Annotated in this window: 44 protein-coding genes, 1 tRNA gene and 1 pseudogene (1 of these 46 cut by a window edge); 17 read left to right on the top strand and 29 right to left on the bottom strand. The window is 30.4% G+C overall.

Going from position 1 to position 57,671, the window contains the following annotated elements:
• Positions 1 to 1,336: the 3' portion of a peroxiredoxin family protein gene (locus AC2D6T_RS09975; protein ID WP_484681388.1), read on the top strand. Its footprint begins 32 nt before the window's first position; only the last 1,336 of its 1,368 coding nucleotides appear in the window; its start codon lies off the left edge, out of view; the stop codon is at positions 1,334 to 1,336.
• Positions 1,337 to 1,499: 163 nt separating this feature from the next.
• Here AC2D6T_RS09975 and AC2D6T_RS09970 read toward each other — a convergent pair whose 3' ends face one another.
• Positions 1,500 to 2,783 (bottom strand): sensor histidine kinase, encoded by a 1,284-nt coding sequence (locus AC2D6T_RS09970; RefSeq protein ID WP_484681387.1) that lies wholly within the window; start codon positions 2,781 to 2,783, stop codon positions 1,500 to 1,502.
• A gap of 569 nt (positions 2,784 to 3,352) precedes the next feature.
• Here AC2D6T_RS09970 and AC2D6T_RS09965 point away from each other — a divergent pair.
• Positions 3,353 to 4,090, top strand: a complete 738-nt coding sequence (locus tag AC2D6T_RS09965; protein WP_484681386.1) for a LytR/AlgR family response regulator transcription factor — start codon at positions 3,353 to 3,355, stop codon at positions 4,088 to 4,090.
• Between the two features lie 119 nt (positions 4,091 to 4,209).
• Here AC2D6T_RS09965 and AC2D6T_RS09960 read toward each other — a convergent pair whose 3' ends face one another.
• The 16 genes from AC2D6T_RS09960 to polA form a co-directional block, all read right to left on the bottom strand.
• Positions 4,210 to 4,938 carry an IS3 family transposase gene (locus tag AC2D6T_RS09960; RefSeq protein WP_484681394.1) on the bottom strand — a complete coding sequence of 243 codons (729 nt, stop codon included), beginning with the start codon at positions 4,936 to 4,938 and terminating at the stop codon, positions 4,210 to 4,212.
• Positions 4,939 to 5,015: 77 nt separating this feature from the next.
• Complete coding sequence (locus AC2D6T_RS09955; protein WP_484681385.1) at positions 5,016 to 5,264, bottom strand: hypothetical protein; 249 nt, start codon at positions 5,262 to 5,264, stop codon at positions 5,016 to 5,018.
• Positions 5,265 to 5,661: 397 nt separating this feature from the next.
• The gene (locus tag AC2D6T_RS09950; protein ID WP_484681393.1) at positions 5,662 to 6,615 is read right to left on the bottom strand and encodes a Fic family protein; all 954 of its coding nucleotides are present in this window, start codon (positions 6,613 to 6,615) and stop codon (positions 5,662 to 5,664) included.
• Positions 6,616 to 6,837: 222 nt separating this feature from the next.
• Positions 6,838 to 7,422: a hypothetical protein gene (locus AC2D6T_RS09945; protein WP_484681384.1), complete on the bottom strand. Its 585-nt coding sequence runs from the start codon at positions 7,420 to 7,422 to the stop codon at positions 6,838 to 6,840.
• Between the two features lie 34 nt (positions 7,423 to 7,456).
• The gene (locus AC2D6T_RS09940) at positions 7,457 to 8,029 is read right to left on the bottom strand and encodes a magnetosome magnetite crystal formation protein family (RefSeq protein WP_484681383.1); all 573 of its coding nucleotides are present in this window, start codon (positions 8,027 to 8,029) and stop codon (positions 7,457 to 7,459) included.
• A 452-nt stretch (positions 8,030 to 8,481) separates the two neighbouring features.
• The gene (locus AC2D6T_RS09935) at positions 8,482 to 9,240 is read right to left on the bottom strand and encodes a LytR/AlgR family response regulator transcription factor (protein ID WP_484681382.1); all 759 of its coding nucleotides are present in this window, start codon (positions 9,238 to 9,240) and stop codon (positions 8,482 to 8,484) included.
• Positions 9,237 to 10,286, bottom strand: a complete 1,050-nt coding sequence (locus tag AC2D6T_RS09930; RefSeq protein WP_484681381.1) for a sensor histidine kinase — start codon at positions 10,284 to 10,286, stop codon at positions 9,237 to 9,239. Before AC2D6T_RS09930 ends, AC2D6T_RS09935 begins: the two co-directional genes overlap by 4 nt.
• A gap of 86 nt (positions 10,287 to 10,372) precedes the next feature.
• Entirely contained in the window at positions 10,373 to 11,251 is an 879-nt protein-coding gene (locus AC2D6T_RS09925; protein ID WP_484681380.1) for an extracellular catalytic domain type 1 short-chain-length polyhydroxyalkanoate depolymerase, read from the bottom strand.
• Positions 11,252 to 11,347: 96 nt separating this feature from the next.
• Entirely contained in the window at positions 11,348 to 11,560 is a 213-nt protein-coding gene (locus tag AC2D6T_RS09920) for a hypothetical protein (protein WP_484681379.1), read from the bottom strand.
• Positions 11,561 to 12,069: 509 nt separating this feature from the next.
• The gene (locus AC2D6T_RS09915) at positions 12,070 to 13,269 is read right to left on the bottom strand and encodes a glutamate-5-semialdehyde dehydrogenase (RefSeq protein ID WP_484681378.1); all 1,200 of its coding nucleotides are present in this window, start codon (positions 13,267 to 13,269) and stop codon (positions 12,070 to 12,072) included.
• Between the two features lie 23 nt (positions 13,270 to 13,292).
• Positions 13,293 to 14,072: a glutamate 5-kinase gene (proB, locus tag AC2D6T_RS09910; RefSeq protein ID WP_484681377.1), complete on the bottom strand. Its 780-nt coding sequence runs from the start codon at positions 14,070 to 14,072 to the stop codon at positions 13,293 to 13,295.
• A 4-nt stretch (positions 14,073 to 14,076) separates the two neighbouring features.
• Complete coding sequence (proC, locus tag AC2D6T_RS09905) at positions 14,077 to 14,883, bottom strand: pyrroline-5-carboxylate reductase (protein WP_484681376.1); 807 nt, start codon at positions 14,881 to 14,883, stop codon at positions 14,077 to 14,079.
• 721 nt (positions 14,884 to 15,604) lie between these two features.
• On the bottom strand, positions 15,605 to 16,399 hold the full coding sequence (locus AC2D6T_RS09900; protein ID WP_484681375.1) for a cation efflux transmembrane domain-containing protein: 795 nt from the start codon (positions 16,397 to 16,399) through the stop codon (positions 15,605 to 15,607).
• Positions 16,400 to 16,540: 141 nt separating this feature from the next.
• Positions 16,541 to 17,365, bottom strand: coding sequence for a DUF3658 domain-containing protein (locus AC2D6T_RS09895; RefSeq protein WP_484681374.1), 825 nt, complete (start codon positions 17,363 to 17,365; stop codon positions 16,541 to 16,543).
• Between the two features lie 576 nt (positions 17,366 to 17,941).
• Positions 17,942 to 19,012 carry a site-specific tyrosine recombinase/integron integrase gene (gene xerA, locus AC2D6T_RS09890; RefSeq protein WP_484681373.1) on the bottom strand — a complete coding sequence of 357 codons (1,071 nt, stop codon included), beginning with the start codon at positions 19,010 to 19,012 and terminating at the stop codon, positions 17,942 to 17,944.
• Positions 19,013 to 19,298: 286 nt separating this feature from the next.
• Positions 19,299 to 22,145: a DNA polymerase I gene (gene polA / locus AC2D6T_RS09885; protein ID WP_484681372.1), complete on the bottom strand. Its 2,847-nt coding sequence runs from the start codon at positions 22,143 to 22,145 to the stop codon at positions 19,299 to 19,301.
• Positions 22,146 to 22,255: 110 nt separating this feature from the next.
• Here polA and AC2D6T_RS09880 point away from each other — a divergent pair, with 110 nt between their 5' ends.
• Both AC2D6T_RS09880 and AC2D6T_RS09875 read left to right on the top strand, forming a co-directional pair.
• Positions 22,256 to 23,476 (top strand): metallophosphoesterase, encoded by a 1,221-nt coding sequence (locus AC2D6T_RS09880; protein ID WP_484681371.1) that lies wholly within the window; start codon positions 22,256 to 22,258, stop codon positions 23,474 to 23,476.
• A gap of 88 nt (positions 23,477 to 23,564) precedes the next feature.
• Positions 23,565 to 23,858, top strand: coding sequence for a thioredoxin family protein (locus AC2D6T_RS09875; protein WP_484681370.1), 294 nt, complete (start codon positions 23,565 to 23,567; stop codon positions 23,856 to 23,858).
• Positions 23,859 to 23,988: 130 nt separating this feature from the next.
• Here AC2D6T_RS09875 and AC2D6T_RS09870 read toward each other — a convergent pair whose 3' ends face one another.
• Genes AC2D6T_RS09870 through AC2D6T_RS09860 form a run of 3 tightly spaced genes read right to left on the bottom strand, consistent with a single transcriptional unit; the run spans position 23,989 to position 27,771 of the window.
• Positions 23,989 to 24,189, bottom strand: a complete 201-nt coding sequence (locus AC2D6T_RS09870; RefSeq protein WP_484681369.1) for a hypothetical protein — start codon at positions 24,187 to 24,189, stop codon at positions 23,989 to 23,991.
• 20 nt (positions 24,190 to 24,209) lie between these two features.
• Positions 24,210 to 24,596, bottom strand: coding sequence for a polysaccharide deacetylase family protein (locus tag AC2D6T_RS09865; RefSeq protein ID WP_484681368.1), 387 nt, complete (start codon positions 24,594 to 24,596; stop codon positions 24,210 to 24,212).
• Positions 24,597 to 24,633: 37 nt separating this feature from the next.
• On the bottom strand, positions 24,634 to 27,771 hold the full coding sequence (locus AC2D6T_RS09860) for a glycosyltransferase family 117 protein (protein WP_484681367.1): 3,138 nt from the start codon (positions 27,769 to 27,771) through the stop codon (positions 24,634 to 24,636).
• A gap of 172 nt (positions 27,772 to 27,943) precedes the next feature.
• On the opposite strand from AC2D6T_RS09860, the gene AC2D6T_RS09855 reads away from it, so the two are divergent.
• From AC2D6T_RS09855 to pdeM, 5 genes are all read left to right on the top strand, one after another.
• Positions 27,944 to 28,015 (top strand) — tRNA-Gln (locus AC2D6T_RS09855).
• A gap of 147 nt (positions 28,016 to 28,162) precedes the next feature.
• Positions 28,163 to 29,182 carry a ligase-associated DNA damage response exonuclease gene (locus tag AC2D6T_RS09850; RefSeq protein ID WP_438989107.1) on the top strand — a complete coding sequence of 340 codons (1,020 nt, stop codon included), beginning with the start codon at positions 28,163 to 28,165 and terminating at the stop codon, positions 29,180 to 29,182.
• Positions 29,183 to 29,185: 3 nt separating this feature from the next.
• Entirely contained in the window at positions 29,186 to 30,769 is a 1,584-nt protein-coding gene (locus AC2D6T_RS09845) for an ATP-dependent DNA ligase (RefSeq protein ID WP_484681366.1), read from the top strand.
• Between the two features lie 120 nt (positions 30,770 to 30,889).
• A complete protein-coding gene (locus AC2D6T_RS09840) occupies positions 30,890 to 33,343 on the top strand; it encodes a ligase-associated DNA damage response DEXH box helicase (RefSeq protein ID WP_484681365.1) in 2,454 nt (817 codons plus the stop codon).
• Between the two features lie 8 nt (positions 33,344 to 33,351).
• Complete coding sequence (gene pdeM, locus AC2D6T_RS09835; RefSeq protein WP_484681364.1) at positions 33,352 to 34,002, top strand: ligase-associated DNA damage response endonuclease PdeM; 651 nt, start codon at positions 33,352 to 33,354, stop codon at positions 34,000 to 34,002.
• Between the two features lie 191 nt (positions 34,003 to 34,193).
• Here the strand turns inward: pdeM and thrC are convergent, their stop codons facing one another.
• From thrC to AC2D6T_RS09815, 4 genes are all read right to left on the bottom strand, one after another.
• The gene (thrC, locus tag AC2D6T_RS09830; protein WP_438989111.1) at positions 34,194 to 35,477 is read right to left on the bottom strand and encodes a threonine synthase; all 1,284 of its coding nucleotides are present in this window, start codon (positions 35,475 to 35,477) and stop codon (positions 34,194 to 34,196) included.
• 85 nt (positions 35,478 to 35,562) lie between these two features.
• Positions 35,563 to 36,483, bottom strand: coding sequence for a homoserine kinase (locus tag AC2D6T_RS09825; RefSeq protein ID WP_484681363.1), 921 nt, complete (start codon positions 36,481 to 36,483; stop codon positions 35,563 to 35,565).
• A 77-nt stretch (positions 36,484 to 36,560) separates the two neighbouring features.
• Positions 36,561 to 38,999 carry a bifunctional aspartate kinase/homoserine dehydrogenase I gene (gene thrA / locus AC2D6T_RS09820; RefSeq protein WP_484681362.1) on the bottom strand — a complete coding sequence of 813 codons (2,439 nt, stop codon included), beginning with the start codon at positions 38,997 to 38,999 and terminating at the stop codon, positions 36,561 to 36,563.
• A gap of 311 nt (positions 39,000 to 39,310) precedes the next feature.
• Positions 39,311 to 40,870 (bottom strand): hypothetical protein, encoded by a 1,560-nt coding sequence (locus AC2D6T_RS09815; protein WP_298947497.1) that lies wholly within the window; start codon positions 40,868 to 40,870, stop codon positions 39,311 to 39,313.
• A 132-nt stretch (positions 40,871 to 41,002) separates the two neighbouring features.
• On the opposite strand from AC2D6T_RS09815, the gene AC2D6T_RS09810 reads away from it, so the two are divergent.
• From AC2D6T_RS09810 to AC2D6T_RS09775, 8 genes and pseudogenes are all read left to right on the top strand, one after another.
• Complete coding sequence (locus tag AC2D6T_RS09810) at positions 41,003 to 42,178, top strand: 2-isopropylmalate synthase (protein ID WP_484681361.1); 1,176 nt, start codon at positions 41,003 to 41,005, stop codon at positions 42,176 to 42,178.
• Positions 42,179 to 42,286: 108 nt separating this feature from the next.
• Entirely contained in the window at positions 42,287 to 43,408 is a 1,122-nt protein-coding gene (gene leuB, locus AC2D6T_RS09805) for a 3-isopropylmalate dehydrogenase (protein ID WP_438989114.1), read from the top strand.
• Positions 43,409 to 43,746: 338 nt separating this feature from the next.
• Complete coding sequence (ilvD, locus tag AC2D6T_RS09800) at positions 43,747 to 45,423, top strand: dihydroxy-acid dehydratase (protein ID WP_438989115.1); 1,677 nt, start codon at positions 43,747 to 43,749, stop codon at positions 45,421 to 45,423.
• 101 nt (positions 45,424 to 45,524) lie between these two features.
• Complete coding sequence (ilvB, locus tag AC2D6T_RS09795; protein WP_438989116.1) at positions 45,525 to 47,258, top strand: biosynthetic-type acetolactate synthase large subunit; 1,734 nt, start codon at positions 45,525 to 45,527, stop codon at positions 47,256 to 47,258.
• Positions 47,259 to 47,351: 93 nt separating this feature from the next.
• Entirely contained in the window at positions 47,352 to 47,882 is a 531-nt protein-coding gene (gene ilvN / locus AC2D6T_RS09790) for an acetolactate synthase small subunit (protein WP_298947509.1), read from the top strand.
• Positions 47,883 to 47,892: 10 nt separating this feature from the next.
• The gene (ilvC, locus tag AC2D6T_RS09785) at positions 47,893 to 49,368 is read left to right on the top strand and encodes a ketol-acid reductoisomerase (protein ID WP_484681360.1); all 1,476 of its coding nucleotides are present in this window, start codon (positions 47,893 to 47,895) and stop codon (positions 49,366 to 49,368) included.
• A gap of 93 nt (positions 49,369 to 49,461) precedes the next feature.
• A pseudogene (locus AC2D6T_RS09780) lies at positions 49,462 to 49,595 on the top strand (threonine dehydratase); the annotation flags it as partial.
• Positions 49,596 to 49,759: 164 nt separating this feature from the next.
• Complete coding sequence (locus AC2D6T_RS09775) at positions 49,760 to 51,352, top strand: NADP-dependent glyceraldehyde-3-phosphate dehydrogenase (protein WP_484681359.1); 1,593 nt, start codon at positions 49,760 to 49,762, stop codon at positions 51,350 to 51,352.
• Positions 51,353 to 52,326: 974 nt separating this feature from the next.
• Here AC2D6T_RS09775 and AC2D6T_RS09770 read toward each other — a convergent pair.
• The 5 genes from AC2D6T_RS09770 to AC2D6T_RS09750 form a co-directional block, all read right to left on the bottom strand.
• On the bottom strand, positions 52,327 to 52,668 hold the full coding sequence (locus AC2D6T_RS09770) for a hypothetical protein (protein WP_484681358.1): 342 nt from the start codon (positions 52,666 to 52,668) through the stop codon (positions 52,327 to 52,329).
• A 469-nt stretch (positions 52,669 to 53,137) separates the two neighbouring features.
• Positions 53,138 to 53,848: a hypothetical protein gene (locus AC2D6T_RS09765; RefSeq protein WP_484681357.1), complete on the bottom strand. Its 711-nt coding sequence runs from the start codon at positions 53,846 to 53,848 to the stop codon at positions 53,138 to 53,140.
• A gap of 378 nt (positions 53,849 to 54,226) precedes the next feature.
• Positions 54,227 to 55,090, bottom strand: a complete 864-nt coding sequence (locus AC2D6T_RS09760; RefSeq protein WP_298947517.1) for a sigma-70 family RNA polymerase sigma factor — start codon at positions 55,088 to 55,090, stop codon at positions 54,227 to 54,229.
• Between the two features lie 141 nt (positions 55,091 to 55,231).
• The gene (locus AC2D6T_RS09755; RefSeq protein ID WP_484681356.1) at positions 55,232 to 56,848 is read right to left on the bottom strand and encodes an Ig-like domain-containing domain; all 1,617 of its coding nucleotides are present in this window, start codon (positions 56,846 to 56,848) and stop codon (positions 55,232 to 55,234) included.
• A 57-nt stretch (positions 56,849 to 56,905) separates the two neighbouring features.
• Complete coding sequence (locus tag AC2D6T_RS09750; protein ID WP_484681355.1) at positions 56,906 to 57,592, bottom strand: ComF family protein; 687 nt, start codon at positions 57,590 to 57,592, stop codon at positions 56,906 to 56,908.
• Positions 57,593 to 57,671 lie beyond the last annotated feature (79 nt).

The raw sequence follows: 57,671 nt of genomic DNA, 5'->3' as shown, positions 1-57,671 counted from the left end.
GTATAGTGTATTAACAACAGCACAAACTCTAAAAGGCACACTAAAACAACACAAAGGGCAAATAATAACCTTAACAGGTTTTAACTATTACCAACCTACACAACTGGCAAAAGATACTATAGATGCATCTGGGAATTTTACGCTAAACTATCCAAAAAAATATAAGGGTATGGCTGTATTAAATACCCAAGATAATAGTAGCTTGGTGTTTGTTTTAGCAGAACCAACATTACATTTAAAAGGCACTCATTTAAATGAAAGAGATAGTTTGCAATTTACAAATAGTACAGAGAACAGCAACTTTATACAATATGCTAAAGACCAAAGTTTGCGAGGCAATGCCTTATCTGCGCTTGCTTTTTTGCAGCCATTGTATAAAAACCAACCTTTGTTTGCTAAACAAAAAAAGCTATTAAAGCAACTAGAAAAAGAGCAAACACGTTTGCAACAAGAAGATACCCAATTTATAGCTAGTTTACCCAAAAAAAGTTATACACGTTGGTTTATACCTTACCGTAAAATGGTACAAGAAATGCCAGTTATTGTTAGAAAAAAAACTGCCCAAATACCCAATGCTATTTCTTTTTTTAGAAATACCAATTTTAACCACCCTAATTTTAAAACCAGTGGTTTGTTTAAAGAATTGATAGAAGGGCATTATTTGTTGTTAGAAAACATGGGGCAATCTTTAGATAGTAGTAATGTGCAAATGAATTTAAGTTCTAAATATTTAATAGACAATTTACAAGAAAATGATAGTTTATTAAATAAGGTTGCAGATCATTTATATACTTATTTTGAAAAACGTAGTTTAATTAGAGCTTCTGAATACTTTTCTATAAATTTATTAGAGCGTAGCCAATGTTCTTTAAAAGAGGATGTAGCTGCAAAACTAGAAAGCTACAGAAAAATGAAACTAGGCAATAAGGCCCCAGAAATTGTATTTGCAAACAATAAAAAATTAAGCGATCTAAAAACCCATAAATTAGTAGTTTTTGGAGCTAGTTGGTGTCCACATTGTACAAAAGAGATTCCTAAATTGATAGAAAATTATAAAAAGTGGAAAGCTAAAAATGTAGAAATAGTATATATAAGTTTAGATAAAGAATCAGCTGCATTTACTACAACCTATAAAAATATGCCCTGGCAACAAACTCATTGCGATTTTAAAGGTTGGGATACCCAAGCTGCAAAAGAGTATTACATTACAGGCACACCTACTTATTATTTATTAGATGCTAACAATACTATTTTGCTACGTCCAAATTCTGTAGAGCATGCCAATGTTTGGATTATGAGTAAGTTGGTTGCAACATCACAAAACACAAAAAATTGATAAAATTTACAATTCTTTTTAAAAGTAGCACATAAAAAAGGCAACATATATCTTAGAAACAATCTTAAAAATAAGATATTATAAAGTTTTTGGCGTCATCATTAATAAACTAGGCTAATAAGCAAGTTTTAGAACAGATTTAAGGCTTTATCAAAATTATCTTTTAAAAAACCAGGTTAATGGTTGTGCCAATTCCAACAGCGCTATTTATTTCTAGTTTACCATTCAATAGCTCAATAAATTCGTAACAAACCATTAAGCCTAAGCCAGTACCTTTTTCTTTATTTGTTCCTCTAACAGATTGTGTAAGTACATTTTTATTAGATAAATTTTGTATAAGTTCTTCAGACATTCCTACGCCAAAATCTTTTATTGATATAACGTTCCTTTTATTTTCGTCTATAAAAGAACTTATTATAATTTGCTTAGTCGCATAAGAAAATTTTACAGCGTTCATAAAAAGGTTAGCAATAATGGTTTTTAAAAGTGTACTATCAGTTTCAATTTCTGTTACTTCTAAATTAAAATTAATTGTATTTTCTTTATTTTTTGCATAGAACATAAAAGGGGCTATTGCATGCTCTACTAAATCTTTAACATTATAGTTTTTTTTATCTACAGTTATGCTATTTTGTTGGGTTCTAGCCCAATCTAATAAATTTTTTACAAGATGATACGTTACTGTAGACGATTTGTTTATAGTAGCAATAATTTCTTGTCTTTGTGTTTCACTAAAATGAGCATAATCACTTGCTAATAAATTGGTATAACCAATAATAGCATTAAAAGGATTAATAAGTTCATGAGAGATTACACTAAAAAGTTTGCTTTTTGTTTGGTTGGCAATATCAAGATTTCTTTTTTGTTTAGTAATTGCTTTATTCTTAATTGTTAACATTCGAGCTAATTGACGTTTCGAATAGTATTTATAAAACAGAAAAAGAGCAATAAGTGCAAAAATAACAGTAGTTGCTATTAATATATTTCTGGTGTTTTTTTGTTTTTGTATAATTAACTCATTTGTTTTAATAGTTTCTTTATCTTTTTGTTCAGATTCATATTTAATTTTTATTTCTGCACGTGCGTTGTTTTCCATAAAAATAGTGTCTTCGTATTTTTTGTCAATAGAATGATGAGATACAACACCAATATTTTTTAGAACTTTGGCTTTGCCTGAAGGATAATTATTGTCTTTTGTACCTTGCAATGCGCTTTCTGTATAAACTTTTGACGTATCTAAATTGAGACACCAATAGTTTTCTGATAAGTTGTTATGTTTATTTATGTAATTGTTTTTTGGCAGTTTTTTGGTTATATCGATTTTTAAGCGATTTAAAGCAACATATTCTTTTTGTGAAAATAAATTAAAACTAAGTAGATTGTTAAAAAGTAAAAGAGTAATAATTAACCAATTTATTCTACAAAATTTAATATTTGAGTTTTTCATTTTATTAGCAGTAATGTTTGTTAGATTAATATCAAAAAAGATATATATTGCGCAATACTTTTAAAGTACAGGGCGTTTTGGGTTCATTTATGTAACCAAAATTAATCTTCAAAAAAAAGTACAGATTAGCTTATAAAGTAAAGTTACTTATAATTCTGAAGTAAAAAAAATAAGTATTTTAAAAGGCATGGTGTAAACACCTTTAGCATCAAAATAAAAAAACCGATTAACTTATATATTTACCGTTTATTACAATAATTTGATGTTTGTTACAAAAAAAAATGAAAAATAATAAGTGTATTATAATTTAATTTTTCTACTTTCGTCTTTATAAATGTAGTATTTTTTTTGTAAACCTACACTGATCCTTCCCCCATTTTATAGTTAAGCATTAATTCATATTCAATTTTTAAAATTGAGTTTGAAAATAATAATGTTATTCTAAGACGATACTTTTAAATAAGTTTCTCTTAAGGTTGTGTTATAATGTTTTTATTACAATTCATAAAAAAAATCAAACTGAATTAGTGTATTTTTTAAGAAAATAGATGTATTGAATTAACTTTATAATGATGATAAAAAAATTTACAGCAATAGTAGTTGATGATGATTTAGATAATTTAAATATTCTAAAAATATATTTGCAAAGATATTGTCATAATATAGAAGTAATCGGGGCTGCAACATCTATAGATAAAGCTATAAGTTTATATAATGATCTTCAACCAGAAATACTTTTTCTAGACATAGAGTTAGACAATTCAAATGCATTTTATTTAATTGATCATTTAGATAATCTCTCCAGTCAAATAGTATTTGTAAGTTCACATGAAAAATTTGCTCTAAAAGCAATCAAGTATCAGGCTGTAGATTTTGTAAAAAAACCAATTGAAATAAATGATTTAATTGCAGCTTCAAACAGAGCTGTTTCAAGAATTTTAAAGAACTCTACCATAATAGAAAAACCTTCTGTAAAATTAGATTTTTTAGCTATTGCAAGTACAAAAAAAATTGAATTATTAAAATTATCAGATTTAGTTTATTGTGAAGCAGATGGTAGATATACCAATTTTCACCTCTCAAATAATGAAAAAAGAGTTTCCTGTAGAAATTTAGGAGAGTATGAAGCCTTACTCTCAAATAATAAAAACTTTTTTAGAATACATCATAAGTATATTATCAACCTAAAAAAAATAAAAAATATTAATAAAACTTCAGGGAATTATTGTGAGTTTGAAAACAATCTTTCTTTACCAATTGCTAAAAGGCGTCAAGAAAAGCTTATAAGACATTTAAACCTTAAATAAGGTTTTAAAATATTCTATTATACTGATATCGGTTGACCTTTTTTTAGGTTTAATTAATACATTCAAACGATATTTTTAAGCCGTTTAGAAGGCAAAAAATAGCTTGAACTGCTTATTGTTTAAATTTCGAGTTCAGTCAAATTTACATTATTTTTTCTATACGATTTGTATTTTATATTGGGATTGAGATGTACTTCAGCAGGTTTTCTTAAATCAAGGCTAAAATGGGTTCTTAAATTATTATAAATATATACAGCTTGTTTAGTTATTTTATGAGCTATCTCTGTATTTTTAATAGATTCTAAAAGTCCATATTCATATTTTAGGGTTCTATTAATTCTTTCAGCAATAGCATTTTCATACGGGTCATATTGTTCAGTCATACTCATCATAATTCCATTTTTTTCAGCGAATTTAGTGTACTTAGGATTGCAGTATTGGAATCCCCTGTCAGAATGATGAATGATTTTTTTATTAGGATATTTTCTATTTTTAATTGCCATATCCAAGGCGTCTTTACAAAGCGATGTTTTCATATGATTATCAATTTTATAGCCCATAATTTGTTTAGAAAAAGCGTCTGTTACAATAGCTAAATAGTTGTGGCCATTTTCTGTTTTGATATAAGTAATATCACTTACCCAAAGCTGTTCTGGACGAGTTGGGATTTTATCTTTTACAATGTTCTTATATTTTCTAAATATATGATTAGAATTGGTAGTTGTGAGGTAGTTTTTTCTTTTCGGGATTAATAAATTATTGAGCCTTAAAAATCGATAGAACTTATCTCTTCCTATGTTTATGTTTTGTTCAATCATTTGAGATTTGAGTTCATTATAGAGTTTAATTCCACCCGTTTTAGAGCCTACTTTTTTACGATACTGGCACCATTAAGCTTAGTTTTTTATTGTCTAATTCTTTTTTATTAGTGTTTTGTGTCTTTTGTAGAATGCTTGTTTAGAGATCCCAAAACATTTATAGATCCATTTTGTTTTAAAATGTTTTTCTTTTTTAGTTCTATCTCTTTTGCTAATGTTTTGGACAACGACTTTTTTGCTAAATCGACACCAGTAATGATTTCCATATCCGCAATAATATCTTGCTGAAAGTCTTTTTCAAACTCCAATTCTTTAATTTTTTCCTTTAATTTTTTGATTTCATCGTTTTTACTCATACCATTATTTTGTTATACTAAGGTACTATATTTTTTAATCCAATACCCAATAGTAGTTTTAGGAACATCATATTTTTTGGAAGCGAAGTTTGTTGATATTTGACCATTTTGAATTTGGTCAACGACGAATAATTTGGTTTCTAAAGTTACTTTTTGGTACTTTCTTTTCTGCCAGTGTTCATTTTGATTTTTCATAAGTGACTATCATTAATTGATAAATTTTTAGTCAACCTATTTCAGGAAAGTACAGTTCTTAAATTACTTACAACGTGTTTGTATAAGATTAGTGGCGTGTTTAAGAACCTAATTTAGCAAATATAAACTGAATAGAAAATCCGCGAGAATTTTCGTAAGTAGACGATAACTAGCCATTAATTTTATACGGTGTTGTGCCCAGTTATTTCAAACGATAGATTGTTTTATTTTTTTCTCCTATTTTTTCAAATAAATTCAATTCTGCTCCATTCTTTAAATCTCTACTTGCAGTTGCTGAAGAAATATCTTTAAAAATATCCATATAATCTTTTCTTGTAAATTCAGTTTTATTTAATGAAATATAGTATTCTAATCTATCTTTTTCATTTAATGTTCGATTATTAAAATCTAATAGTTGACTTATTGAAATGTCAATAACGTTTAGCATATATTCAATAAACTTAGTTGATTTTCCAGATTTATCACTTTCAGCCAAAGCTTTGTAATATTTTTCTTGGTCATTACTGATTAAGGTTTCAAAAGGTAAAAACTCAAATATTGGATATTTTTCCATTAAAATTAAAGTTTGCCATAATCTTCCCATTCTGCCATTTCCATCCAAGAATGGATGTATAAATTCCATTTCGTAATGGAAAACACAACTTTTAATTAATTCAATTTCATCAGACTTTTTCAAATATTCAAAAAGGTCTTTCATTAAGTATGGCACATTTTCAAATGGTGGTGCTAAATGCTCAACTTTAGAGCCTTTTACAATTCCGACACTTTGAGTCCTATATTTTCCAGAATTTTCAATTAAACCTTCCATTAGTTTTTGATGTGCTTCTAAAAAGGATTTTTCATTAGAAGGATTGAAATTTTCTAAATTTTCATAGATTTTGATTGCATTTAGAACTTCAAGAACATCTTTTTTAGGACCAATAACTCTTTTGTTTTCAAGAAGTGCTGTTATTTGTTCTTCTGTAAGTGTGTTTCCTTCTATTTTTAATGAAGAATGAATAGTTTTAATTCTATTCTGTTTTCTCAATTTAGGTGAAGGTCTGTTTAATAAATTAGCATTTACTTCTCCTATTTTCTCTGAAATAGAGGTTATTAATTTTAAAATAGAAGATGTTATTTCGTAAGGTGGTTTCATTTTCTTGATACTATCATTTGATACTATCAAAGATACAATCATTTAATCTGAATTATGTTATGAAACGGGATTTTTAGTTAGGCATAACGGTTTTGTGTTATGGAAAGTTGCGATTTTGTGCCATCGTTATTTTCCGCAGGAAAATATAAGATTGCAAAAAAGCAACCAACTTTGATTAAGCTAAAAGTAGCAATTTTTTATACACGGTGTTGTAACCAGTTATTATTCTATTATCTTTTCAGTACTTGCTCCAAGCCAGTATTCAATGAATGAATCAAAACTGAAAATTAATACAATAAATAGAATAGTAATTCCAAAAGTGATTAATCTTTTTTTAATAGGAATTCTAGTTTTTGAATGAAAGCTAGTAAGCTTAATGACAATATCTTTTACTATTTCTCTATTGAAAAATAGAATTAATAATAACATTAAAAGAACTATTATGGCATTTGCTAAAGCTGGATATACATCAAGAAAAATAATATCGAATACAATTATGTTTACCATTATAGGTAATAAAATCAATACTCCTATCAATTTTGTTTTATTCCATAATAGAAACCAAGCTCCTAAAAGTTGAAAAATACCAACGAACAAAATATAAGTATATGAATGTCCCATAAATGTCCAAGCCAATGAAAATCCACTTGCCTCACCTAAAGTTGTATTAGCAATTTCAGTAGGTAATTTTCCTTTCATATAAAATTGACCACCTAATAATTTAGATAGTCCATAAATATTTATGATAATAAAAACACATTGGCGTAAGACAAGTTCGATAGTCGCTTTATAATAAAATTTATTCATAGTTGCTTTTTAAAGAAGAGAAATTCAGTTGAGATTAACTTAAGAATTGAAACACTGATGTATACTTTACGGATTTCCCATTATGATATCTGAAAGTATTAGATATTATAACTATAAAATTTATAAAATACATTACGCTGATAGTTATTAGTATTCCAGCAAAAGAAATAGTTGTTAGTTCAAGCTTTGAGGTAAGAAAAAGACCAATAACTAATAAAAACAAAAGTAGTGTCCAAGATATTTGAAAATTTAAAATGGATTTTCCGACATAGTCTATGTCTTTTATCTTATCTTTTTTAGAAGTCCAAATAATTAATGGAATTAATATACCAAGCAATGGAAATGCTATAAAACCTAGTTGGGATAAATTCAATAGTAATAAAGCTTTACTATCTTCAATAATTTGCCAATCTATTAATTCGTTAGGTGTAACATTTAAGGCGCTAGATAATCTTTTAATAGAATCTCCAGTAGGTTGGGTTTCACCATTTTCAATTCTTTGAACTGTCCGTAAACTTAAACCAGAATTTTCAGCCAAGAGTTCTTGTGACATTCCGTTTCGCTTTCTTAATTCTTTTACTCTTTTTGCTAAATCTTTATTCTTCAATTGTGTGATGTTTAATTGTTGAAAGCAAAGCTAAATAAAAGCATTGGCATTGGTGTCGTCATTTATATGACATCTTTACGTCATCTGTGTTTTAATTGGTTACAACGGATGGGTATATGAAAAGTTGGGCAATACGGAGCGAATCACTGTCAAACCGCACAAAGTTAAATGCGAGCTACACACTTGAAATTTAGCACTATCTGCCCAATGTTTTATATACCGTGTTACAAGCTGGCCGTTCTTGTCATTCCTTAATCTGTCTTTAATTTTTGCTGCATTGTCTTTCTGTCCGTGCGTTGGAGTGGGATGGGCTTGAAGGCTCTTTTGGCATTTTAGGATTGAGGGCAAGCATTGCGGGAAATACAAAGTATTCACGAACTCCATTGAAATTAAATAATTTGTGAGTAATGCCAAATGTGCCTTAAAGCGAAGGGATGCCGTGTGATTGGATTTTACATTTCTAACCATTGTCTGAAAATATTTACTCTCGCTTTGCTTATCAATATTTGCTCTTTTGTTTTTGGTTTTGTGTTCAACAACAATCGCCTGTTAAAATAATTGCTTACTTCAATTATCGTTTTTCTTGATGAAATAAACTGTCGGTTAGCCCTGAAGAAATCAGATTGATTTAGGTTTTTTTCCAAATCATCCAAAGTCTCGTCAATAACATATTTTTCTTCTAGGTGGGTCAGACCGTAAACAATGCCGTTTTCAATATAGAACAAAGCAAAATCAGAAACAGAAACAGGTATGAAACCATCATATTTTTTTATCAGAATAGTCCTTTTTTCATTGTCTGCTTTCTTTGTTAAAGTATGCAAAACATCTAAAAGTTTTTTGTCATAAATGGTTTGCTTTTGTGAATGCTGATATTTGTTAAGGGCAAATTCAACATCTGATTTTTTAATCGGTTTTAAAATATAATCAATACTGTTCACTTTGAAAGCTTTGATTGCATATTCATCAAAAGCGGTTGTAAATACCACAGGAAATGATACTTCTGTTTTGTCGAAAATTTCAAATGAAGTACCGTCTGCAAGCTGAATATCAAAAAAACCAAGTTCGGGTTTTGGGTTTGATTCTATCCATTTAACGGCATCTTCAATGCTTTCAAGACAAGCCAATACATTAATCTCAATATCCAATTCCTTAAAAATGGCAAGCATGTTTTGACTTGCACTTAACTCATCTTCAACCAGTATTACATTCATTTTATAATTGGTATTTTAACACAAAATTCGTTATTTTTTTCAGAAATTTCGATTTCCTTCCCGCAAATCATCTGATACCTTTTATTAAGGTTACTTAATCCTGAACCGTGACTCGCAACATTTTCTTTCTTTCTCAACTCATTTTTAAAATAAATATAATCATCCGTGTTTAATATTGATATTTTCACAGGACTTGAACTAAGAAGTTTATTGTGTTTAGTTACGTTTTCAAACAATACATGTAATGCCAATGGTGGTATCTTATTTTCCAATATTTTACTGTCTATCTTGTTATCAATGCTAAAATTATTGCCAAATCTTTTATGCAATAAATAGGAATAATCATTTAAAAAACCAATTTCTTCTTTTATGCTCACAGTGTTATTATCTCCACTATCAAGAATATAGCGGTAAACCTGAGACAACTTCTCCACAAATTCAAGGCTATCACTTTTCTCGGCAGTTCGAATAACAGCACTTAGAGAATTCAGTGTATTAAAGAAAAAATGAGGGCTGATTTGTTCTTTTAGACCTTGAAGCTCAGCTTTTTTGTTTTCAATTTGCAATTGTACCATAACCTCCTTATTCCGTTTTGCGGTTCTATTTGCTATGAGCAAGGACGCTATAATTAGCGCAGAAATTTCAGCTAAAATGAATTTTTCCAGAAAAAAGACTATCGAATATACTTCGACATTATGGGGAAGAGATCTAAATAGAATATAAGCTAAAAGGGAAAGAAGAAGATAAAGAAAAATGTTGGTGGTAATGTTTACAAATTGTTTATTCCATCCTTTTAAATTTTTTCTGATAAAACTTTCTTTCCATGAGTAGTTGAAAAGGATTACACAATAAACAACAACAAAAACACTAAAAATCCATGCCAAAGCATGTATGAATTTAATGTTTTCATCTGTGGTGAATTGGATAAATGAGGTAGTTTGGAAGAGTTCGTAGAGATTAAATAAGAAAACGAAATTATACAAGCATGAAATTCCTACGGCAGAAACTGCACTAATGAGATGTATTTTATAAGCTTTTAAAAGCATTATTTATAAACCTTTTGACTACAAACAATAACTTCATATAGGAATGCTATTGCTTATAGTTGTTGTTGTTTTAATGTATTTATTCTTTATCTCAAACCATTTATGTCAAAGCGTGATACGAAGTTCCAAACCAATTCAGATGTATTTTGACCTTGAAAAGTTGAATTAAACCAAACATGGTCTCCTCCAATATATTTGTAATGTTCCACAGAAACTAAGCTATCTCCTTGATCATAAACATAATGTTCAATATTGTTGTCACTTATTACAGTAGGGGTTAAAACTGTATTATTGAAATTAATCCAATGCTCCAATGTACTTTGTGCAGAGTTCCAACCATCACCACCATTATAGGGTAGTACACCATCAGAAGTTCCGTGAAGATGCACTACTGGCATTGGATGACTTGTAGGTCCAGTACAATCTAACATTACACCGGAAACAGATGCTACCGCAGCAATTAAATCACTTTTATAATTCGCAAGTCCATATGCCATCATGCCACCGTTTGAGTATCCAGCAGCATAAATTCTTTCCATATCTATGTTGTATTGCGATGAAATCTCATTAATCATGGATTCAACAAAGCCAAAATCATCAGCATCACTTTTATTGTCTCCACCAGTTGGACAAGCATTCCAATGAGATGAACCGTCTAAACAGCTTCCTTGAGGATAGGCTAAAATAAAAGTATCAGTTTCTGCTATTGAACGCATATCAGCATAGCTCATAAATTCACTTGCACTACCTCCAAAACCATGGAAATTAACTAACAAAGGAACTGCAGAAGTCCCATCATAAGAGTTTGGTATATATAATACATATTCCCTGTTAATATTGTCATGAACTAAAGTCTGTGCATTAGTATTTGAATAACATTCTTCTGAATTGTTTTTAACATCATCCTTTTTACAACTACTTAGTATTGTTATTAGAATAGTAAAAAATAAAATCGGACTTTTCATTGCATTTTTTTTTGTTATTGTTATCATTATTCTAAAATTATTCTTCATTTAATAATGCTTTAATTGTTTGATAAGTCAAACATAGAATATGTTATTCTAATATTTCTCGGAAAATTGAGTGAAGCTGAAAAAATTAGGTTTGAAATGACTTTTAATAGAAGTGATTTTCAATTCGAAAGTTGGGGTGAAAAAGCATGTGTGTGGCTGCGAAGTGACGGCTGAAGGAGAAGAGCAGCTAAACTCTTGCTTTTGTGGGCTGGCTTTTCCTTTTTCTTCTTTGTCTTTATGCAACAAAAACTTTCCTTTCATTCTGTCGTTGGTTTGTTTCTTCGGCTTACTTGTAACGTTTATGTATAAGATTAGTTGCGTGGTTTAAGCACTAAAGTTAGTGAATAAATCACAGATAGAAAGTCTGTGAGGACTTTCGTAAGTAGGCTAATACCAGCAATTAATTTTATACCTTGTTGACTACAGTTTTTATTTTCTTCAGTTTTATATTTCATGTAAATTTTTATTATTCATTCTTTTCGGCAAGTCGTTTGATTTACCAAAAAAAACTTTTCTGATTTCCTTAAAAAATTGGAGCCTTTCACTTTCGGTATTTGTTTTTAATTGAGCTTTATGCTTATTTAACGATATATCAAATCTAAAAGGTTGTTTTTTATTCAATTAAAAAAATCCAGTGTAAATCCACACTCCAAAGTACTGATTGTAGTTTTTAGTTCCTTTGGCTATTTTCTGAATTTTTATTTTTTAACACTTTGATGTACTTTTAAAAAGTTATTTTTATTGTTAACATTTAAAAACAGAAGTGTTTTTTAAATTCTTACATGCCCATCACCAAAAACATAGTATTTATTAGTAACTAGTTGCTTTAATCCTAATGGACCTCTATGATGAAGTTTATCTGTACTGATTGCCAATTCTGCACCAACGCCCATTTGTCCACCGTCTGTAAATCGTGTAGAAGCGTTATGATATACAGCTGCACTATCAACATTTTGCATAAAGTTCATAGCTTCGGTTTTGTCTTCAGTAATTATTGATGCTGAATGTTTGCCAGAGAACTTATTGATAATATCAATAGCCTCATCTAAAGTGTCTACTTCGCCAATTAATAATTTTAAAGCTAAAAACTCTTCGTACCATACATCTATACTTTTAACTTTTTCTTTTTTAGAAAGAACATCAGAAACTTTATCGTCAACTAAAATTTCAACATTGTGCATTTCTAGTTTTTCTTGAAGCATTCTCAACTTTATTGCATATTCTGGAAGGTTTTTATTTATTAAAACTTTGTCTAATGCATTACAGCCTGAAATTTTATCTGTTTTAGCATTAATAATCACATTAACTGCTTTGCTCCAATCTGCATTTTCAGAAATATATAAAAAGTTATTTCCTCTACCGCTAACTAATACCGCGCAAGTTGCGTACGTTTTAACAAAATTAATTAATCGTTCGCCACCACGCGGAACTATTAAATCTAGCGGTTCTGTTGGATTTCTTAAAAACTCCTGTGTTTCTTCACGTTTGAGGTGTAATAGTTTTATCCAATCTTTTGAAAGACCATTCGCTTCTAAGGCTTCGTGCCAACATTTTTCTAAAATACCATTGCTGTTAAACGCTTCTTTACCTCCTTTTAATAAGATCTTATTATTGGCTTTAAAGGCTAATACCGCAGCCTCTATGGTAACATCTGGTCTAGATTCATATATGATAAGAATGGTGCCAAAAGGTGCTGTGGTGTTTACAATGTTAAGATTATTTTTTAAGGTTCTATTAGATATTTCCTTATCTACTGGATCGTCTTGTTTCATAACATCTTCCACCGCTCTAATCATTTCATCTATTTTCTTGTCGTTAACGACAAGTCTGTCGTAAAGTGCTTGATCTTCTCTTTGAAAAGCATCTAAATCCTTTTTGTTTTCAATAATGATACGTTTTCGTTTGTGCTCTAAAATCTCAGTCATAGATTTTAAAACGTTATTTTTTATATCTGTATTTAAAAGTTTCATTTATTTGTTTTTTAGAGATTATTCTAGGCAGTAATAAACTTGGTACCAACTTTTTTATCGTTTATTATATCTATAATTACATTCTCTTGTTTGCCATTTGCTATATAAGTTGTTATGTCTTTGTTCGCAGTGCCTTTGGCTATTTTTAATTTGGAGGCCATACCACCACGCCCTTCTCCTTCTGTTTTTTCAGAGGATTGTACGTATTTTTCTACGTTTTCATTTGTTCTTACTTCGCTTATAATTTTAGATTCATCATCATCTGGATGTCCAGTATATAAGCCATCAGTATCCGAAAGAATAATTAATAAATCTGCATCAAGAAGTTCTGCAACTAAACTAGCCAATTCATCATTATCAGAAAACATAGACATTGTTAATGATACTGCATCATCTTCGTTAGCAATTGGTATAATTCCTTCAGATAGTAGTCCTTCATAGCAGTTTATCAAATTATCGCGGTGTTTGCCAGGATCAAAATCACGTTTCGTAGCCAAAATTTGCGCGCATCGCATTCCATAATCATGAACTATCTCATAATAATGACGCATCATACGTGGTTGACCAACAGAAGAATACACTTGTCTCCTAATAGATTTATCTTTTATCTTTATATTTCCCAATATTTCTTTTCCTGCTATAACTGATCCCGACGATACAAGGATTACACTAATACCATCATCATGTAAAATGCCAATTTGTCTTACTAGTTCTCTCAGTACAGATCCTACTATCCTGTTATCTTTATTTGTTAATACGTTGGTTCCTACTTTTACAACTACCCGTTTTATTTCTTTACTCATTCTATTAATTTTCTTTACCTAATTCTACAGCTCTCTCAAACGCAGCGTAGGCTGCATCTTTAATAAGTTGGTTTACATTATTACCTTCCATCGAGTCAATGGCAGCACGTGTTGTGCCTCCTTTTGAAGCGACACGATTAATCCATTTTTCTGGCGAGAGATCAGCTTGGTTAAATAATTCTATGGCACCCTCAAAAGTGTTAGTGACCAATATTTTTGAATCGTAATCTGAAAACCCCAGTTTTAAAGCTGCTTCTAACATAGACTGCATAAAATAAAACACATACGCAGGTCCACTGCCAGAAATACCTGTTGAGGCATCAATATAGTTTTCGGTTTCTACATGAATTGAAGTCCCTGTGGTATCTAATAAATTACGAACAAGAATAAGTTCTACTTTTGAAATTGCTTTAGATTCTGTGTAAGAGGTAACCCCTTTACCTACCTGAGCTGGTAGGTTTGGCATAGTGCGAATTATTTTTTTTGAGCCTAATTTTTGTTGAATAGTATCTATTGTAACACCAGCCATTAAAGAGACAAAGATTTGTTGTTCATTTAATATTGGCTTCATTTGCTCAAACAAAGTATTACTATGATACGGTTTTACAGCAATAAATACAATATCTGCTTTGGATAAACAATCGTCTAAATTATTATACACGTTAAATCTAACGTCTTTGCTTAAACTTTTAATTTTATTTGAATCGGTGTCATATATCATTAACTTATGTTTGCTAAGTAAAGGAGATGTTGACATTCCTTCAGCATATGTTAAGCCCATATTACCGGCTCCAATTACTAATACTTTCATTTTTTTATTTTTTATATGAATAGGTTACAATCATCATAATCTTTTACTTCTCCATAGTATGTTTCTCGATATTTATGAAGCGTTTTAACTGAAATACCAAGCACTTGTTTTTTTATGTATGTTACACGAGTTATTAGCACTCCCATTTTAGGGGAATACCTGCTTTCTGTTTTTGTTCGTCTTTTTATAGATAGAAATTTCATTTTTAAATACTTTATAAAAGTTATTGTTTGCTGTGAAAACTGATGTTTCACAACATATAGTTTATTCGTCTGAATAAAGACATAATGTTTTACAGACGCTTTTAATTAGATAAGAAAATTTTTTAAGAAGAAATTAAATGGGTAGGAGGAATAAATTTATCCGACTGATTTCGGAAAATAAGAAAGTTAAAACTGAAAATTCTTTTGTTCTTTTTGTCTTTAAGTTTTTTTACCATCTTAGGCAAAGGTAAGTTTTATGAAATTATCTAACAAGGATTATGCATTTATTTAGGACTGGTCAAAATTGTAGCCAACGGTTTTGTATATGGCTCGTAGCGTGTAAATTAGCGATAATTATTCGGTTAAGCACGAGCCGAATTTTTTAATTTTTCTTATTATCTTTTTTCTCAATAAGCCAAATTAAAAAATTTGGCGGACTAGCAAATATGCCTTAACTTCGATTAATCAACTAACTAGCTATGAGCTATATACGTTGTTGTAAGTAGTGCTTTTTTCATTCACTTACTTAATTTCAAAATCCGAAACGCTCCTTGAATTACCAACGTAAAAACGATTGTTCCGATAATTAAATCAGGTTTACTCGAACTCAACCAATTTACCAAAATTCCAGCAATTATTACTCCTAAATTGATAATCTCGTCATTTGATGTAAAAATCATACTCGCTTTCATATGAGCCTCTTCTTTGCTTTTTGACTTTTGCAAAATGTAAAGACAAATTCCGTTTGCGATAAGTGCAAAAATCGAAACTATAATCATTGTTGAAAAATCGGGAAGTTTCTCGTCTCCAAAAAATCTTCTTAAAACTTCCACAAATCCAATAATCGCAAGTGTTATTTGAAAATATCCAGCAAGTTTTGCAATCCGCTTTTTCTTAACTATAGTTCCTCCAACCGCAAACAAACTAATTCCGTACACGAAACTGTCGGCAAGCATATCCAAACTGTCTGCAACAAGTCCTATTGATTTTGAGATAATTCCCGTTGTCATTTCGATAAGGAAAAAGGCAAAATTGATTGCAAGTACAGACCAAAGTAGCTTTTTTTGATTATCGTTTTCTTTAAATTCCGTTTGGTCGGTCTGTTCGGTCGAGATTTTCTTTCCGCCAAGATTCAGTTCTATAACAGACTTTTCGATTTGGTCGATTTCTCCGCTGTGAAAAACGGTCAATTTTCGGTTCGGAATATCAAAGTCCAAATTTGCAATACTTGAAATTCCGTCCAATTTCATTCGGATAAGATTTTCCTCTGAAGGACAGTCCATTTTGGTAATTTCAAATATCGTTTTATTCACTCGGTTTCTGGGTTTTTCGGCATTACTTACAACGTTTTGGTGTAAGGTTTGTTGCGTAAATTTAGCTAAAAATAACTAATAAATACAGACATTTACGTTTGCGAGGTTTTTCGCAAGAAAAACCTTAAAAAGCAATAAATTTTACACGGTGTTGTATGTAGTAATTTTAACTTCATAATCTCTCATATCTTTTAGTTCTCCATTAGTTTCTATTATTTTCATTTCAGACAATTTTTTTAATCTCCAGTTTAAATACCATTCTGAAATACTAAAATCACTTTCTATAAGTGTTTTTCCTACAATTCTTGCTGGTTTTTGAAATTCTTTTTGACAAAATGATTTTAATATATTATCAAAGTAAGATTCCTTTTCAGATTTAATATTTCCATTGTTATCAAGAATCCTTAATGAAAAATTTTCATTTTCAATTTTTTTCCATAAACTCTCCCATTCAATAAATTGTTCCTTTTCTATTTGCTTAAAATACTTAAAAATTTCATTAATATGAGAAGAATTAACTTCCACAAGACTTTTGGGATAAAACGGATTACCTTTTTGATTTTCGAGAGTAATTTCGTTATAATCTATTATAAAGACAGTAACTTTAAATTCTATTAATTTCGCAATAAGTTTTGCTGTATTTATAATGTCTAGAGCGTTTTTAAAAGTCCATAGATAAAATGTTTTGTGTTTTTTATTACTTAATATTCTATCTATTTTTTCAATATCTTTCTCAACGTTTGATACAATTTTTTCAACCGTAGTTGTTTTTTTCAAGATGTTTGATAACCATTTTTTTCTGTCTGTTATTTGATTTGAATTCAAATTAGAAATTGGTCCAATTCTTAAATCATCTTCTAAACTTATAATATTATTGTTTTTTATATTTAGTTCTTTATTATTTATCAGAGTATTTCTTGAATATTCACTAAAGATAATGTGGATGTTTTCTGGTTTATTTTCCATTTTTCAGGTTATTACATACAACGTTTTATGTGTATGAAAAGTTGCGATTTTGTCAACGAGGAATTTCCAACGGAAATTCAGAAGTTGGCAAAATTGCAACTGCTTTTGTTTAAGCTAAAAGTAGCAATTTTTTATACACGGTGTTGCCAATAGTGCTTTTTTTTCGTTCAATAATTTCCATTTTTTCCATTTTTCCAAGAATCTAACTTTTTGTCAAAGTGATATATTCCTTTTTTTCATATTTATCTTAATTCCACAAACTTGTTAAATTTCACGTTTGCTTGGAAATTCCGCAATTTTGGTTTTTCCTTATTTTGCTCAATTCCGCAGTTTGTAATTTTCCAGTTTGATTTGATTCACACGTTTTACAATTCCACATTTTGCAAAATTCCCACGTAGAATTTTGCAGGCGAGAGAGTGTTCAGCATTCTAAAATTCCAGCAACAGAATTAGTCACATTTTGAATTTCTTTTTTCTTTAAAAAACTCACTTTTTTTATTCAGATATTTCTTCCCACAAACTTGCTCACGCATTATTGGCAACTTGTTATATCCAAATAAATATATTTGTTTTTAGTTATATTATTCCGGATAATACAAGTTTATTATTGGTTTTATTTTCTTTTTTTAATTTCTGTAATGCAATATCTAATGGATTCTGTATCTCCATTAAATCTTTTCTTCTAACATGTGTGTAAATCATAGTGGTTTCTGGTTTGGCATGACCTAGCAAAGATTGTATATACCTAATATCAACTCCGTTTTCTAGCAAATGTGTTGCATAGCTATGCCTTAATGTATGTGGTGTTACCGTTTTTTTAATATTAGCCTTTACACAACTTTTCTTTAAAAACTGTCGTACACTTTCAGTACTGTATTTTCCACCTTTTTGACCTTCAACAAAATAAAATTTAGGTTTGTAAGAATGGTAGTAATTAGAAAGTAACGGAATAAAACTATCCGCTAAACTTACATACCTGTCTTTTCTTCCTTTTCCGTTTTTAATAACTAATTGTTTTCTTTGAATATGAAAATCAGTCAATTCTAAATTAACCAATTCACTAATTCGTAAGCCACAAGAATAAATTAATACTAAAATGGCTCTATGTTTTAGGTTTTGGGTGCTACTTATAATTTTTAATACTTCTTCTTGAGATAAAACACTGGGTAATTTTCTAGACTTTTTAGGTCTTTCTAAAACCAAATCATTAATTTCTGTATGAGGATAAAAAACAATAAAAATCTTTAAAGCACTTATAAACTGCCTTTGCGTGCTAATAGAATAGTTGCGTGTTATAAATACGTTTTCAATAAAAAGCTCTACAGCTCTATTGGTTAAATTATTTAAAGGTGTTTTTCTGTAAAAATTTATAAAATCAGCAATAAAGAAAGTATATGTTTTAATAGTACTTTGGCTGTAACGTTTTCCTTTTAAAAAAAGATAAAAATTATTTAAAAGGTTTTTCTGCTCATTAGTTAAATTTCTTGTAAAAAGTTCTTTTTTATGAAGTTTAGAAGTGTCAACTATTGTAATATCTTTAAAAAAAGTAAGAATAGTTTGTAAATTTTCTTGAGAATATTTTATGTACCAAGTATTTAAGCTTTTACTCCAATGAGACCCTTTTATAGACCTTACCAATGCAATCAATTTCTTGTGATAAGAAAACTGAATTAAAAGTTGATTTTCTTTTCGGTGAGTTTTTTGTTCTAGAAAAATTTTAGGTAGCTTTTCCAATTTTTTTTTTTATTATAGCACCATAAATATAGTAAAAATTGTTAAAACAAAGGTTTTTTAATCTGTTAATTATCAGTTATTTATTGTTTTGTTGGTTCTTTATTGATAGAATTCATGTTTCATTAGTATATAATACAAACCCCATTTGCAGGTAATATTGGTTTCTTTATATTGATGCAGCACGTCTAGAAAAGTAATTTTAATGCGCCTCTAACCAGTTTTGGCCAATACCAATTTCTACATCTAATGGAACCGTCATTTTAAAGGCATTTTCCATTTCGTATTTTATAATCGGTTTGATGGTTTCTAGCTCGTCTTTATGTGCGTCAAAAACCAATTCATCATGCACTTGTAATAACATTTTAGATGTAAAGTTTTCTTTTTCAAATCGTTTATGTATGTTAATCATTGCCAACTTAATAATGTCTGCTGCAGATCCTTGTATGGGCGCATTTACGGCATTTCTTTCTGCACCAGATCTAACCATAGCATTTCTAGAATTAATATCTTTTAAATACCTACGTCTGTTTAAAACGGTTTCTACATAGCCTTTTTCTCTAGCAAAATCTACCTGTGCAGCCATGTATGCTTTTAATTTTGGGTAGGTTTCATAATAGGTGTCAATCAATTCTTTGGCTTCACTTCTAGAAAGATTGGTTTGGTTGCTTAAACCAAAGGCAGAAACACCGTATACAATTCCAAAATTTACGGTTTTTGCGTTGCTACGTTGTTCACGCGTAACTTCTTCTAAAGGAACATTAAACACTTTTGCAGCGGTAGAAGCGTGAATATCTTCGCCATTTTTAAAAGCATTAATCATTGTTTCTTCTTTGCTTAAAGCAGCTATTATACGCAATTCTATTTGGCTGTAATCTGCTGCTAATAACACATAATTTTTGTCTCTTGGTACAAAAGCTTTACGTACTTCTTGACCACGTTTTGTTCTAATAGGAATGTTTTGTAAATTGGGGTTGTTAGAACTTAATCTACCAGTAGCAGCCACAGCTTGTGCATAAGCAGTATGTACTCTACCTGTTTTAGAGTTTACTTCATTTGGCAACGCATCTACATAGGTGCTTTGTAATTTTTTATACTGTCGATATTCTTGAATATCTCTTATAATTTGATGGTCTTTTGCTAAGTAAGACAAAATGTCTTCGCCTGTTTTGTACTGTCCTGTTTTTGTTTTTTTTGGTTTTTTAACCAATTCTAATTTTTCAAAAAGTACAATTCCTAATTGCTTAGGCGAACCAATGTTAAATTCTTCTCCTGCTTGCTCATAAATACTTTTTTCTAACCAGTTGATGTCATCCGTTAAGGCAACAGATAATTCTTTTAGAAAATCGGTATTTAGATTTATACCTTCAATTTCCATAGCTGTTAAAACCGAAACGAGTGGCAATTCAATTTCGTTAAAAAGTTGGGTAACGTTGCCACTTTCTAATTCGCTAGTAAATAGGTGTTTTAATTGTAAGGTGATGTCTGCGTCTTCTACAGCATATTCAGTCTGCTCTGCAATAGGCACTACTCTCATAGAAAGTTGATTTTTTCCTTTTTTACCAATTAGCGCTGTAATAGAAACAGGTTGATAATTCAAATATGTTTCTGCCAAAACATCTATATTATGGCGCATATCTGGATTGATTAAGTAGTGTGCAATCATTGTATCAAACAACTTGCCTTTTACAGGCATGTTATAATTAGACAAAACTTTGATATCATATTTTAAATTGTGCCCAATTTTTTCGATATCACTTTCAAAAAAGGGTCTAAACTCTTCTAAAATAGCTTTGGTTTCTGCTTGATCTTCTGGAAACGAAACATAATAACCTTTGCCAGCTTCGTAAGAAAATGCAATGCCAATTAACTCTACTTCTAAGGCTTTTAAACCTGTAGTTTCAGTATCAAAACAAACCGAAGTTTGTTCCATTAATTTTTTTAATAATAATTTTCTAGAAAAAGCAGAATCTATCTGTTGATAAAAATGATTGGTGTTTTCTATGGTTTTAAAACCAGCAGCTATATCTGCTTCAGAAACACTTCCAGCTCCTGGAGCTGCAAATAAATCAAACTGACCTTCTGGGTTTGAAGGTGCTTTTTTGGGAGTCTTCTGAACTGCGCTCGAAGTATCATTTGTTTCATTTTTTATTTCGCCTGTGGTGCTAGCATCAAAGGTTTTTAAGAAATTGGTTAAAAGATTTCTAAACTCAAGCTCGTTAAAAAGTTCGGTTACTTTTTCCATATCTGGTTGCACTAACTCAAAATCATCTGCATTAAAAGTTACAGGAACATCTAGCATAATGGTAGCTAATTTTTTAGAAAGAAAGCCCAATTCTTTATTGGCTTCTACTTTTTCTTTCATTTTTCCTTTTAACTGATCTGTATTTTCTAGCAACGCTTCCATAGAACCAAATTGCGCTAAGAATTTTTTGGCAGTTTTTTCGCCAACTCCAGGTAAACCTGGAATGTTATCTGCAGAATCGCCCATCATTCCTAAAAAATCAATTACTTGTAAAGGATCTGTAACTTCAAATTTTGCTTGTACTTCTGGAATACCCCAAACATCATAACCACCTCCAAAACGTGGTTTGTACATAAAAATATTATCAGAAACCAATTGTGCAAAATCCTTATCTGGTGTAACCATAAATGTTTGGTAACCTTCTTTTTCTGCTTGTTTAGAAAGCGTTCCAATAACATCATCTGCTTCAAACCCTTCTTTAACCATAATAGGAATGTGCATGGCTTTTAAAATTTCCATAATATAAGGCACAGCCAACTTTATGGCTTCAGGTGTTTCATCTCTATTGGCTTTGTAAGCTTCAAATAATTCTACTCTGTCTGTACTGCCACCTTTGTCAAAACAAACGGCTAATTTATCTGGTTTTTCTCTTTTAATTACGTCTAAAAGTGAGTTCATAAAGCCCATTATTGCAGAGGTATCTAAGCCTTTAGAATTTATTCTTGGGTTTTTAATAAATGCATAATATCCTCTAAAAATTAATGCATATGCATCAACTAAAAATACTCTTTTTTGATCTGACATTTTAATAGATTTATTTGGAATGCTAAAGCTACAAAACTTTAACATCCTATTAAAATTCATTCATGTTTTAACAAGTATATTTGTTAGGTTTTTTTAAATATTTCTATTTTATGCGTTGGTTTATTAGATTGGTAACTTTATTAGCGATTATACTTTTGTTAGAGTTTTACGCATTTCAGGCTTTAAAAACAGTTTCCAAAAGTAAAATTTTAAAATATTTTTGGATTTTTACAAGTATAGGTGCCTATCTAAATTTCTTTTATGTTGCCTTAACTTATGATAGAAGCCAAGGCCAAACCCCACAATTTCAGATGGCAATGGGGGTAATGTTAACGGTTTTAATACCTAAAATAGTTATTTTACTAGTGCTTTTTGGAGAAGATATATATCGATGGATTGCAAAAGCAATTTCTGTACTTTCTCCAGAAGAAACAAAAGCCTTACCAAGTAGAAGAAAATTTATAGCACAACTTGCTTTAGGATTGGCTGCAATACCTTTTGCAGGTTTTATTTATGGTATTGTTCAAGGAAAGTACAATTATAAAGTTTTAAAATATCAACTAGCATTTAAAGATTTACCAGACGCTTTTGATGGTTATACCATCACACAAATATCAGACATACATTCTGGTAGTTTTACCAACAAAGAAAAAATACAATACGGGGTTGATTTAATTAATCAACAAAAATCAGATTTGATCTTATTTACAGGAGATATTGTAAATAATAAAGCGGATGAGATGGATAATTGGATTGCTGTTTTTGACAAGTTAGAAGCTAAAGAAGGTAAGTATTCCATTTTAGGAAATCACGATTATGGAGATTATATGGATTGGAAAAATCCACAAGATAAAATAGATAATTTTCAAAAAGTAAAAGACATTCACCAAAAAATAGGGTTCGAATTGTTATTAGATGAACATCGGTATTTAAAAAAAGACGGACAACAAATTGCGCTTTTAGGTGTAGAAAATTGGGGTAAAGGTTTTAACCAAGCTGGAGATTTAGACAAAGCTGCAAAAGGAGTACATAAACACGATTTTAAAATATTAATGACTCATGATCCAAGTCATTGGGAATATCGAGTAAAAGAAGACCCTTTTCATTATCATTTAACATTAAGTGGGCACACGCATGGTTTGCAAATGGGTATAGAAATACCTGGTTGGTTAAAATGGAGCCCATCTAAATATGTGTACAAGCAATGGGCAGGTTTGTACCAAGAAGCAGATAAATTTATCAATGTAAATAGAGGTTTTGGCTATCATGCTTTTCCTGGTAGAGTAGGTATTTGGCCAGAAATTACAGTGATAGAACTTAAGAAAGCATGATAATTATTTCATTTAAAAGCTTTTAAGTATATTTGTGTATTAACTAAACTCATTTTTTTACGTTATTCCCCTTTAAAATAATTATGTTATGACTAAATTTGGAGAAATAATTAGTAAACAAAAGCCAGTTCTTATAGATTTTTATTCAGATTGGGATGATACAGAAAATACTTTAGATACGCTTAGAAATGTTGCAGCTGCATTAGGAGACAAAGCTAAAGTAATTAAAATTGATATTAAAAAGAACGAAATACTTGCAGACGCTTTGCATGTAAAAGGAAATCCAACTTTTATTATTTATAAAGATGGCGAAATGAAATGGCGGCAAACAGGTTTTCAAGATGCAAAAACTCTTATTGGCTTAGTAGAGGAGTACCTTTAATTTTTAAGGCTGAATTTGTTTTAGTTTTTTTAATAAGTAGCTATTCCTGCTTTCATTACTCGCTTTTTTTTCGTTCCTCAAAAAAGAGCTCAAACACGCCATTCAATCAGGGCTAAACTTGTTAGCTAACTTATGGTATTGCTTTAAACACAAAGCCTTGTTGGGTAAATTGGGTTAATACTTTGGGCAAAACATATCGAAGTTTTTTACTGGCTTTTACACTATCATGAAAAACAACAATACTTCCATTTGTGGTGTTTTGTAGAACGTTTTCTAAACATTCTTCTTTGGTAATGCTGGTATCAAAATCTGCAGATAAAACAGACCACATAATAATTTTGTAGCCTTTTTTTAGTATTTTTTGGCTTGTTTCTTTTTTAATTTCCCATAAGGAGGTCTAAATAGTTGCTGTTTTTGACATTTCTGTATTGCGTTTGAAATTTCAGATTCGCACTCTAAAAAATTTTCAACATACTCTTTTTTAGAAGATTTCCAACCACTTAAGTGGTTTTGTGTATGGTTACCAACGGCGTGTTTTTCGGCAATAATTCGCTTAAAAATTTCTGGTTCATTTTTAATGTTTTTACCAATACAAAAAAAAGTAGCTTTTGCCTTGTATTTTTGTAATTCGTCTAAAACAAAGTTGGTAATTTCGGGTGTTGGTCCATCATCAAAAGTTAAATATATTTCTTTTTTTTCTAAAGAAAAACGCCAAATATATTTAGAGAATAATCTCATAATACTATTTGGCGTTCTGGGGAAATATAATTTCAACTTATTTTTTAATTAGCTCTAAATCTTCTGTGCTATCTTCATCTGGCATTAAATATTCAAAACGCCTAATAGTTATCATAAAATCATCTTGAATTTTAGATATAAACTCCTTGTTATTACTACCCTGTTCTACTTGGTCTATTAAGTTTTTAAACATGTATAAAGAGGTGTCTATTTCATCAAAAATAATATCAGAATCTTCTTTATCAAAGGTACTTAACCAAACTAATTTTTCGGTAATTAAGCGTTGTAAGATTTGGGCAGTTTTTTCTGCTTTTTCTTGCTCACCTAAACTGTAATACATTTCTGGATAGCCTAAAGATAGGCTGTAATGGTCAAATTTTTCTATCGGCATTTTATCAATAGATAAATCTAAAACTTCAACAGCTTTTAGCGTATCTCCTTCTTTTGCAAAGGCTTCAGACAATCGCATTAAGCTATTTCTTAAAGAAATGGCATTTCTTTTGGTTTGTTCGTCTAAATAAATTTCGCCACTATTTATGTTTCTCCACTCTAATTTGTTAATATTTGCATACATTTTTTCTGGATCAATTCTACCTATATCAAACAAACTAATTTCTCTAACTCTACCACTTTGATCTTTGTATTTAGAAGGTGTTCTTATTGGTACCAATTTAAACGCCAAACCATCTAATTGTAAATAGTCTTTTAACCAAATATATTCTTCGTCTGCATTTGCACCGCCCGTAAAATAAATGGGTCGTTCCCAATCATTATTTGCTAAAATATCTAACATTAAAATACGGTTTTTTGTAATGCCTCTATCATCTATTTCAATGTCTATATAAGGTACAATTTTGTCTGCATCTTTTGGAGCAACAATACCGTTTTCTAGTACGTTTTTTTTGTTAACAGGAATTCTAATTCTGTTGGTTGGATAGTATTTTTCTTTAATTCCATTCTCTTCATCTATATAATACGTTGCATCATTATCAGAAGCAATCCAACGCATAAAATCTTTAATATTTATAATAGAATCTTTAAATCTTGGGTGTTCTATATGATACGCAATATCTAAACTTCCATATTTATATTGGTCGTGTGTTAATTGACTTGGTATTGGAGCAGCTTCATAGGTAGCTCGTTTCATTTGATCTATGTACCAATCTGTGGCAAATAAACTGGTATTTACCAACTTTATATCGGTTCTAATACCTTCTACTTCTTGCATGTACCAAAGAGGAAAAGTATCATTATCACCAATGGTAAACATAATGGCATTTTCATCTGTACTCTCAATATAGGCTTGCGAGTTTAAGCGTGTTGTAAATCGGTCTGATCTATCATGGTCATCCCAATTTTGAGAAGCCATTAAAGTTGGCACTGCTAAAAGTGAAATTACAGAAATTGCAATAGCAATGGTTTTCTTGTTGGCAAATTTCTTTAAATATTCATATAGGGCTAAAACACCAAAGCCAATCCAAATGGCAAAAATGTAGAAACTACCTACCACTGCATAATCTCTTTCTCTAGGTTCAAAAGGTTTTGGGTTGGTATAAAATATGATGGCAAAACCTGTAAAAGCGAAAAATAGAAAGAGCACAAAAAAGTTTTCTTTGTCCCATTTTATCTGAAAAAATAAGCCAATAAGCCCTAAAATTAGCGGTAAAAAGTAATACGTATTTCTTCCTTTATTTTCTAAAGCTTGTGTTGGCAATTGTTTTTGAGAACCCAATCTCATTTCATCAATGGCGTCAATGCCACTTAGCCAATTTCCATTAAAAATATCTAATCTACCTTGTATATCATTTTGTCTTCCAACAAAATTCCACATAAAATAACGCCCATACATATAGCCAAATTGATAGCTAAACATAAACTTTAAGTTTTCGGCAAAAGTGGGTCTTCTTTTACTATTTGGTGGTATGCCAGCAATGGCTTTGTACATTTTTTCTGATGTTGGATCTACCATCCTTGGAATAAAACCTTTGTGTTTATCAGAATAATTAGGTGCTACGTTTTTGTATTTATTTACAATTACATATTTACCATTTTTCTTCTCGTATTTTGGTTTATCGTCTTTATATGGATTGTCTGTATCTTGTTCCCTTTGGTAAGAATTAGAGTAATAGGTGTCGTAAAAAACATTGGCATCTCCATATTGCTCACGTTCGTAATATGCTAATAATTCACGTGCACTAGATGGGTTGTTTTCGTTAATTGTTGTATTTGCATTGGCTCTAATGGGTAACATAATCCAAGACGAAAAACCAATCATGATAAACAAAACCGATAAAATAAGGGTATTTGTATGTATTTTGTTGTGTTTGCGAGTGTATTTTAATCCGAAGTAAAAAAGCGCCACTAAAATTATACCTGCTATAATAGTACCAGAATTGTAAGGTAAACCTATAGAGTTTATAAAAAATAACTCAGAAGCACTAAAGAATTTTAAGGTAAATGGGAACAAGAATTTAAACACAAAAGCCAATACCAAAACCGATAAAACTGTTGCAATAGCAGTTGATTTTAAGGTGATGTTTTTATAAGTTTTAAAGAAATACAGCATTACAATTGCTGGTATTACCAGTAAAGAAAGGATGTGTACCCCAAATGATAAACCTACAACAAAGCTGATTAATATCAACCATTTGTTACCTCTTGGTGTGGTAATTTCGCTTTCCCATTTTAAACCCAACCAAAATAAAATAGCCATTAAAAAAGATGACATGGCATAAACTTCACCTTCTACAGCACTAAACCAAAAACTATCTGAAAACGTGTATGCTAAAGAGCCAACAACACTACTACCTAAAATGGCGATATAGCTACCTTCAGTAATTTTATTTGCTTTTAAGGCTAATTTTTCACCTAAATTGTTAATCGTCCAAAACATAAAAAGAATGGTAAATGCACTAGCCAATGCAGACATGAAATTTACCATTTTAGCAATGTCTGAAACATCTGAGGTAAACATCGCAAAAAATGCACCCAACATTTGAAAAAGAGGTGCTCCTGGCGGATGCCCAACTTGTAATTTAATTGCGGTTGCAATGTATTCTCCAACGTCCCAAGAACTTACGGTTGGTTCTATAGTTAAAGAATAGGTTGTTAGGGCAATTACAAATGTAATCCATCCTAAGATGATGTTCCATTTTTTAAAGTTTGCTACTGTCATAAAATTACGTAATAATATGTGGCGAATTTAATAATAATTATGAATAATAAGTAGCTTTCGGTTTTTTAATCCCTTTTAAAATCCTCATAAAACTTTGTTAAAGAAAAAAATTATTTAAAAATGTTTGTAAAATTAAAAGAATAGATTAAATTTGCACCCGCAATTAATGCATTGGCCTATGGTGTAATTGGTAACACACCGGTTTTTGGTACCGACATTCAAGGTTCGAGTCCTTGTAGGCCAACAAAAAGCTTCATTTTCTTATTAGAATTTGAAGCTTTTTTTTATACCCTTAAATCAATTTAACAACAAATTTTAAATGAGGAGTCTATTTTTTAAAGATATTGCCTTATTTTTATAAAGACAAAAATTATTAGAAATTTAAACTTTTTTGAAACTCGTAAAATTTACTAAAAAAGGCATTTATTGTATACCAGGAAAATTCTATTTAGATCCTTGGTATCCTGTAAAATATGCAGTTATTTCTCATGGTCATGCAGATCATGCACGTTGGGGAAACCAACATTATTTATGTCAAAACGATTCTAAAGCAATTTTAAAACATAGATTAGGGAAAGATATTTCTATAGAAAGTTTAGGATATAATGAGCCAAAAAATATCAATGGAGTTCAAGTAAGTTTTTTTCCTGCAGGTCATGTAATTGGTTCTGCTCAAATTAAATTAGAATACAAAGGTTTTGTAGTAGTTTTTTCTGGAGATTATAAAACGCAACCCGATTTTATTTCAACACCTTTTGAGCCTGTAAAATGTCACGAATTTATTACAGAAAGTACTTTTGGTTTGCCCATTTACAAATGGAAAACCGAACAAGAATTACAACAAGAATTACAAAATTGGGTACTTCAAAATCAACAAAACAATAGAACAAGTGTTTTTTTAGGTTACAGTTTAGGGAAAGCGCAACGTATTTTAAAGTTGATAGAGCATGTAGATGACGTTTTTGTGCACAGTGCCATACACAACTTAAATACAGCTATATCAAATAGTGGAATCGATATACCAAAATCTATTGTGATTACATCAGATTTTAAAAAAGAGAATGTACAGCGTAAAATTGTCATTTTACCACCTGCTTTGTTAGGTTCTAAATTGATTAAAAAAATACCAAACGCAGCAACAGCTATTTGTTCTGGTTGGATGCACATTCGTGGTAACAGACGTTGGAAAGGGGTTGATGCTGGTTTTGCAGTAAGTGATCATGCAGATTGGGAGGGTTTGCTACAAGCAGTAAAAGCAACAGAAGCAGAAAAAGTTTATGTAACTCACGGCTCGCAAGCTGTTTTTTCTAAATATTTGAATGAAATTGGTATAGAAGCTCATGAGTTAAAAACCGAATTTGGTGACGAAGAAATTGCAAATAAAGAACCTCAAAAATCGGCAACTTTATAAGCTATGAAAGATTTTTCTAACTTAATAAGTGCTATTGAAATCACTAATAAAACCAATGCAAAAATAGAGGCATTGGTTCATTATTTTAACACCGCACCAGATAAAGATAAGCTGTGGTTAATTGCTTTGTTTACAGGAAAAAGACCTTCTAGACCTGTAAAATCTAACTTGATGAAAGAATGGTGTATGGAGCTTACAAAACTTCCTGAATGGTTGTTTTTAGAGAGTTATAGTACTGTTGGAGATTTAGGAGAAACTTTTACTTTGCTACTGCCAAATCCTAAAAATACTATAGAAAAACCATTACATATTTGGGTTGATGAACTTATCAACCTAAAACAAAAAACAGACGAAGAAAAAAAAGTATATGTTTTACAGGCTTGGAATGGCTTAGAAGCACAAGAACGCTTAATTTTTAATAAATTAATTGGAGGAAGTTTTAGAATCGGTGTTTCTAAAAAAACCTTAGTAAATGCGTTGGCAAAATTATCTGGTATAGATCCCAATCAGATAATGCATAGTATTATTGGTAATTGGACGCCAAATTCTATCACTTTTGATGATTTACTAAATGGCGAACATATTAATTATGATAAATCAAAACCTTATCCTTTTTGTTTGGCGTATGCTTTAGAAAAAGACTTAACAGATTTAGGTAATGAAAACGATTGGCAAGTAGAGTATAAGTGGGATGGAATTCGTGGGCAAATTATTAAAAGAAAAGAAGAGGTTTTTATTTGGTCTAGAGGAGAAGAATTGGTGACACAACAATTTCCAGAATTGGTTGCAGCCATTTCTAAATTTCACAATGATTTTGTAATTGATGGAGAAATTTTAGCCGTTAAAGACAGTGCAGTATTGCTTTTTAACGATTTACAAAAACGCTTAAATCGTAAAAACGTAACTAAAAAATTATTAGAAGAAGTACCAGTAGGTTTCTATGTTTACGATATTTTAGAGTTAAATGATGAAGATTTTCGAGCACAATCTATGGAAAATAGACGAGTGAAATTAGAGCAATTATTTAAGGAAAATACGACTGATATTTTAAAGTTATCAGAAATGATTGATTTTAAAAATTGGAACGAATTAGATGCCTTAAGAAATGATGCAAGAAGTTTTAATTCAGAAGGTTTGATGTTAAAAAGAAAAACATCAATCTATCATGTAGGAAGAAAAAAAGGCGATTGGTGGAAATGGAAAGTAGATCCATTAACCATTGATGTGGTTATGATTTATGCGCAAAAAGGAAGTGGAAGACGAAGTTCTAAATACACAGATTATACATTTGCTGTAAAAAACCAAGATCACTTAGTAACAGTTGCCAAAGCCTATTCTGGCCTAACGGATAAAGAAATTACAGAAATTTCTAAGTGGGTCAATAAAAATGCAATTGAAAAATTTGGCCCAGTAAGAACCGTAAAACCAGTATTGGTTTTCGAAATTGCATTTGAAGGAATTGCCTATAGTAAAAGACATAAAAGTGGTGTAGCTTTGCGTTTTCCAAGAATAAAACGTTGGCGAAAAGACAAAACCGTAAAAGATATTGATACCATTGAAAGTGTAAAAGCACTCATTGAAAATTAAGATCAAAGTATAACGACAAATAAAAATTAATTTTAAATAATACGAAAACTATAAATTCAAAAATATTTTATTTTGATATTCAAATTTTGAATTTAAAATTTTAAACTCGGAATTACAAAATTGAGCAACTTCAAAGAAACCCCCGGCTATCAAATCATTCAAAATTGGATGGAAGAAAAAGGGAATACACCCTTTAGTTTTCAGCACCAAACCTGGGAACGTTATGCAAATAACTTTAGTGGAATGGTGGTAGCTCCAACAGGTTTCGGAAAAACATTTTCTGTGTTTTTAGCTGTGGTGATTGACTATTTAAATTATCCAGAAAACTACAAAAAAGGATTAAAACTTATTTGGATAAGTCCTTTGCGTTCTTTGGCAAAAGATTTAGCAAAAGCGATGACTACAGCTGTAGAAGAAATTGGTTTAGATTGGGAAATCGCTGTTAGAAATGGAGATACACCCACCAATATCCGTAGAAAACAAGAGCGTTCAATGCCAGATATTTTGTTAACTACTCCAGAAACTTTACATCTTTTATTTTCCCAAAAAAGAAATTCGCGCTGGTTTAAAAATGTGAATTGTGTTGCTGTAGATGAGTGGCACGAATTGTTAGGCTCAAAACGTGGTGTATTGACAGAGTTGGCAATTGCAAGAATTAGAAATCTATCACCAAAAACTAGAATTTGGGGTATTACCGCTACCATTGGTAATTTAGAAGAAGCCAAAAATGTTTTGATTCCTTATGATGTAAAAACCACGATGATTCGTGCCAAAGAAAAGAAAAAAATAGATATTATTTCTTTGTTGCCAGATCAAGTAGAAGAGTTGTCTTGGGCGGGGCATTTGGGTAAAACCATGAGTTCGAAAATCATCCCAATTATTTACGAGAATACCACCACTTTAATTTTTACAAATACCAGAAATCAAAGTGAATTGTGGTATCAAATAATTATAGAAGAAGAACCCGATTTAATTGGACAAATTGCTATTCATCATGGATCTATAGATAAAAAACAACGTAATTTTATAGAAGACGCTATTTCAAACGGAATGTTAAAAGCAGTCGTTTGTACATCGTCTTTAGATTTAGGTGTCGATTTTAAACCTGTAGATTGTGTTATTCAAATTGGTTCTGCCAAAGGAATTGCACGTTTTATGCAGCGTGCAGGAAGAAGTGGTCATTCGCCTTTTGAACGCTCTAAAATTTATGCAGTTCCTACACATTCGTTACAATTAATAGAAGTGGCCGCAGTAAAAGAAGCAGTTAAACAAAACGAAATTGAAAATAGAAATCCGTTTGTTTTAACGTACGATGTTTTGGTACAATTTCTTGTAACATTGGCGGTTGGCGAGGGTTTTAAACCAGAAGAAACCTATCAATTAATTAATAAAATTCATGCTTTTTATTACTTAACTAAAGAAGAATTTAATTGGTGCATTCATTTTATCACCAAAGGTGGAAACACTTTAAATGCCTATGAAGAATTCCATAAAGTGGTTGTAGATCATGATGGCTTTTATCGTGTAAAAAACAGAAGAATAGCTATGATGCACAGAATGAATATTGGTGTAATTGTAAGTGAAGCCATGTTGATGGTAAAGTTTTTTTCGGGTGGATATATTGGTATGATTGAAGAATATTTTGTTTCGAAATTAAAAAAAGGAGATGCGTTTGTTTTAGGAGGAAGAGTTTTAGAAATGAAACAGATAAAAGACATGAAAGTTTTGGTAAAACGCAGCAAAAAAAAGAAAGCCATTACACCAAGTTGGTTGGGTGGCAGGTTACCATTAACCTCTTATTTAACTCATTTTTTAAGGCTAAAATTAAGCGATGCTTTAACGCCTAATAATAGAGAAAAAGAGTTAAAGTTTTTGCATCCGTTATTAAACAATCAGCATATTAACTCTCACATCCCAAACCACGATGAGTTTTTGGTAGAAATGATAGAAACCAAAGAAGGTTTTCATCTTTTTGCTTATCCTTTTGAAGGAAGATTGGTGCACGAAATTATGGCATCATTAATAGCTTATAGAATTAGCCAAATTGCAAAAAGAACCTTTACAATTGCCATGAACGATTATGGTTTTGAGTTGTTAAGCGATCAAGAAATTCCGTTAAATGAAGAAAATATTAACCCTATTTTTTCAAAAGAAAACTTAATACAAGACGTTACAGCCAGCATAAATGCGAGTGAAATGGCTTCTAGGAAATTTAGAGATATTGCTGTGGTTGCTGGTTTGGTAATACAAACACAACCAGGAAATAAAAAAACCAGTAAAAGTTTACAATCTTCTTCAGGTTTAATATTTAGAGTTTTAGAAGATTATGAACCCGATAATTTACTCCTAAAACAAGCTTATAATGAAGTGTTTGATTACGAGTTGGAAAAAGTGCGTTTACAAGCCGCTTTTAAACGAATTTCTGAGAGTAAAATCATTTTGAAAAACGCCCAAAATTTTACACCTTTAAGCTTTCCATTAAAAGTAGATAGTTTACGAGGAACCATGAGTAACGAAGATTTGAGCAAACGTATAGAACGCATACAAAAACAAGCTTTAAAAGACTTAAAATGATCTATAAAATGCATATAGTTTCTAAAAAAATCACCCGTAAAGATGCTGTTTTAGAGATTACAAATCAACGTGTTATTTTTTGGGAAGCACAAAAAAGTTTAATTTTAAGCGATTTGCATATTGGTAAAGCTGCACATTTTCAAAAAAGCGGAATTCCCATTCCTAAAAATGTTTTAACTACAGATTTAGAACGTTTAAAACAGTTAATTCTTCATTTTAAAGCAGAAAATTTAATTATTGTTGGCGATTTATTTCATGCAGCATACAACAAAGATTTAGATGAATTTAAAGCGTGGCTCATTCAGTTTCCGTATATAAAAATTCGTTTAATAAAAGGCAATCACGATCGATTAAGCAATGCTATCTACCAACAATTTAATATGGAAGTTTTTAAAACAGAACTCACCATAAATTCCCTAAAATTTGTGCATGATGGTGTAGAAAAACCAACCAATTCTTTTATCATTTCAGGGCATATTCACCCAGGAGTTTTTATCAAAGGTAGAGGTAAACAGCGCATAAAATTACCATGTTTTCAAGTAACCGAAAACCAATTAATTTTACCTGCATTTAGTTTGTTTACAGGTTTAAATACCCGACAAAGTTTACAGAAATGTAAAAATTTTGCATTTACCAACGATGGTATTTTTGAGGTATAGAAAAAATATTTTTTGCAGCTATTTCCTGCTTTCACTACTCGCTTTTTTAGTGCCTCAAAAGAGCTCAAACAAACCGTTCAATCAGGGCTAAACTTGTTTGCTAATACTTAGCTTTTTTAAAATTATTAAATTCTATTTAATAACGCTTTTTAGACCTTACAGGTTTTTAAAACCTGTGAGGTCTAAAATAATTACCTCATTAAAAAAGCTTTTAAATCTTCATAAGATTTGGCTTTAATGGCTACTTTTTTATTATTTATTACTTTCTGTATTTGTGCAGGGATTTCCACTTTTACAGGCAATGTTTCTTCTACAACATCTAAAAATTTAACAGGATGAGCAGTTTCTAAAAACACCCCAAATTCGTTTTCTTGTAAACCATATTTTTCTAAACCTAAATAACCAACAGCGCCGTGAGGATCAGCAACATAACCAGATCTCGCATAAATATCTTTCATCTTTTTACGAGTTGCATCATCTGTAAAACTAAAAGAAGAAAAATGCTTTTTTAAAGTTTCAAAATCGTTGTTGTACAATTCTTGAATTCTAATAAAGTTACTTGGGTTTCCAACATCCATGGCATTAGAAATAGTAGCTTTAGATGGTTTTGGGTTGTATGTGCCATTTACTAAATAATTTGGAACTGTATCATTTACATTGGTAGCAGCTATAAAATGTTTGACAGGTAAACCTAATTTTTGAGCCATAATTCCCGCACAAATATTTCCAAAATTTCCACTTGGTACAGAAAAAACCAATTCTTTATTCTTTGATTTTAATTGCTTGTAAGCAAAGAAAAAATAGAACATTTGTGGTAACCAACGTGCTACATTAATAGAGTTTGCAGAGGTTAATGTACGTGCAATTTCTTCGTCTAAAAAAGCGGTTTTCACCATTTCTTGGCAATCATCAAAAACACCCTCTACTTCTAAAGCTGTAATATTTTGTCCTAAAGTGGTTAATTGTTTTTCTTGAATGTCACTAACTTTTCCTGAAGGATATAAAATAACCACATTTACGCCTTTTGCACCCAAAAAGCCATTGGCAACTGCACCTCCAGTATCTCCAGAAGTGGCTACTAAAACCGTAACTTCATCGTTATTATCTTTGTTAAAATACTCTAAGCATTTTGCCATAAATTTAGCACCAACATCTTTAAAAGCCATGGTTGGCCCATGAAACAATTCTAAAGACGCAATATGATCATCTGTATTTACCAATGGAAAATCGAAAGAAACAGTAGCTTCAATAATTTCTTTTAAGGTTTCTGTTGGAATTTCATCACCTACAAATTGTTTAATTACTTCAAATGCAATCTCGTGATTGGAATATTTTTCGATATTTTCAATAAAATCTTTTGAAAGAGGTGTAATGTTATCTGGAAAATAAATACCTCTATCTTTTGCCAAACCTTGCACAACAGCATTTTTAAATGTTGTTTTTGGCGATTTATGGTGTAAACTGTAGTAGTTCATTATTTTTTTGCTTTGTGCCTTAAGCTTTATGCAATAGGCAGTGTTTACGAATAGCTTAAAGCATATAGCCAAAAGCTTATTGCTTTTAAATTATTTTCATTCCCTCAGGATTTACTTTCGAGATAAATAACTCAAAATCAATCCCTGTTTTTTGATAGGTTTCGTTTATGTTTTTATATACTTTTTTAGCAATTTCATCACCTTTACAAAGGGCAAAAATTGTGGGTCCAGAACCACTAATCCCTGCTCCTAAAGCACCTGCATTTAGAGCGCTATTTTTTACATTATCAAAATGAGGAATTAAGTTTTTTCTGGCGGGTTCAGCAACCAAGTCTACCAAAGAATTGCTAATTAATGTGTAATCATTTGTAAACAAACCACTAACCAAACCACCAACATTTGCCCATTGTGTAATGGCGTTTTTTAAAGGAATTTCTTTCGGCAACACCTCTCTAGCGTCTTTGGTTTTTACTTCTATTTGTGGGTGAATTGCCACAACTCTTAATGCTGTTGGTACTGGTAATTTTACAATTTCTAGAGGTTGGTAACTTCTTACCAAAACAAAGCCACCATAAATGGCAGCAGCAACATTATCTGCAATTGCAGAACCACAAGCTACTTCTTCGCCAAACATGGCAAATTTTGTAAGTTCTAATTCAGAATATTTATTGCCTAATAATTGGTTTGCACCAAAAGCAGCACCCGCAGCACTTGCAGCAGAGCTACCCAAACCACTTCCTGGAGAAAATCCTTTGTGGATGGTTAATTCGATTCCGAAATTGGCATTTGCTTCTAACAGCATTTTTTTAACCACAGCACTTGCAGCATTTTTATCAACATTATAGGTTAAATCTGCACCTGTAATATTTGTTATTTTAACACCCTTTTCTTTGGTTTTGGTAAATGTCATTTCATCACCAATGTCATCTACAGCAAAACCCATAGAATCGAAACCACAAGAAACATTGGCAACAGTTGCTGGAGAAAATATTTTTAAATAATCCATTTATTTTGGTTTGTGGTTATTAGATTTTGGTTAATTATTCAAAAGAGAACCATAAACCAAAATCGATTAACCCATAACTATTTGTTTGCGATTCTAATTACATCTGCAAAAATACCAGAAGCAGTTACATCTGCACCTGCACCCGCGCCTTTAATAATTAAAGGATTTTCTGGATATCTATCTGTAAAAAACAGCACAATATTATCACTACCTTCTAAATTGTAAAAAGGATGATTAGACGGTATGTGTTGCAAACCAACATTGGCTTTACCATCGTTAAATTCTGCTACATATTTTAAACGACAATCTTTATCATTTGCAGCTTTAAAAATTTCCTGAAAATGACTTTCATTTTTAGTTAGAGAAGTATAAAAATCATCATTATTTGTAGTTTCTAAACTTTCTTTTGGTAAAAAGGCATTGTTTGCAATGTGCTCTAATTCTAGTTGATAACCACTTTCTCTTGCTAAAATTAAGATTTTTCTAGCAACATCAACTCCACTTAAATCAATTTTAGGATCTGGTTCTGTAAACCCTTCTTTTTGAGCTTGTGCAACCACATCATGAAAAGTAGTTTTTTGATTAAAGTTATTAAATACAAAATTTAAACTTCCTGACAATACAGCCTGAATTTTATGAATTATGTCTCCAGAATTTACCAAGTTTTTTAAAGTATCTATAATTGGTAAACCTGCACCTACATTTGTTTCAAACAAGAAATCTGCATTGTATTTTCTAGAAACCTCTTTTAAAGTTTTATAGTTTTCGAAGTTAGAAGCACAAGCAATTTTATTACAAGTTACTACAGAAATACTATCTCTTAAATATTTTTCATAGACTTCAGAAACAGATTGATTTGCTGTATTGTCTATAAAAACACTGTTTCTATGATTAGATGCTTTTACTTTTTTGTGAAAATTTTCTAAACTAGTTGGTTCGCCATTTTCTAAAGCTTCTTTCCAGTTTTCTAGATCGATTCCAGAGTTATCAAAAACCATTTTTCTAGAGTTTGAAATACCAATAACTCTAATTTTTAATTTTAAGTTTTCTTTTAAAAACTTTTTTTGTTGATGAATTTGAGCTAAAAATCGTTCGCCAACATTACCAACACCCGTAACAAATAAGTTTAATTGTTTTGTTTTTTCTTCAAAAAATTGCTCATGTAACGTGTTTAGAGCTTTTTTAGCATCGTATTTGTTAATAACTGCAGAAATGTTTTTTTCTGAAGAGCCTTGTGCTATGGCTCTTACATTAACATTGTTTTTACCTAAAGCGCTAAACATTTGGCCACTTAAACCTTGAAAGTTTTTCATACTTTCTCCAACAACAGCAATAATTGCCAAATCATTTTCTACAATAATGGGTTTTATTTTTTTTCTGTTGATTTCTATGCTAAAGGTTTCATCTAAAAGTTCTTGTGCTTTTTTGGCATCATTTTCATAAACACCTACACAAATAGAATGTTCTGAAGAGGCTTGTGTAATAAAAACCACATTTATTTTTGCTAACGAAAGTGTTTCAAATAAACGTTTAGAAAAACCTGGAATTCCTATCATACCACCGCCTTCTACAGTAATTAAACTGATGTCTTCTATGTGAGAAATCCCTTTTACTTCATTGCCGTTTTTAGGGTTTTTAGTTATTAAAGTACCTGTGTTTTCTGGTTCAAAAGTATTTTTAATTCTAATTGGAATTTGCTTTCTTAAAGCAGGTTGTATTGTTGGTGGATACAAAACTTTTGCACCAAAGTGCGATAATTCCATAGCTTCTTCATAAGAAATTTCTGAAATTGCATAAGCTTGTTTTACAACTCTTGGGTTTGCAGTAAACATACCTGCAACATCTGTCCAAATTTGTAATTCGTTAGCACCTAAAGCAGCAGCATAAATAGCAGCTGTAAAATCAGAGCCTCCTCTACCCAACGTAGTAGTTTCGTTTTCTAAATTAGAAGAAATAAATCCGCCTAAAACAGTAATTTGAGCCTTATTTTCTTTAAAGAAAGAAGCAATATTTTGATTGGTAATTTTAAAATTTACTTGTGCGTTTAAGTAATCGCTATTGGTAAGTATTAAATCTCTACTTTCTTTATGGATTGCATTTAAATTTTCGCTAGTTGCATTCGCAATAATGTAAGAAGATAATCTTTCGCCAAAACTAGAAACTTTTGCCAATGTTTTGTTAGATAATTCTTGTAACAAAAAAATACCTTCGTAAATAGATGTTAATCTTTCAAATAAAGAAGAAACTTCTATAAGAACTTCTTTTTTGTTTTTGAGGATTAAATCATCTATGACTTTATAGTGCAGTGTTTTGATATTTTCTAGGGTTTCTTTTGCAACTTTAATATCTTCTAGCGCAAGATTTGCACCTGCTAAAAGATTATTTGTGGTTTTGCCAAAAGCAGAAACGACTACTGCAATTTTTTCTTTTTTAGAGGCATTTGCAACAATGGCAATTACTTTTTGTATGTTTTCTGAATTTGCGACAGATGAACCGCCGAATTTTAATACTTTCATTTTTTAGTTCTTAATGAAAATTAGTTTTATGATTTTTTATTTTCGATGACCTCGAAAAATTTTATCCTGTGTTTATATAATAATGAATAACCCCTAAAGGGTAGTTGTTGTAGAAGTGCGCGTAATATTTCCCATAGAAATACCCACTATAGATATAGTTTTGAAGGTTTTTATGTTTAAATTTGAAATACTCACAAAGCAAAAGTATTATTAAAATTTAAAAAGCACTTACTAATTAAAGATTTTTTTTAGTATTTACTTAATTAATATGATATCTATAAAAAATAGATTTATAAATTAAAAAATTACGATTATTTACTATGTAGTTTCGATTTTTCTTTAATAATTGTTGCTATGGGTTTATTTTGAATTTTACTTTCTAGCCAAGACAAAATATCTAAATATAAGAAAGCACGTTTTTCATAAGGATGATTTTCGAACTTCTTTAATTTGGTGTGTATCTTCTTGAATTCGTTTTTAATTTCATGAGGAAAAACATCACTTAAATCTCTGATAGATTCTAAGAAAACTTTTTGTACTTCCTGTAAGTTTTCCATCTTAAGTAAAAATTTGTAAGTATCTACAAATTGTCTTTCTAAGTCGTAGTCTAAACCACATTCGTAATGTGCTATTAAATTTAAAATTCTTGCAAAACATTGTAAATCTTCTGCAGAACCTAAGTGTTTAGATCTAATTATTTTTTGCAAATAGTCGATACATAACTTGTTTTTGCCCATCCCAAAATACAAACAAGCTATTTTGTAATAAAGTAAAACAATGTAATGATTGTCTAATCTATTTTTATATTTTTCAATTTTAGTATTAATAATATCTACCAAATATTCTCCTTTTTCAAAAGTACCTTCTAAAAAATGTAAGTGTAATTTATTTGAGTACAAATACATAAAAATTAGTAGTTCTGTATTGGTATTTAAAGGAATTTGTTTTTCATCAATTTCAGTTTCAAATTTTATCAATTCATTTTTAAAAATAGAGTTGTTTTTAACTAAAAAAGATGCTTCTAATAAATAGTTTTTAGATTTTAAATAAAAAACGGGGTGTAAATTTACCAACTTATTGTTGTCAAATAAATCTACACATTTGCGTGCGTATTTGTAACTAAGTAAAAAATCTTGAATTAAAAAACTATGCCATAAATGGGCTTTGTACAACCATAATTTTTCTCTAAAGCCTAAAGAATTATACTTGTATTTTGGCATTCTATTACTAAAATACTCGTTTACAAAAGTTAACTCTTCTTCATTTTTAACATATCCATTTTGTAATAAATGGCTGTATAATTGTAAAGATAAGTTAGAGAGTTTACTAGCAATTACATTGTGCTGGCTCAACTCTTTTGCTTGTATAGAAAGTTGGTTTGCTCTGTTGCTAATACTTCTTGTAATATATTGCGTTTCAATTACTTTTTCTAATTCTACAATTTCGTAGGCAATGTTTTTTTCTTCGTTATCTAAAGCCATATTTTTAGCTTTTTCTAACAATTTTAAACTTTGTTTGTACAGCCCTTTTTGATATAAAACTGTAGCAAAATCTAGTTGTTCTCTAATTTGAATACGAACGTTTTTATGTGCAGGATTTAACCGTAAACTAATTAATATTTGTTTGTATAAATGTGCTTTTAGATTTGAGAGTTGTTGTTTAGAAACAATACCACTTCCAGTAATTACTTTTTCGTTGTAAACTTTTAATTTTTCTAAAAATTTAAAAAGTGAAAAAAACTTAGCATCAATATTACCACCTAACCTACCTACATAGAGGTTAAATTGTCTTTTTTCCGACTTAGTTAAAGATTTAATAAGTACAAAAAGAGCATCATTTTGTTGATTGGCGGATGTAGATACTTTACTCATAACTAACTAATATTCAATTTATTAAATGTTGTTTTTTTCGGTTAGAAATCGTTATTGATAGCAAAATTGATAAAAAATTTAGAATGCAAGATATATATTTGATTTATAATAAAGACAATCTTTAGAAAAATTATGCAAGACAATCAAGTACAAATATTTGACACTACATTAAGAGATGGTGAACAAGTTCCAGGATGTAAATTAGATACAAAGCAAAAATTAGTGATTGCAGAAAGATTAGATTTATTAGGAGTAAATGTAATTGAAGCTGGTTTTCCTGTTTCTAGTCCTGGAGATTTTACTTCGGTTTCTGAAATAGCAAAAATTGTTAAAAATGCTACTGTTTGTGGTTTAACAAGAGCTGTAGAAAACGATATCAAAGTAGCTGCTGAAGCTTTAAAATCTGCAAAATACCCAAGAATACATACAGGTATTGGTACAAGTGATTCTCATATACAATTCAAATTTAACTCTACTAGAGATAAAGTTATAGAGCGTGCTGTAAAAGCAGTTTCTTATGCAAAATCTTTTGTAGAAGATGTAGAATTTTATGCAGAAGATGCAGGTAGAACAGATAATGATTTTTTAGCAAAAGTTTGCGAAGCAGTTATTAAAGCAGGTGCTACTGTATTAAATATTCCAGATACAACGGGTTATTGTTTACCAGAAGAATATGGTGCAAAAATGAAATATTTACGAGAAAATGTAAAAGGTATTGAAAATGTAATTCTTTCATGTCACTGTCATAACGATTTAGGAATGGCAACTGCCAATTCAATTTCGGGAGTTATAAATGGTGCTCGTCAAATAGAATGTACTATAAATGGTATTGGAGAACGTGCCGGAAATACGGCCCTAGAAGAAGTAGTAATGGTGTTAAAACAACATCCTTATTTAAATTTAGAAACCTCTGTTAATACCAAACTTTTGTACGACACAAGTATAATGGTAAGAGAAAGTATGGGAATGCCTGTACAACCTAATAAAGCAATTGTAGGCGCAAACGCGTTTGCTCATAGCTCTGGAATTCATCAAGATGGTGTTATAAAAAATAGAGAAACCTACGAAATTATGGATCCAGAAGATGTAGGTGTTACAGAAAGCGCTATCGTTTTAACCGCAAGAAGTGGTAGAGCCGCTTTGGCTTACAGAGCAAAAAAAATTGGCTATGACTTAACTAAAGTACAGTTAGACACTGCTTATGCATCTTTTTTAGAAGCAGCAGATCAACAAAAAGAAATTAAAGATGATGATATTCATCAAATTATGACAAAAGTAAACAAGGTTTCTAAAATAGCTATTGTTTAATTTTTGTAAAAATACTTTGTCTTCTAAGGTAGTTGTTGCTTTTAATACAACACAATATTAATTTTTTCAGCTGCCTTAGATAAAGACAAATCCATAAGAAAATAGAGAATGAAATATACAATAGCTGTACTTCCTGGAGACGGTATTGGGCCAGAGGTTACCAATCAAGCTAAAAAAGCATTAGATGCAGTTGCAGAAGCGTATGATCATATTTTTTTATACAAAGAAGCAGAAATAGGAGCTTGTGCAATAGAAACATCAGGCAATCCATTGCCAAAAAAAACAATAGAAATTTGTAAAAAAGCAGATGCTATTCTTTATGGTGCTATTGGAGATCCTAAGTTTGATAAAGATCCATCATTAAAAATAAGGCCAGAACAAGGTTTATTACAATTAAGAAAAGAATTAGATCTTTTTTGTAATGTAAACCCTGTGAAAGCCTTTGATCAATTAATTAAAAACTCTCCTTTAAGAAGAGAAATTATTAAAGGAACAGATCTTGTTATTTATAGAGAGTTAACATCGGGTATTTATTTTGGAGACAAACAATCTAGCAAAGATGGTAAAAAGGCCTATGATATTTGCACCTACTCAGAAGACGAAATTGCAAGAATTACACATTTAGCTTTTAAAGCCGCTCAAGATAGAAAAAGAAAACTAACGTTAATTGATAAGTCTAATGTATTAGAAACATCAAAGTTATGGCGTAAAACTGTTACAAAAATTAGTAAAGAGTATAAAGGTGTAACCCTAGAATATTTGTATGCAGATAATGCAGCAATGAAACTAATTTTGAACCCTAAAAAGTTTGATGTGATCTTAACAGACAACTTGTTTGGAGATTTGTTTTCTGATGAAGCCAGTGTAATCTCTGGTTCAATTGGGGTGTTGGCATCTTCATCAATTGGTGATAAAAACGCTTTATTTGCACCAGTTCATGGTACTTTTCCAGCAGCGGTAGGTAAAGATATTGCAAACCCATTAGCCTCTATTTTATCAGCAGCTATGTTACTAGAACATTTAGGTTTGCACGAAGAAGCAGACGCTGTAGAAAGAGCTGTAGAAAAATCTTTAGATTTAAATATAACAACAGAAGATATTAAAGGGAAAAATAAATATTCTGCATCGACTTCTAAAGTAGGTGATTTTATTTCAGATTACATTCTAAATCAGGAAGATAGTAGTCTTAATTTTATGAATATTCATGCAGGACAAAGTACAATTATTTAAAAAAAATCAATTTTATTTGGATAAAAAATTTCAAATATTTGAAAAGTGAAAAATCAAATAGTAAATATTATTTTTAGTGTCACTGTCATCGTAATTATTCCGACATGATAAGGAAGTGATATTTGTATATTTTATAAACAAACCTTCCTGTAAAATCGAAGGTTTTTTCATGTAAATAATTTGCTAATTGAACATCATTTGTTAATTAGGTTAAAATATTGTAAAACAGAGTTATAGGTATTTTTTTTAACATCTGAAATTAAAAGTTATAAATACAATTAATTTAATAAAAACAGTAAAACATAGTAATTTAGTCAATAATTAGAAGATTTTAATAAATGGAATTAAACAAACATAGCAAAAGATTAACACAAGATCAATCTCAGCCAGCATCCCAAGCAATGCTGTATGCAGTAGGTTTAACTGATGAAGATATGAGCAAAGCCCAAGTTGGTATTGCAAGTACTGGTTACGATGGTAACCCATGTAACATGCATTTAAATCGTTTAAAAGACGAAGTTAAAGTGGAGTGTAATATTGCTGATATGGTTGGTTTAGGTTTCAATACCATTGGGGTTTCCGATGGAATTTCTATGGGAACTTCAGGGATGAATTATTCTTTAGTATCTAGAGATATCATAGCAGATTCTATAGAAACCGTAATGAATGCACAAAGTTATGATGCATTGGTTGCAATTGTAGGTTGTGATAAAAATATGCCAGGAGCCGTAATTTCTATGTTGCGTTTAAACAGACCATCAATAATGATGTATGGAGGTACAATTGCTTCTGGAAATTATAAGGGAAGAAAATTAAATATTGTTTCTGCTTTTGAGGCTTTAGGACAAAAAGTAGCTGGTGAAATAGAAGAAGAAGAATACAAAGAAATTATTAAAAGAGCCATACCTGGTGCAGGTGCTTGTGGTGGTATGTACACGGCAAATACAATGGCTTCTGCTATAGAATGCATGGGGTTTGCATTGCCTTACAATTCATCAATTCCTGCAGAAAATCCCAACAAATTGTCTGAAGCAGAACGCACAGCTTTGGCAATTAAAAACTTATTAGAATTAGACTTAAAACCTTTAGATATTATTTCTAAAAAATCTTTAGAAAATGCAGTTGCTTTGGTAAATGCTTTAGGAGGTTCTACCAATGCAGTGTTGCACTTTTTAGCTATTGCACATGCAGCAGATATCGATTTTACTCTAGAAGATTTTCAAAGAGTAAGTGATAGAACACCATTAATTGCAGATTTAAAACCCTCTGGAAAATATTTAATGGAAGATGTACATGGAGTTGGGGGTACACCAGCAATAATGAAATATTTATTAGACAATGGTTATTTACATGGCGATTGTTTAACAGTAACTGGTAAAACATTGGCAGAAAATTTAGCAGATGTAGAAGCTATGGAATTTGAAGATCAAGATGTAATTTTTCCAAAAGATAAAGCATTAAAATCATCTGGTAATATTCAAATAATTTATGGAAACTTAGCAACAGAAGGTGCTGTGGCAAAAATTTCTGGAAACGAAGGTTTGTTATTTGAAGGAAAAGCTGTGGTTTATGATGGTGAACAAGCAGCAAATAAAGGAATTTCTAATGGAGAAGTAGAAAAAGGCGATGTCGTCGTCATTAGGTATGTTGGACCTAAAGGAGGACCAGGAATGCCAGAAATGTTAAAACCAACATCGTTAATTATGGGCGCAGGTTTAGGTAAATCTGTAGCATTAATTACTGATGGACGTTTTTCTGGAGGAACACACGGTTTTGTAGTCGGACATATTACACCAGAAGCACAATCTGGTGGTGCAATTGGCTTGATAGAAACTGGAGATAACATTAGAATTAGTGCAGAAGACAACTCGATAAACGTTTTAATTTCTGAAGAAGAACTGGAAGAAAGAAGAGCAAAATGGGTGGCACCACCGTTAAAACACAAAAAAGGAATATTATACAAATATGCGAAATCAGTAGCATCTGCATCTAAAGGCTGTGTTACCGATTTATAAAAAATATAGAAAAGAGAGTATAGAATAAAGAAGAAAGATGATAATATACTAGAAAGTCTTAATTCTTTTCTTTTTATTCTCTAATCCAAAAAGAAAAAAATATGGAAACACAAACCATAAATAAACAACAGCAAACCACCAAAACTACCGAGCGTATTTCTGGTAGCGAGGCCATTGTTAGATGTTTAATAGAGGAAAAAATAAAAATAATTTACGGTTATCCTGGAGGTGCAATTATGCCTTTGTATGATGAGTTATATAAATATCAAGATAAAATTCATCATGTATTAACACGTCATGAACAAGGTGCAACACATGCTGCACAAGGTTTTGCAAGAATTTCTGGTGAAGTTGGGGTTGCAATAGCTACTTCTGGTCCAGGAGCAACCAATTTAATTACGGGTATTGCAGACGCACAAATAGACTCTACACCAATGGTGTGTATTACTGGGCAAGTATTTTCTCATTTGTTAGGTAGTGATGCTTTTCAAGAAACAGACATTGTAGGTATTTCTACACCTGTTACAAAATGGAATTGCCAAGTAACCAGAGCAGAAGATATTCCTGCAGTTTTAGCCAAAGCATTTTACATTGCAAAAAGTGGAAGGCCAGGTCCTGTTTTAATAGATATTACAAAAGATGCACAATTAGATACTTTTGATTTTTCGTACGAAAAATGTACAAAAATTAGAAGCTATAACCCAGTACCAAAAACAGAAGATAGTAGTTTAGAAGCAGCTGCAAAATTAATAAACGAAGCAAAAAGACCTTTTATTATTTGGGGTCAAGGTGTTATTTTAAGCGAAGCTGAAGAGCAATTTAAAGCTTTTATAGAAAAAGCAGGTATACCTGCAGCATGGACTATTTTAGGAGCCTCAGCTATACCAACATCGCATCCATTAAATGTAGGTATGCTTGGTATGCATGGTAATTATGCACCCAATGTTTTAACCAATGAATGCGATGTTTTAATTGCAATCGGAATGCGTTTTGATGATAGAGTTACTGGCGATTTAAGCAAATATGCCAAACAAGCTAAAGTAATTCATTTTGAAATTGACCCCGCAGAGATAGATAAAAACGTAAAATCGGATGTTGCTGTTTTAGGTGATGCAAAAGCTAGTTTAGAAGGTATTTTGCCACTTATTAATCAAAATTCTCATAAAGAATGGCATCAAAAATTTAAAGATTTATATAAAATTGAATATGAAAAAGTAATTAAAAACGATATCCACCCCACTAAAGAAGGGTTAACGATGGGTGAAGTTGTAAAAGAAATTAATATTCAAACAAAAGGCGAAGCAGCTATCGTAACAGATGTTGGTCAACACCAAATGATTGCTTGTAGATATGCTGATTTTAACAAGTCTAAAAGTAACATTACTTCTGGAGGTTTAGGAACTATGGGTTTTGGTTTGCCAGCAGCAATTGGTGCAAAAATGGCAGCTCCAGAACGCGAAGTTATTTCTATTTCTGGTGATGGTGGTTATCAAATGACAATACAAGAATTAGGAACCATTTTTCAGCAAAAAGCAGCTGTAAAAGTAGTTGTTTTAAACAACGAATTTTTAGGAATGGTTCGTCAATGGCAACAGTTGTTTTTCGACAAGCGATATGCTTCTACAGAAATGACAAACCCAGACTTTGTAGCCATTGCAAAAGGATATTATTTAAATGCAAGAAAGGTGGTAAAAAGAGAAGACTTAAAAGAAGCAGTTGCAGAAATGATTGCAAGTAAAGAAGCTTATTTTTTAGAAGTATGTGTAGAAAAAGAAGACAACGTATTTCCAATGGTGCCTTCTGGAGCTAGTGTTTCAGATATTCGTTTAGAGTAGATTTTTTTAAGTTGATAAAATGTCTCCTCGAGCGCAGTCGAGAGGTTTATTAAGGTTTCGACTGCGCTCGACCTGACAAGTTAAAATTAGCATATGAGTACAGATAAACAATTGTATACAATATCAGTTTATACAGAAAATAATATTGGTTTGTTGAATAGAATTTCAGCAATATTTCAAAGAAGACATATAAATATAGAAAGTTTAAATACTTCTCCATCAGAAATAGAAGGTGTTTCTAAATTTACCATTGTTGTAAATATGGATGAGGTAAATATTAAAAAGATTATTGGCCAAATAGAAAAACAAGTAGAGGTAATTAAAGCTTACTATCACAATCTTGATGAAATTATTTATCAAATTGCAGGTTTGTTTAAAATCAAATCAGAATTATTGTTTGAAGAACGCCAAATACAAAACATTATAAAAGAAAGTAATGCAAGAATTGTAACTGTAAATAAAGAATTTTTTGTGCTAGAAAAATCTGGCAAAAAAGAAGAAATTATAGCGCTTTACAATCAATTAAGTCCCTATGGTATTATGCAATACACACGTTCTGGTTTAATTGCAGTATCTAAAGACGAAATGAAAATATCAACATTGTTAAAAACATACAACAACTAAATTAAAAAAAATGTCAAATTATTTTAACACATTAACATTAAGAGAAAAATTAGAACAATTAGGAAAATGTCGTTTTATGGACGCTTCAGAATTTGAAGATGGTGTAAGCGCATTAAAAGGAAAGAAAATTGTTATTGTGGGCTGTGGAGCACAAGGCTTAAACCAAGGTTTAAATATGAGAGATTCTGGTTTAGATATTTCTTATACGTTAAGACAAGCTGCTATCGACCAAAAAAGAGAATCTTACGTAAACGCAACTTCTAATGATTTTGCAGTAGGTACTTATGAAGAGTTGTTGCCATCAGCAGATTTGGTAATCAATTTAACACCAGACAAACAACACACAAATGTTGTAAAAACAGTAATGCCTTTAATGAAAAAAGGAGCCACATTATCATATTCTCATGGTTTTAATATTGTTGAAGAAGGAATGCAAATTCGTGAGGATTTAACAGTAATTATGGTAGCACCAAAATGTCCAGGTTCTGAAGTTCGTGAAGAATATAAACGAGGATTTGGAGTGCCAACATTAATTGCAGTACACCCAGAAAACGATCCAGAAAATAAAGGTTGGGCACAAGCAAAAGCCTATGCAGTAGCAACTGGAGGTCATAGAGCAGGTGTTTTAGCGTCTTCTTTTGTTGCAGAGGTAAAATCAGACCTAATGGGAGAGCAAACTATTTTATGTGGTTTGTTACAAACAGGTGCAATTTTATCTTTTGATAAAATGGTAGCAGAAGGTATAGATGCTGGTTATGCTGCTAAATTAATTCAATATGGTTGGGAAACTGTAACAGAAGCCTTAAAACATGGTGGAATTACTAACATGATGGATAGATTGTCTAACCCAGCAAAAGTAGAAGCATTTAGACTTTCAGAAGAATTAAAAGACATTATGCGTCCATTATTCCAAAAGCATATGGATGATATTATGACGGGTCACTTCTCTAAAACAATGATGGAAGATTGGGCAAATGATGATAAAAATCTTTTAACTTGGAGAGCTGCAACTGGTGAAACTGCTTTCGAAAAACAAGCAATAACTTCAGAAGAAATTACTGAACAAGAATATTTTGATCACGGAACTTTATTAGTTGCTTTTGTAAGAGCTGGTGTAGAATTAGCTTTTGAAGCAATGACAGAATCTGGTATTATAGACGCATCTGCATATTATGAGTCTTTACACGAAACTCCATTAATTGCAAACACCATTGCACGTAAAAAGTTATACGAAATGAATCGTGTAATTTCTGATACTGCAGAATATGGTTGTTATTTATTTGATCATGCTTGTAAACCGTTATTAGCTAATTTTATGAAAACCGTATCAACAAATGTTATTGGTAAAAAATTCTCAGATTCTAATGATGTAGACAATCAAGAATTAATTAAAATTAATAAGATTATTAGAAATCATCCTGTAGAAATTGTAGGAGAAAGATTAAGAGCTTCTATGACAGCAATGAAAGTGATAAAATCTGCATAATTACATAAAGATTTTAAAATTTATAAACCTGTTAGATTGTAAAATTTAACAGGTTTTTTTACTTCTAAAACATGTAATCAAACAAATAGATAAAATGGTGCAGCAGTGGTTGGTTTAGAACTAAAAGCATCTAAAGATTACAACCTTTAATTAAAAGAATGAAAGAAAGAAAATTTTATAGCGAGTATTTAAATGACAAACCAGATTTGTTTTCGTTGTTTGTCTAACTATTTTTTTAAATAAAAAAGCATAAAAACTCGAAAGGCTTTTCGTTATTTAAGACACTAAAGGATAGTTGATAAACTATTTTTAATTAATTTTGAAGAGTAAGTGTCGTCTAAAAACTTACCATACAACAATCAACTATTAGACAATTATTAAATTAAAATTTATGAAGAATACTTTTAAAGAAATACCAAACGAATATAAAATTACATCATTAGTAGAACAAAAAACCTACTTAGTGGGTGGTGAGTTAAAAGAATGGAAAGGTGAAAAAGCTGAGGTTTACTCAACTATTTCATCAACCAAAGAATACAACCCCACTTTATTAGGTACTGTGCCAAGTTTAACAGCAGAAGAAGGTTTAGAGGCTTTAAATGCAGCTTCTAAAGCCTATGATAGAGGGCAAGGCTTATGGCCAACTATGAAAGTAGAAGGTAGAATTGCAGCTATGGAAAAGTTTGTGGTTCAAATGAAAACCAAGCGTGAAGAGATTGTAAACTTATTAATGTGGGAAATTGGAAAATCTTTACCAGATTCTGAAAAAGAATTTGATAGAACTGTAGAATATATTTACGATACTATTGAAGATTATAAACAAATGGATAGAAATTCTGCAAAATTTGAAAAAAATAGCGGAGTTCATGCGCATATTAGACGTGGTCCTTTAGGGGTAGTTTTATGTTTAGGACCCTATAATTACCCTTTAAACGAAACGTTTGCATTGTTAATTCCCGCTTTAATTATGGGGAATACAACCATTTTTAAACCTGCAAAACATGGAGTTTTATTATTATCACCTTTATTAGAAGCATTTCAAAGTAGTTTTCCTGCAGGTGTTGTAAATATTATTTATGGTAGAGGTAGAGTTTTAGCTACACCAATTATGAAAACAGGTTTGGTAGATGTACTGGCTTTGATTGGTAATAGTAAATCTGCCAATGCAATTCAAGCCAATCATCCACAGAAAAATAGATTGCGTTTGGTGTTAGGTTTAGAGGCCAAAAACCCAGGCATTGTATTGCCAGATGCAGATTTAGATTTGGCAATTAGCGAGTGTATTTCTGGTGCAACGTCTTTTAATGGGCAACGTTGTACAGCTTTAAAAATATTGTATGTGCACGAGCATATTGTAGACGAATTTAACAAGCGTTTCGCAAAAGCTGTAGATGCATTAAAGTTTGGAAATCCTTGGGAAGACAATGTAAAATTAACGCCATTGCCAGAACCAGGTAAACCAGCTTATATACAAGAATTAATAGACGACGCTACAGAAAAAGGAGCAGAAATCATTAATAAAAAAGGAGGTATAACTACTGAAAATTATATTTTTCCAGCAGTTTTATATCCTGTTTCTAAAGAATCTAGAGTTTTTGATGAAGAGCAATTTGGACCTGTAATTCCTGTTGTTTCTTTTAAAAATATTCAAGAACCATTAGATGATATGGCTGCTTCTAATTATGGGCAACAAGTAAGTGTTTTTGGTAGCCAAGTAAAAACATTAGCGCCTTTAATTGATACTTTGGTAAATTTAGTATGTAGAGTAAATTTAAATTCTGCAGCACAAAGAGGACCAGATGTATATCCGTTTACAGGTAGAAAAGATTCTGCTGTTGCAACTTTAAGTGTACATGATGCTTTACGTTCTTTTTCAATTAGAACCTTTGTAGCTTCTAAAGACACAGAATACAACAACGCCATTTTACAAGAATTGTTAGATAAAAAAGCTTCTAATTTTATTAGTACAGATTATATTTTGTAATAAAAAAAGATTTTAATTATAAGAAAACCTTCATTATTGAAGGTTTTTTTGTGTGTTATATATGCATGTTGGTAAGAATTTTTATCAAAAAAAAATTTTAATTCTCTTTTTTTAGGAGTCAAAGTTCACTTTTCGTATAGTTGGTCAAATTACGATTTCATTTTTCCATTCCTTAAAATTACTTATATAGTTCTTGTGAATGGTTAAGTTATGTTTTTTATGTACTTAACTTAGCCAATAATAAAATTATCAAGAAAGCTAGTAAGGTTTTTTGCAAGAACGCAAAATACTAGCAATTAAGTATAGATTTTGTTGTGCTTTCATTTTTATTTTTAAAGTATTAAAGGCAATGCAAATAAGGCTACTCCTAAGACAAATAAGAATGTCAAAATATGCACTTTTATATGGTTTATTTGCAAAAACACAAATTGCTCAATTGTTCTACCAAGCCAAAATATCGAATTACCTATTAAGAATACTTTTCCTAATTCTGTTGTGTGTAATTCGGTTGGGAAAGAAAAACAAATAAAAGCGACAAAAAAGAAATAATATATCAATCGTAAATTTAGTATTTGCATTATTGCTCTATTGGGCAATGTAAGTTTTTGTAATGCTGTTTTCCAATTAAAAAATTTCCAAAAAAGAATATGAAAAACTCCGAAAAGAAAGGAGTAAATTCCACATATGTAAATTATAGTATTCATTCTCCAGTCATTATTTTATATTCGTTTGGTATTTCTACTCCATTGAATCTGTTTGTGAGACCATACAATATTACTAACGTCAGGAGTATACCACTAATCAGAATAATATAGGATTGTTTATTTGGATTAATTCCAAGTATTTTATGGTGCATTTTTTTAGAGTGAACCGCAGAGATATGTGCAAAAAATGAAACTATTGCAAGTCCATAATATGGTATGAAAAACAAGTTTAGAGGAAATGTATTTAAACCAGCCACACCAAAATAAAAATTAGTATCTAAATTTAAAATTAGCTTCAGAGAAATTAGCACTTACATGAATTAGTAAGAAGATAGTAAGGTAAACTCCAGTCCAAATTTGTAATTTTTCAAAAAAGTTAGATACATTCTTCCTTTTTTTTAAGAATAGTTTTATTCCTGAAATAATTTGAATACCAACTGCTATAAGCAATATAGTTTCTATAATTATATTTCTATAAACAAGTCTAAAATTATTCATTAATTCAATATGGGCTTTTACTCCAAAAACGCTGTATAAGTGGTTGATAAGGTGCAGTCCTACAAAAATAGAAATCGTAATCCCAGAGAAATAATGTATTTTTTTTATGTTCATGTTCTGTTTCGTAGTTCTATTTTTTTCAAATAAGTTACAACCTAATTTAATACGGAAAGTTACATAGCCTAAACAGTTAGGTTGATACAAAAAGCCAATTTCAAAATTTAAGAAAACTGTTATAAATTAGTTTTTAATAGCAACTTTGTTAGATCATATTGCCAATTCTTTTTTAACCTAAAATGAATTTAGCTATTTAATCTGTAAGGTTCTTTTATAGATTAATCTACATGTTAATATGTTTGTTTTACCTTTATTTTAAAGTGCTTCAGTCTTTTTGGGGTAAGATGATTTCTTTCTATTTAACCAATCTTTAAAGCTTGCTTCTTCAAGTTATTTTTTATAGGTTTAGCGTTAACAGTTGTCTCTTTAAAATTTACAGACACATTAAAAGGATACCTTCCATATCTTACAACAGCGATAACAAGTAAGTCATAATCTTTGCCTACATTTTTAATGAGTTTATTAATTATTGCTTCTTCATTATAATAGGACGTAATTCCTTTTTTAACTTTTCAAAGTCTTCTTTAGTTATCATATCAATTTCCATTAATTCTTTAGCTTCTTTTAACTTTAAAATAGCTTCTTCTCTAGTCATTTTTCTGTTTTTTAATAAAATTTCACCAGATTCAATTGCTAATTCAGTATCCAAAACACTTAAATATTTATTAAAACCAAAGGCTCTTCCATTTATTTCCCCTAAAACCATAACAAGATATAATGGTTTCTTTTTACTTCCTCTGTGATAAGCTTTTATTTCATTAACGATGACTTGAGTGTTTTTTAAACTGTTACTAGCCATGACTTGAGCATCTCCATCCACAAAAGTCATAATACTTCCAAGTCCAGCAGGCCTTCCCATTTTTATAAACTCATACGTTTTTTTTGTTGTACTTCTTGTGTTAGAAAAACCACCACTAGCTTCTTTTCCATAACTTGCTGTGTAAGTATCTGAATTTATTTCTTGATTTGTAGGATTTCCTAAAACAACCGTATCTCCAATTCTAATTACATTATCATTAATTGTTCTATACTTTTTTACTAACGTTCTATTTTTTATTTTTTTAAAAAAATTAATTTCTTGTGTGTTCTCATAAGTTAAAGAATCGATTTCTCTTTGGGCATTTAGGTTTAAAATTGATAATACGATAAATGCAAATAATGTAATAACCTTTTTCATAATTTTTGTTTTAGATTAATTTTTAGTTTGTGTTCGAGTTTAATTTACAACGTTTTTTTTTTTTAGAAAGTTGCTATTTTATAAGATCGTTATTTTTCGTAAGAAAATATAAGATGCTAAAAAAGTAACAAACTTTGAATAAGCTAAAAATAGCAATTTTTTACACACGGTGTTGTAAAATGCGTGTTTAATTTTACCGTTTTAATGTTTAATAATTTCAATTTAAAGTTTTTATTTTTTTAAAATTCACTTTTTTCAGAATTCAGTTTTACAAATAGTAAAAAATCAAACAAAAAACTCCCAAAAAAATATTTGGGAGTTTTAATTTTTTATATAATTCTCTCACAAATGTGAGGTACTAAAAGGAATAAGCGTTTTCTAGCCTAAATAAGTCATTAATATTTTAGATCTAGAAGTATGCTTTAATCTTCTAATTGCTTTTTCTTTAATTTGACGAACACGTTCTCTTGTTAAGTCGAATGTTTCTCCAATTTCTTCTAAGGTCATAGGTTGGTGTTCACCTAGGCCAAAGTATAACTTTACAACATCTGCTTCTCTGGGTGTTAAAGTTTCTAAAGCTCTGCTTATTTCGATTCTTAAAGATTCGTGTAACAAAGTTCTATCTGGGTTTGGAGATTCTCCAGAGTTTAAAACGTCGTATAAATTAGAATCTTCACCTTCAATTAGAGGGGCATCCATAGATACATGACGTCCAGAATTTTTCATAGATTCTTTTACGTCATTGACAGTCATATCTAATTTCTTAGCAATTTCTTCTGCACTTGGTGGACGTTCGTTTTCTTGTTCTAAAAACGCGTACATTTTGTTAATTTTATTGATAGAACCAATTTTATTTAACGGTAAACGTACAATTCTAGATTGTTCTGCTAGGGCTTGTAAGATAGATTGGCGAATCCACCAAACAGCATAAGAGATAAATTTAAAACCTCTGGTTTCATCAAAGCGTTTTGCTGCCTTAATTAATCCTAAATTACCCTCATTAATTAAATCTGGTAATGTTAACCCTTGGTTTTGATATTGTTTTGCAACAGATACCACAAAACGTAAGTTTGCTTTTGTTAATTTTTCTAGCGCTCTTTGGTCTCCAGCTTTTATTAATTGTGCTAATTCTACTTCTTCATCAGCTGTAATTAAGTCTACTTTACCAATTTCTTGTAAGTATTTGTCTAAAGATGCAGTTTCTCTGTTAGTAACCTGCTTTGTAATTTTAAGTTGTCTCATGTATTCTAAGTTATAGGCTATTTTAGGATTAATGAGAAGCCTACAACAACTTATACGGAAGTTGGATAGTTTATGTTACAAAAAAAAATATTTTTTTTAAAAAGCTGCTTATAATTCAATAAATATTAAAAAGAACAAAATTTAATTTTTTATGGTAAAGGTATTACCTTCTAAATAATAATTGGCTCTAACTTTTAATTCTTCTTCAAAATAAACAACTTTTTCGGGTTGCTTTTTAGTGAGGTAATTTCCTGTGTCCCACTTGTTATTTTTATTTGCATCTATAATAGCCCTAATTCTATAGGTTTTTGGTTCTAACAAATCAAACACTAAAGTTTCAGTATTTTTGATGTATTTTCTTTCTACAATTACATCATTTTCTTTACCACTTAACAAATCTATAATTAAATAATCTTGATTTGTATTTACAATATTGATAGTAATTTTACCATAATCCTCTAATTCTAATGTTTTTAAACGATATAATAAGGTGTCATTTTCTATGTTGTAAATATCTTTAAATGAGCCAGGTAAAGCTTTTATGTTGTAGTGTTGTTTTTGATTTTTTTTGAATAAAAAACCAATTTTATTTTCTTTTTTAGAAATAAAGTTTGTGTACTTCACGTTTAAAGTATCTTTATCTGTAAAAGTAATTTTACTGGTATCTATAGCTATAATTGGATTGTTACCTTTAATAAAAAAAGTGTCTCTTAAATGCAATGTGCCAGATGTAGAAGGAGAAAGTTTTAAGGAATCTATTTTCTTTTTTCTAAACATTACAGTAATTGTATCTAGGTAGATGTCATTTGAAACTAAAAAATTTAAAGAATCTACTTCCAAAGGGGTGTGCCAATAGCTTAAAGTGTCTTTGTCTATTTCTAGTTTAGCAATACTCTTAAAATCTTGTGGCACATTAGAAAGTAAAGAAACCTTTAAGTCTGTAACATCGCCTTCAAAACCAAACTCAATTTTTCCTTTAGAAACTTCTTTCGCTCTTTTAAATTTATAGGGTTGTGTTTCTTTAAATAGCTTTAATGGTTTGTTAATAATACTATCTTTTGGTAGTTGTAAAGTATCGCTGTAAAATGCAATTTTATCTGTTACCGGATTATATATATAATCGCTAGTACTTTCTTTTAAAGCCAGTAGTAAATAATTACCTTCTTTTAAGTTGGTAAAATTAAATTTTGTGGTATCTAAAGCTGTTGTTACATAATTAGGCTTTTGTTTATAGATTATAGAATCTACAAAAACGCTATCCAATTTATATAATAAGATATTTGTTTTTTGCGGGTCTTTTTTTAAAAAAGCATCTTTTACAAAACCTTCTGTTTTTAAAGAATCTATATAAGTGCCTGTAGAAAATACATACTTAAAAGCTTCTAATTTATTACTTTCATTATTATCTTCTATGGCATTCCCAAAATTAAAAATATAAGTAGTGTTTGGTGCAAGCGTATCTAGAATTTCTATATTTAAAAATTTACTTGCAGTTCCTTGTGGTGTAACTAAAAGCGGATTTTTAAGTGGAGGAGATACTACCAATTGCTTATTTAAATCTCTAGTTTTTACAAATTCGTTAAAAACCAATTCAACTTCATTACTTTTAAAATTGATGGTTTCATAAGGTGGCTTAGAAGTTATAAAAAGTGGAGGGTCTTCATCTTTTGGCCCACCATCAGGCCTACCTGTTTTGGCACAACCTATAATCAATATAATAAAAGTTGATAAAAAAAGATATTTATAAAAGGGTTTCACGAATGGTAATTTTTTTTACAAATTAACAATTTATTTTTCACATTAAAATCACAAAATTTATTCTGTATATGCGATTGTTAAAATACTTATTTTAATCTTCTCGGTTTTAAAAAGAGCTATGGCACATGCTTCTAAAGTTGCACCTGTTGTAACAACATCATCTATAATTAAAATGTGTTTATTTTTAAAAAAGGTTTTATTGGTTAATAAGAATTGGGTTTCTTGGTTGCTAAACCTTTCAAAACGAGATTTAAACGTTTGAGTTTTTGTAGCATATTTTCTAATTAAAACACCTTCGATAAATGGTTTTTTTAAGTGATGACTCAACCTTTTGCCAAATTTTGTAACTTGATTATACCCCCTTTTTTTTCTTCTTTTGTAATGTATTGGCACAGGGACAATCACATCAATATTAGAAAATTTACTGTTCTCTGCCAAAAATGCTCCCAACCAATTTCCAAAAAGGATGCCAATTTCTTCGTTTCCTTTGTATTTTAAATCGTGAATTAACTTTTGGGTAATCCCTTTTTTTCTGAAAAATAACAAAGCATACGCTTTTTCTATGGTAACTCTTCCATAAAACATTTTAGCAACTTTGTTGTCTGTAAAAGAGTTAAAGTTGGTTAAAGGTAAATCATGTCTACAAATTGTACAAATTACATGTTCATTTTGTAGTAATTTTATGGTGCAATTTGCACAGGTTTTTGGATAAAATAAATCAAAAAAATCTTTTAAAATTTTCATTTCAATACATAGCAATCGTATTTAAAGATACTTAAAATTGATGAATTCCATTTTTAATCTGCAAAAAAGAAGTTTCTAG

The sequence above is a fragment of the Polaribacter sp. YIW18 genome (assembly GCF_057219325.1).
This window is presented reverse-complemented; position numbering and strand designations above follow the sequence as displayed.

Coding starts and splice junctions, on each gene's coding strand:
- AC2D6T_RS09765 (WP_484681357.1), bottom strand. CDS start 53,848: ATGAAAAAGGTTATTACATTATTTGCATTTATCGTATTATCAATTTTA.
- pdeM (WP_484681364.1), top strand. CDS start 33,352: ATGCATATAGTTTCTAAAAAAATCACCCGTAAAGATGCTGTTTTAGAG.
- AC2D6T_RS09950 (WP_484681393.1), bottom strand. CDS start 6,615: ATGAAACCACCTTACGAAATAACATCTTCTATTTTAAAATTAATAACC.
- ilvB (WP_438989116.1), top strand. CDS start 45,525: ATGGAAACACAAACCATAAATAAACAACAGCAAACCACCAAAACTACC.
- AC2D6T_RS09935 (WP_484681382.1), bottom strand. CDS start 9,240: ATGAATGTAATACTGGTTGAAGATGAGTTAAGTGCAAGTCAAAACATG.
- thrC (WP_438989111.1), bottom strand. CDS start 35,477: ATGAACTACTACAGTTTACACCATAAATCGCCAAAAACAACATTTAAA.
- AC2D6T_RS09845 (WP_484681366.1), top strand. CDS start 29,186: ATGAAAGATTTTTCTAACTTAATAAGTGCTATTGAAATCACTAATAAA.
- ilvC (WP_484681360.1), top strand. CDS start 47,893: ATGTCAAATTATTTTAACACATTAACATTAAGAGAAAAATTAGAACAA.
- AC2D6T_RS09810 (WP_484681361.1), top strand. CDS start 41,003: ATGCAAGACAATCAAGTACAAATATTTGACACTACATTAAGAGATGGT.
- AC2D6T_RS09915 (WP_484681378.1), bottom strand. CDS start 13,269: ATGAAACTTTTAAATACAGATATAAAAAATAACGTTTTAAAATCTATG.
- AC2D6T_RS09870 (WP_484681369.1), bottom strand. CDS start 24,189: ATGTGGTCTGTTTTATCTGCAGATTTTGATACCAGCATTACCAAAGAA.
- AC2D6T_RS09815 (WP_298947497.1), bottom strand. CDS start 40,870: ATGAGTAAAGTATCTACATCCGCCAATCAACAAAATGATGCTCTTTTT.
- AC2D6T_RS09895 (WP_484681374.1), bottom strand. CDS start 17,365: ATGGAAAATAAACCAGAAAACATCCACATTATCTTTAGTGAATATTCA.
- ilvN (WP_298947509.1), top strand. CDS start 47,352: ATGAGTACAGATAAACAATTGTATACAATATCAGTTTATACAGAAAAT.
- polA (WP_484681372.1), bottom strand. CDS start 22,145: ATGTCAGATCAAAAAAGAGTATTTTTAGTTGATGCATATGCATTAATT.
- AC2D6T_RS09930 (WP_484681381.1), bottom strand. CDS start 10,286: ATGCTTTTAAAAGCTTATAAAATACATCTCATTAGTGCAGTTTCTGCC.
- thrA (WP_484681362.1), bottom strand. CDS start 38,999: ATGAAAGTATTAAAATTCGGCGGTTCATCTGTCGCAAATTCAGAAAAC.
- AC2D6T_RS09860 (WP_484681367.1), bottom strand. CDS start 27,771: ATGACAGTAGCAAACTTTAAAAAATGGAACATCATCTTAGGATGGATT.
- AC2D6T_RS09970 (WP_484681387.1), bottom strand. CDS start 2,783: ATGAAAAACTCAAATATTAAATTTTGTAGAATAAATTGGTTAATTATT.
- AC2D6T_RS09875 (WP_484681370.1), top strand. CDS start 23,565: ATGACTAAATTTGGAGAAATAATTAGTAAACAAAAGCCAGTTCTTATA.
- ilvD (WP_438989115.1), top strand. CDS start 43,747: ATGGAATTAAACAAACATAGCAAAAGATTAACACAAGATCAATCTCAG.
- AC2D6T_RS09965 (WP_484681386.1), top strand. CDS start 3,353: ATGATGATAAAAAAATTTACAGCAATAGTAGTTGATGATGATTTAGAT.
- AC2D6T_RS09770 (WP_484681358.1), bottom strand. CDS start 52,668: ATGAACATAAAAAAAATACATTATTTCTCTGGGATTACGATTTCTATT.
- AC2D6T_RS09880 (WP_484681371.1), top strand. CDS start 22,256: ATGCGTTGGTTTATTAGATTGGTAACTTTATTAGCGATTATACTTTTG.
- AC2D6T_RS09945 (WP_484681384.1), bottom strand. CDS start 7,422: ATGAATAAATTTTATTATAAAGCGACTATCGAACTTGTCTTACGCCAA.
- AC2D6T_RS09750 (WP_484681355.1), bottom strand. CDS start 57,592: ATGAAAATTTTAAAAGATTTTTTTGATTTATTTTATCCAAAAACCTGT.
- AC2D6T_RS09925 (WP_484681380.1), bottom strand. CDS start 11,251: ATGAAAAGTCCGATTTTATTTTTTACTATTCTAATAACAATACTAAGT.
- AC2D6T_RS09760 (WP_298947517.1), bottom strand. CDS start 55,090: ATGAGACAACTTAAAATTACAAAGCAGGTTACTAACAGAGAAACTGCA.
- proC (WP_484681376.1), bottom strand. CDS start 14,883: ATGAAAGTATTAGTAATTGGAGCCGGTAATATGGGCTTAACATATGCT.
- AC2D6T_RS09775 (WP_484681359.1), top strand. CDS start 49,760: ATGAAGAATACTTTTAAAGAAATACCAAACGAATATAAAATTACATCA.
- AC2D6T_RS09920 (WP_484681379.1), bottom strand. CDS start 11,560: ATGAAAGGAAAGTTTTTGTTGCATAAAGACAAAGAAGAAAAAGGAAAA.
- AC2D6T_RS09955 (WP_484681385.1), bottom strand. CDS start 5,264: ATGAGTAAAAACGATGAAATCAAAAAATTAAAGGAAAAAATTAAAGAA.
- leuB (WP_438989114.1), top strand. CDS start 42,287: ATGAAATATACAATAGCTGTACTTCCTGGAGACGGTATTGGGCCAGAG.
- AC2D6T_RS09825 (WP_484681363.1), bottom strand. CDS start 36,483: ATGGATTATTTAAAAATATTTTCTCCAGCAACTGTTGCCAATGTTTCT.
- proB (WP_484681377.1), bottom strand. CDS start 14,072: ATGAGTAAAGAAATAAAACGGGTAGTTGTAAAAGTAGGAACCAACGTA.
- AC2D6T_RS09865 (WP_484681368.1), bottom strand. CDS start 24,596: ATGAGATTATTCTCTAAATATATTTGGCGTTTTTCTTTAGAAAAAAAA.